We start from the raw sequence: 57,671 nt of genomic DNA, 5'->3' as shown, positions 1-57,671 counted from the left end.
CGAGTGCATCGACTCGCAGGCGAATTTCGTCTGGTGCCGGCACGGGAAGCGGGAGTCGCGCGACCTCTACCAGCAACTGAAGGACGCCGGCGTCCTGGTTCGCTACATGAACTACGCCGGCTGGGGCGAGGGCCTCCGCATTAGCGTCGGCAGCGACGAACAGTGCGATCTTCTGCTTGCGAAATTGGGTCCAATGGTTTAGGAATTAACCGCCAAGGACGTCAAGGAATGCGGGGAGATTTACCACGAATCACACGAAGCACACCAAAAAATGAGATAAGCGATTCAACGCTCTTCCAGTTTTGTGTGCTTCGTGTGTTTCGTGGTAGAAAAGCATTTCCCCGTAGCAATCGTAAGTGTCCTTGGCGGTTCAATCTGAATTCTCAGGATAAGCGATCATGGAAGAGTTGTTCACGTTTAATTCGATGGCCGCCCTCGCGACGCTCGCGATCTTGGAGATCGTGCTCGGCATCGATAACGTCGTCTTCCTTGCGATCCTCACCGGCAAGTTGCCGGCCGAGCATCAGCCGAAAGCCCGCACGCTGGGCTTGCTGCTCGCCGCGGTCGGCCGGATCGCTTTGCTGTTTGCGATTTCGTGGGTGATCACGCTCGACAAGACGGTACTCTTCGATCTGCCGTTCCACATGCCAGGCTCGCATCCGGTGGTGGCGGAAGTCGAGCCGAAAGACGACGTCACGCCGATCAAGGCGGACGATCCGTCGGAAGTCGACAGCCCCGCCGTCGTCGAGACGCTCGAAGAGGGAGGCACGCCGATCACCGCGAAGGATCTCGTGCTGATCCTCGGCGGGTTGTTCTTGCTCGGCAAAGCAACCTGGGAGATTGGCCACCAACTCGAACCGCATCATGCGAGCGGCGGGACGAAGGTCTACTCGTCGCTCACCGCGGTGCTTGTGCAGATCATCGCGATCGATATGGTCTTCTCGCTCGACTCGGTGCTCACCGCTGTCGGCATGGTGCGGCCGGAAGATTACCAGCACCATTGGGTCGCACTCGCGATCATGATCACCGCCGTCGTCCTGGCAATCGCGGTGATGATCGCCTTCAGCGGCCCGATTGCGAACTTCGTGAACCGGCACCCGAGCGTGAAGATGCTGGCGCTGGCGTTCCTGATTCTGATCGGCGTCGTGTTGGTCGCCGAAGGCCTCCACACGCACGTCCCGCGCGGCTACATCTACTTCTCGATGGCCTTCGCGCTCATGGTCGAAACGCTCAACCTGCGAGCGCGGCGGCATGTGACCGAAGAGAAGGAAACGCTGGAGTCAATCTAGGGAGTTCCAAAGATGTACCACGAAGACACGCAAGAGCACGAAGGATCACGAAGATAAGGTTCTTAGTGTATTCCTTCGCGACTTTGAGTCTTCGTGGTTAGGCTTCAACGCCCTACCGCTGGTACTCAACGCCAAACCGCGCTCCGTGGTAGAGGACGGTTTCGCCGTTGAGCCCCGGTGAAAAGTAGGCGTCGATGCCGGTGCCGACGCCGTCCATGACGAGTGCCTGGTAGCCGCCGCGGATCGCGACGCACTTATTAACGCGGAACACGGCCGTGACGCCGATTTCGCCGAGGAATGAGATTTCGGAAAAGTTGTTCGACGTGCCGAATTGGGTGAAACTCGACGAGCTCGAAGCGAGGGCGAGCGTAGCAGAGTCGGGGCCGGTCACGAGCGTGTTGACCGTGTCCTGCAAATCTTCCCGCTTGTAGTTGTTGTAATAAACGCCGCCATTTCCGAAGGGCTCGATCGTCAACCACTTGTTAAACGCCCACGCGTCTCGCAGGGCGCCAAGTTGAAAGCCGATCATGCGGTTTTCAACTTTGGCGAGGTCGCGAGTGTCGGCATACGCGACCGTCGTGGCCGGATTGGCCGCTCCCGGAACCGTCTTGGCTTGGGTGATGGAGTCGGAGAAATCCTCGTCTACTTGCACGTAACGGAAGCCTGCGAAGATTTTCGTTGGCGCCGTCGTCCGACGCATGACGTTGAACTCTAAGGAGTTGAACGTCGTCTGGTAGTTGAATGACCGCACGTCGTCGTCTTCGGGGCCAACCCCGCCATTGGGGTCGATGAAGAGCGCCGTGGCGTTGTAGTTGTTGATTCCCTCGTAGCCGATCTGCAGCCCGAAGTCGGAGTCGTTATACGCCGTGGCGAAGATGCGGGCGCCAGGCCCGTAGCCGAAGTCATCGAGCATTGCCGTCGCGAAGCCATCGCCGTTGGCGAGCGCGACGACTCCGCCCCAATCGACGCCGGTCCGTCGTAGCGCCATGCCGTCGACTTCGACGTTCCAGTGGGGACCGACGCACCAGTTATCGCAGTTGCCGGGACCGGTGAGGTACGGAAACATCGGCTGGTCGCAGCCGCAGCGATTGTAGAAGCTGCCTGCTCCGCCCCCGCCGCCGCCGTTGCATGTGTTGCAAGTCGAATCGATCGCTCCCACTGAGAGCAGTGCGCTTTCGTTCTCGGCGACTGGCACGATGGCGACTTCGCTCGCCGCCGAGTTCGCGGGAGTTCCCAGCACCGTCGGCGTCGACTTCTCCGACCAGATGTCGCCGCTGGCGAGATGGATGGTATCTGAAAGCGACGGCGGCGCTTGAGCGAGCGCGGGCGCGGCGACGGTAAACGACGCTGCGGCTAACAGCAGGCGCGCCGAGGCTGGACGAGTGAAAAGCGATCGCATGCGGCTATTCCTGAGGTCGCGTGTCGCACCCCCGCGCGCCAGCTGGGTCGGTCGGCGAGCGGGTCGGGTTGGAACGACAGAGACGATTGTTCCGGCAATGCGGGTAGCATCGACCCGTTACCGTGGGAATCCGAAGTCCAGTTCCCCTCAGACGGAGAGTCTCCCCAGGTTTCCCTTTTTCTCTCGGCGTTCAGCCGGGAACTCGCTCCCGCTGCAGGACGGAGCGGTCGTGCCGGTCGGACGAAGAGGAGCGGCCCGCGGTGTGGTTTTTTCGCCACATTTTTCGACAGGGGGCGTTGTTTTCCCGCCGCAGAGGGTAAATTTTCGCGTTGCCGCAAAGTTTGCGTAAGTTCCGCATCTTCGCTGGCCCCCGAAATCCACCGGTCGCCGCTGCGGCCCAGTTCACTCCCCTCTGCTAGCAGGAAAGCGACTCCCCATGAACGCTGCCTTGGTTCGCGAAACCGCTCTCTGGGCCTTCTGGCGCTTCGCCGCCGCGGCGATCATCGTCGTTGCTCTGGCCGCCGCCGCTTCGGCCCAATACTGCACGCCCGATCAATGCGACGGCTGCGACCTAAACAACTGCCAGCTCGATTGCTGTCACGAACTGCCGGAACTGTGGCTGGTGAACACCCGCTGCGCGCCGAAGTGCAACAACCTCGACGCCGGCTTCGAGCGGATCAGCGTCCAACGCTACGACGCGAGCTGCCGCCGGTTTGTGAAGTCGTCGTGGGAAGAGCTGCTTGCTGAAGAGGCGAGCATGCCGACGCTCGTGTTCGCTCACGGCAACACGCTGCAGCACAAAGGCGCCATGGACCAATGCTGGGACGTCTACCGCAAGATGCGCTGCTGCCCCGGCAAGAAGCGGCTGGTGTTCTGGTCGTGGCCAGCGCAAATTGATCACCTCCGTCCGCTGCTCCGTCCGCGTCAGCTGATCCTCAGCAATCTCCGCACGAAGTTCACCTACGCCGAATACCAAGGCTATTATATGGCGAAGCTCGTCCAGCGGATGAGCATGACCCAACGCGTTACCGTCGGCGGTCACAGCTACGGCGGCATCATCGGCGCCGTGTCGGCCCACTTCATCGGCGGCGGCGAACTCCGCGGCCTGAAGCTGGCTGGCGCCGAAGCCGTCGAACGTCCGAACTTCCGCGTCGCCCTCGTGTCGGCGGCGTTCGACAACGACTCGCTGGACGTCGGCGGTCGCTATGGCCAGGCGTTCGTCGCGGCTGAGAAGATCTACGTCACTCGCAACCGCACCGACAGCACGCTCCGTCGCTGGCCGAACATCTCGTACCGCTGCAAGCCGGCGATCGGCGTGACCGGCGTCAACGCGAACTGCCTCGGCGAGAACGCTTACAAGCTCTGCCAGCAAACGCTCACGAGCGACGTCGGCAGCAGCCACTACATCGAGCCCCACCTCGGCAGCCGCCGGTTCATGAACGCCCTCTGCTGCGTCGCGTTCCCCGCCTGTGCGGAGTGTGCGAAGGCCGAGCAGACCAAGCCGGTTCCGCCACAAGCGGCGAAGCTTGAGCTGAAGCCGGCGGCGTAATCGCCGTCGTCGCAACAATTCGATCGCAACCAAAAATAGCCCCGGGCAAACTTGCCCGGGGCTATTGGCGTTTACAAGCGATGTTAGCGTTGCCTAGCAGAGAGTTACTTCGCCGCGACGATCGGGTGCATCGCCTGCGGCGACACAAAGTATCCATGCAGCAGGAAGTTGAGCGCCGCCGCCCGCACTTCCTTGTACTGTGGCATCAACTGATGGATGCCGAGCGTCTGAATGTAATCCGACGCGCCCGCTAGCTTCGACGTTTCAATGCTCAATAGTCCGTCGTCATCTCCCGGAATGGCGTCGAAGTAGCCTTCAGCGTCGCCGCGACCGCCGACGATAATGCCGAACGGAAAATCGGGCGTCGACAGCTGCTTCTCCAACTCCGGCCAGCCCTTCGACGGCGCGAGTTGCTCCAGTGGTTTGCCTGCCACTGTTTCGACTAGTTTGTTGTCGGCCCAGGCGTCAGCGAGCTCGGCGCCATGGTTCGGCGGCGAAATCATTACCATCCGCTTGAACTCCACTGGCGGTCGCATCGCTGGATCGAGGCGTGACATGTTGTTCAAGTAACGGCGAATGACGATGTTGCCCATGCTATGGGCCACAAAGCTCACGCGTTCCACGCCATCAAGATGGCGGATGACGCTATCGAGCGACGCAGCGTAGGCGTCGACGTCTTCCATCGTCGAGGGATAGCCGACGTTGATGGTCGCCAGGTTCCCATTCTCTTCCAGGTACTCGGCGAGTCCCTCCATGAACTGCCGGCCGGCGCCGAGGCCGTGCAGCACGATGACGACGTCTTTCGGATTGGGCGGAAAGTTTTGCGCCTTCTTCTCTTCGTTCAGCTTGGCGAGGCACGTGTCGAACGAACCAAACGCCTGCCGCCGATCGTGATCGTCGAGCAGCCGGTAGTGGCCGATGACGGCATTTTTTTGAACCCGCCAGCCGTGATCGACGACTTCGTCCGACCAGACGAACCGCCCGCCGAGCGTCGGGACGCCGGTGGGGAAAAGGCCGCCGGCTTGCTCGGCGTGAACGCGAGAGGCAAGCAACGCGACGACGCCAACGGCAAACAACGTCGCCAAAATGAAAAATCGCTGCATTTCGACATTCTCCCTATCGCCAATGGGCCGCCCCGTCGGGCGACGAGCGTGCCTGCAATTCTAGCCGCCGCCGGATCGAAACCCAACGTGGTTACGGGGACTGGCCCGAGGCGGTTCAGCGGGGTGAAGCGCCGTGCGGGGCGATCTGTTACCGAAAAGGCTGGAACCGTCGCTGGAAGCGGGTAAATGCCGTTAGCGGCGAAAGAATTCGCTTACCGGCAGCATGGCGTCGGCCACCAGCGGAAAACGAAGTGCGCTCCCAATTCCCAGCGTTTCGACCTCGCCATACCCCTGTGGGCTCGGCGAGCGGTAGCACTCGACAATCTGCTTCTGCGAAATCACCAGCCAATACTCCGCCACGCCGGCCGCGGCGTAGGCGAGTCCCTTCTCACGGTCGATCGCTTCGGAAGTGATCGCCACTTCGACGACCAAGCTGGCCGTGGCGGGATGGATCTGACGGTAAGCGTTCGCATCGCCGGCGACGATGGCAAGGTCTGGCTCAGGCTCGGAATCGCTGAAGGTCAGCGGTTGCTCTTGTCGCAGATGGTAATTCGCCGGAAGCACCCCGCGCAGCCACTCCAGCAGCCGCTGCACCAACCAGGTGTGCTCCGGAGACTTCACCATTTTCTGGACGATGACTCCGTGAAGTAGCTCCGTGTCGCTGACCAGAATCCCCGATTCGGCCATGCGATGGTATTGCTCGACCGAGATCGGCAACGCCGCATTGCGGATGGCGCTATTTACGAGGAGTGAGGCCATAATAGAACAGCAAGTAAGTCGGTGGTAGATAGCTGCCGTGAAAGTCGAGAGTGTAGTGAACGCCAGTACAAGCTTACCACTCCCGGGGCGATTCGACCAATTCCAACCTGGCGGGGGGCGGTTGCGTCGCTTCGCCCTCCGGGTAGGCTGGAAACATGGCAAAAAGCGAGTACGAATTCGACGTCCTGGTGATCGGCGCCGGCCACGCGGGGACCGAAGCAGCCCTGGCGGCCGCCCGGCTGGGGGCCCGCACCGCCCTGCTGACAACCAACTGCGACACCGTCGGCCAAATGAGCTGCAATCCGGCGATCGGCGGCGTCGGCAAGGGTCAAATCGTCCGTGAGATCGACGCCCTCGGCGGGGCCATGGGGCGGGTGATCGACGCCACGGGCATCCAGTTCCGGATGCTCAACCTCCGCAAAGGCCCGGCGATGCACAGCCCGCGGGCCCAGGCCGATAAGCGGCTTTATCAAGCCGAGGTAAAGCGGCTTTGCGAGGAGCAGCCGAATTTGTCGCTGCGGCAGGAGGTCGTCGAAGACATCCTCACTGCTGGCGACGAATCGAACGACCCGCGGATCATCGGCGTCCAGGTTCGCGGCGACGCGATCTACCGCGCCCGTGCCGTCGTGCTAACTACCGGCACCTTCCTGCAAGCGCTCATGCACACTGGTGAGGCGAAGACGCCCGGTGGGCGGGGCGGCGAAGGAACCTCCTCCGGCATCAGCGCCGCGCTCAACCGACTCGGCGTCAAACTCGAACGCTTCAAGACCGGCACACCGCCGCGGCTCAATGGCCGCACGATCGATTACTCGCGCACCGAACTCCAGCCGGGCGACGAACGGCCGCAGCCCTTTTCGTATCTCACCGACCGGCTCGAGGTCGAGCAGCTCCCCTGCTACATCACCTACACGAACGAGCAAGTCCACGACATCATCCGCGCGAACTTGTCGCGAGCGCCGATGTACAGCGGGCAGATCACCACCAGCGGGCCGCGCTACTGCCCGTCGATCGAAGACAAGATCGTGCGCTTCGCCGACAAGACGCAGCATCAGCTCTTTCTCGAACCCGAAGGCCGCAACACTCGCGAAGTCTATGTGAACGGCGTTTCGACCAGCTTGCCGCGCGACGTGCAAGACGCCATGTTCCGGCTGATTCCGGGCCTCGAACGGGCCGAGATCATGCGTTACGGCTACGCGGTGGAATACGACTACGCCCCGCCCGATCAGCTGCGGCCGACGCTTGAATCGAAGCAGGTGGCTGGGCTGTTCTTTGCCGGACAGATCAACGGCACCACCGGTTACGAAGAGGCGGCGGCTCAGGGGCTAATGGCGGGGGCGAACGCGGCGCTCGGCGTCGCCGGTCGCGAGCCGCTCATCCTCACCCGCGACCAGGCCTACATCGGCGTGCTGATCGACGACCTAGTCACCCGCGGCGTCGACGAGCCCTACCGCATGTTCACCAGTCGCGCTGAATACCGCCTCTTGCTGCGGCAAGACAACGCCGATCGACGGCTCACGCCACTCGCGCATGAGGTCGGCCTTGCCGATGGCGATCGCTTCGCGCGACTGGAAACGAAGTGCGCCGAGATTTCGCGGATTACCCAACTCCTCGAAACGACGCGGCAGGAGGGGCAATCGCTCGCGCGGCGGTTGCGACGGCCTGAAGTCGAGTGGCCAGACATCGTCGCGCGTCTGCCCGAACTTGCCGCGACTTCTGAAGACGTCGCCAGCCAGGTGCTCGTCGACCTGAAGTACGCCGGCTACGTCGCGCGGCAGGAAGTCGAAGTCGAACGGCAACGCCGCCTCGCCGCGAAGCGCATCCCCGCCAGCTTCGACTACGGCCGCATCTCGCAACTGCGCGCCGAAGCTCGCGAGAAGCTCGGGCGCATCCGTCCGGTTGATCTTTCCCAAGCGAGCCGAGTGAGCGGCATCACCCCCGCCGATATCGCGCTCGTGATGGTCCATCTCGAAGGGAAAGGGAGTCGCTAGCGAAGGCTGTCAGTGGTCCGTCGTCCGTTGTCAGTTGCTAAAAACGGCTCTCCACCCACCCGCAACTGATAACGGACCACTGACCACTGACAAACCCTCAATTCCAGTCGCCATGACGTAAGTTGTTATGTCAATTTGTCTTGCGTCAATTCAATCAATGTTGACTCAGTCTGCGGGACCGTTATAATTCCCCCAGTTGGCAAACCAGGAAGCTTCGGCAGGCATGGATGACGTTGCCGTCTAAATAGCCTTGCACCTTTGAGTAGGTGGCCGGAACTTCAGGCGACTACGCATCACTGGGGACTCCGGGCACACGGGGACTTCGGGGGGCATCGCAGAGGGTTTCCCACCAGACACACAAGGACCGGCAAGGACGCTCGACGGAGCTAACTCAAGCGTAACCGTCCGTTCGCGCTCGCCTTCAATAAAGTCACGGCCCCCGGGCCGCGGCACAACCACGGCTAAGGAGAGAGGTGGTTCGACCATGAAGACCGTATTCACGACCGGCGAAGCCGCGAAGATTTGTAAGGTCAGCCAGCAGACGATTATCCGCTGCTTCGACTCGGGACAGCTCAAAGGCTTCCGCGTCCCCGGGAGCCGCTTCCGCCGCATTCCGCGCGACCAGTTGTACGCCTTCATGCGCGACAATGGCATTCCGACCGACGCCCTCGACAGCGGCAAGCGGAAGATCCTGGTCGTCGATGACGACGAGTCGCTGGTCGAGCTGATCGTCGACGCCCTCACGGCCGACGGCCGCTTCGACATCCGCAGCGTCAACAACGGCTTCGGCGCCGGCATGTTGATCAAGGAATTCCGCCCCGATCTGGTCGTCCTCGACGTGATGCTGCCAGATATCAACGGCAAGGAAGTCTGCAACCTCGTTCGCAGCGACGCGACGATGGACGACGTCCGCATCATCTGCATCTCGGGCATGGTCGAGCAGGAAAAGATTCAAGAACTCCGCGACGCTGGCGCCGACGAGTTCATGAAGAAGCCGTTCGACGTTGATCAACTCGTGACCCGCGTTTGCCAACTGCTGGACGTCGAATCGATTGGCGTGAAGTAGGCTGCGCTGACGCCGTCGCCGCGTTTATAGCCCCGGGCTCCGCCCGGGGGTCGGTTGCCATGCCGGTAGGCTTTGGTCGCGCGTTGTGCTACCCCCTGGCATAGCCAGGGGCTAGGTACGTATGACCGCATCCGACGCCAGTTTTGACTCACGCCTCGAGCAAGCGAAGCTCGATGCGATGAAAGAGCTGGCCTACGGCGCCAGCCACGAGATCAACAACCCGCTGGCAAACATCTCCGCTCGCGCGCAGTCGTTGCTGCGCGACGAGCGAGATCCGGAGCGGCGGCGGACGATCGAGGCGATCAATCAGCAAGCGCTTCGTGCGCATGAGATGATCTCTGATCTCATGCTCTTCGCGCGGCCGCCGCAGTTGGTGCTCGCCGCCACGAACCTAGCCGACGTCGTCAACGAAGCTGCTCGCGGTTTAGTGCCCGAAATGCAGCGCCGCAACATCGCGTTACGCTTCGACGGTTCAACGCCCCTGCCCCAAATCCAAGCTGACGCCACGCAGCTGCAGGTTGCGATTCGCGCACTCCTCGATAACGCCCTCGACGCGATCGGTCGCGATGGTGCGATCGACGTCACGCTGTCGTCGACGGAAGCGGCGGTGCAGTTGCAAATTGCGGATACCGGTCCCGGCATCGCGCCCGAAGTCCGACCTCACATCTTCGACCCGTTTTACTCGGGACGAGAAGCAGGCCGTGGCCTCGGCTTCGGCCTCTCCAAAGCCTGGCGTATCGTGACGCTCCACAACGGCACGCTCGAAGCCGACTCCCCCTCCACCGGCGGAGCGACGTTCACGATAACGCTCCCCCAGTAGCCGCGGGTCAACGACCCGCCGGAGCAGTGACAGAGACTGACCACTAAGGCACGAAGATCACCAAGAAGCACGGAGGATGCACAAGGCGAGGAGAAGCACACAAAGCGCCGCAGCCAACGCTCTCCAGTAGCCTCCTCCTCTTCCTTTGAGCGTCTTTGCGTCCTTCGCGCCTTAGTAGTTATTCTTTCGAACCCCCCTCGAGCAAATCTTCCCCATACCCCGGCGGGAACGGATTCGCGAGGTTTCCCTTCTCATGCGGCGGCTTGCGCGACGGTCGCTTCCGCTTCGGAGCGACCTTCTTTTTCGCCGGCTTGGTCTCCCCGGCCGGCTGAGCGGGCGGTCGCTTCGCATCGCCGCTCGCACGCGGTTTTGGAACCGGCCGCCGTCGCGGCGGAGGCGGCAGAATCTCTATCTCTTCGACGTCGCCGAACTCCGCGAGCCAGTAAGAAATCTCATCGCCACTCAACGGCCCGGCCGGCTTCGCAATGATCGGCGCCGGCGCCTTCATTGCCGCGCGTCGCCGCAGCGCCTCGGCGAACCACACGTCGCTGTCGACGAACGGCGCCTTCCGCCGCCGCGCCGCCCGCTGCAAGCGGTGATCGCTCGAAACCACGAGCAGCGACTTCGGCACGTTGTGGGCTTCGATCAGCTCTTCGATCAGTTCGTCGGCGTTGTCGTACTCCGACGAAAAATGAATCGTCATTTCCTCGAAGACGATCGTCCGCGGCAGATTCGGCGGGGCCTCGGCCGCGTCGAACACGATCGTCGTTTGCGGCCGCTCGCGCGGATCGATGGCCGACGCCAGAAACCGCAGCAGCCCTTCGCGCGACCCGCGCAACCCCCCATGCCCGACAATCGCGGTCACATGGAGCAGGTTGTAGCCGTCAATGAGCAGGGCCATGACGATAGGCTACAAAGAATCGAAGCACGACGACACGGTAAAAGTAGGGAACCGCGAATGAACGCTGAGCAGCGAGAAAGGGTTCAGGGTTCGGGGTTCAGTAAATGCCCTGAACCCTATCATCTGAACCCTACCTACACCCGTTGCAGCCCCGTCGGCTTCCACGCCCCAAACTGCTCGTGATAAAACCGTGAGATCTGGTGATCGACGTTGAACACATGCGCCAGCAGCGCCGCGCGAATCCACATGCCGTTACGAGCTTGGCGAAAGTACATCGCCCGCGGGTCGGCGTCGATCTCCGGCGGAATCTCGCCAAAGTGCTGGTCGCGCGGGAAGGGGTGCAGAATCGGCGCGTAGCTCTTCATCCGCGCGACGAGGCCGCGGTTGAGCTTGTACCGATCGAAGTCGATTTTGGCGAACGACTCGACGTCGGCCGCGACGTTGTGCTCTTTCTGAATCCGCGTCATGTAGAGCGCATCGACCTGCTCGATGAGCGGCTTGCCGTCGATCGGCGCCACCAGCGAATCGACTTCGAAGATCCGCACGCCGCGGGCCAGCAGCCGTTCGCGCAAATCGTCGCCAAGGGAGAGCGTCGGATGATCGGGCGCTACGAACGCCAGCGTCACGCCCTCGTAACCGGCCAGCAGTTCCGCCAGCGAACGCACGGTGCGGCCGCGACCAATGTCGCCGCAGAAGCCGTACACCTTGTGCGACAGTCCGCGCGTGAGCGACGGATGCTCGCGGCGAATTTCTTCGTAGCGCGTCCCCAGCGGCGAATCTTTCGGGCTGACGAACTGAAACGACCGCTGCAGCGTGTAAATGTCGAGCAGCGCCTGCGTCGGATGCTGGTCGGCGCCCGACCCGGCGTTGATGATCGGCACGCTGCGGTTACCGCTCGCCGCCAGATCGTTCATCACGTAGGCGCACGCCTCGGCAAGCCGCGCGACTGGGCTCCGCATAATGATCAGGTCGAAGTAACTGCTGAACATGCGGATCGAATCGAACCGCGTTTCGCCCTTCGTTTCCGAGGAGGTCGAGGCGTCGCGCACCTCATTGCAGGTGATCCCCAGAATCTGGCACGCCGCCATAAAGCTGAGGAACGTCCGCGTCGATGGCTGCGTGAAGTACAGCATCGCCCGCTTGTGGTGCAGCAGGTTGATCAGGAAGTCCTGTCCCGAGCGGGCCTTCGACAGATCGCGGATCATGTCGGCCGTGCCGGCGAGGTCTTCCAGCATGTCGACGGAGAATTGCCGACTGAACAGGACATGCCGCAGCCGCTCGTCGCGGCTGAACTCCGGCGCCTTCATCGGAATGGGCCGGTCGAAGCGAGATTGGTAATGAAGCAGGTCGAGCTCGTCCTGCGTCGGCGGGGGCGTCATCGGTGCGTCGTCGGGCATAAACGACGATCATCGCATACCGATCGGAGGAGCGTCAAGCGACTCCCTGCGCCGGCGGTTTGTCGCGCGTGAACACCGGTTCATCCTCGGTCGAAAGCTCCGCGTTGAACCGATACCCGCCTGCGCGAAACTTGAGAATCGCCGCCGGCGAATCGGCCTGCGACTCGATGAGATGCCGGGCCATCATCCCGCGGGCTTTCTTCGCGAAAAAGCTGATCACCGAGAACTTGTCGTTGTGCTTTTCGCGGAACGCCGGCGTGATTACCCGTCCCTTCAGCGTCGGCCGATCGGCGACGGCGAAATAGTCCTGCGACGCCAAGTTAACGATCACCCCCTCCCCCGCCTGCTTCGTTTCTTTCGCCAGTGATTTCGCGACCGTATCGCCCCAGTGCGCGTACAAATCCTTGCCGTAGTCGCCGGCGAGGCGGATGCTCATCTCCAGCCGGTAGGGTTGAATCAGATCGAGCGGCCGCAACACGCCGTACAGCCCTGACAAAATGCGGAGATGCTCCTGCGCGAACTGGAGATCAGCCGGCGAGAGCGTATCGGCGTCGAGCCCGATGTAGACGTCGCCGCGAAACGCGAACACCGCCTCCTTCGTCCCCTTCGCATCGTACTTCGCCTTCCAAGCGGCGAAGTAATCGTGGGCCGTCTCGGCCAGCTTCGGGCTGATGCTCATCAACCGGCCGAGCTTCGCCGGTGTGAGCGACTGGGCGTGCTTGGCGAGCCGATTGGCCTGCGTAAGAAACTGCGGCTTCGTAGCGGCGTGGGCGGGCTGCGGCGAAAAATCGAGCGTCTTGGCCGGCGAAATCAAAATCAGCATCGCGTCGTCGTTCTCTTCCTCTTGCTCAAGCACTCTTCCCAAACTGCTGCGCCAAAAATCAGTTACTCAGAGACCCGCCAACGAACCTTGAACAACTGCGTCATCGCCAGCAGCAAAACGCCGCCGTAGAGCGCCGAGAAGCCGAGGTAGCCCCAGAAGATGTTCGTGTTGATCCGTTCAACGTTCGTCCACTCGTCGAGCGTCAGCGGCAGGTTAAACGCCGCCGCAAACGGGCTCGTCGCTTGCGCCACCGCCACGACGCCCGCCGCGTTCGACGCCGCCGCGAACGTCTGCACGAACACATTCGCCGCCACCGGCGCCAAGAACAACGTCGCCAGCACCAGATAGCTGCACATCAGGCTGCTCGACGATTTCTTGAACACCGTCGAACAAAACAGCGCCGTGATCGCCGTCGTCGTCGCCGTGATCCCCACGATGAGAAAATAGCCTCCCATCGTCAGCAGATTCGGCCAATAGCCCACCGGCATCAAGCACGCGAGAAACACAGGCCACAGCAAGAACGACGTCAGCACGCTCGACACTCGCAGCCCCGACAGCAGCTTGCCCCACAGCATCTGCCACGGCGTGATGAGCGTCGTCAGCAGCAGGTCGAGCGTCGACCGCTCGCGTTCGCTCGTGAGACTATCAGCCGAGAAGACCGGCCCCACCAGCAGGTTGAACAGCAGCACGTAGGCGATGTACCACGGCGCCAACTGCCGTTGCATGAACAGGCAGACCGCCATCACGGGGAGGGCCAGGCCCATGCTGATCTGGATGACCAGTCGCAGCATGAGAGTTCCCTGGCTGAAGATCTCGCTCCGCATCTCCTTGTCGTAGATCGGATTGGCGTCGTCATCGAGGAACGTCGTCCGCTTGGGCGGGGCGAAGAGCTTATCGGGAAATTGATCGCGCTCGATGTACAGGCCGACCGCTTCCTTCGCTTCGGTCTCCAGATCGATCGCCTGCTTGCCGCCGCTCCCCAAATCTGGCGGCTTGATCAACCGCCGGCAGACGTCGGCCCACAGCAGCGCCCCGACCGAGAGGCAAGCAATCGGCACGATCGCCAACACGACAATGATCCGCAGCTCGGCCGCTTGCTGCAGCGCTCGCCACACCAACACCCCCGCCATCGCGAGCGGTAGGATGAGCATGTACGACGCCACCAGAGACGCGCTGGTCCGCTGAAAGAAGCTGCTGCACCACAGGCTGATCATGCCGAACAGCCCCACCGAACAGATCATCGCCACGTAGGCGACGAGGACTTCGTACAACGAGACGCCCCCCAACGGCAGGCAAAGCATCACGATCGGCAGCGAGCAGATCATTAGCTCCGCGAGCGGCGTCAGCGAAGCGAGCAGCTTGCCTAGCACGATCGATCCCGGCCGCAACGGGCTGGCGAGCAGCATCTCGTAACTCTCGCGTTCCCGCTCGCCGGTGATCGCCCCCGCGGCAAAACTTGGCGTCATCAGCGACACGAGAATGTACTGCCCGAAGAAAAACAGATTGACGAGCTTCTGCGCTTCCTCCGGCCGAGCCAAATCAAGCGTCTGATTCGCAGGCCACGCCGCGTACACGAGCATCCCTAGCCCGGCGACGTACGCGAACAACAGCAAGAACCCCCGCGTCATGCGGAGATTCGAAATCAGCTCGCGTTGTAGGACGGGATTTTCGCGGAAGAGCATGGGGAGTTGATCGTCGAATTGTTCGTGGGCCTAAAAGACCTCGCTATGCTAGTAGGCCTGAAAGGCCGCGCCATGATAGCCCAGGGCGCAGCCCTGGGACCAGAACGCCCCAAAAAATCGAAGCCCTGAAAGGGCGCGCTAGCGTCTCGCAACGCCCGGCGCGCCCCGTCAGGGCTATCGGTGATCTCTCAACTCAGCTTCCCAGGGCTCCGCCCTGGGCTATCGCAGCGCGGCCTTTCAGGCCTTAAAGCAGGTACGAGCAGTAGCTTTCACTGCCCACTTAGTATTTCCGCGGCCGCACCTGTCCCATTACCCGGCTCGGCAGCCCCTGGATCCGCAGGAACCCTTCCGCATCGGTCTGATCGTAGTTGCCCGCCTCGTCCATGCTCGCGATCGCCGCGTCGTACAAGCTATACGGGCTCGTCCGGCTTTGAATCATGACGTTGCCCTTGTACAGGCCGACGGTCACCTCGCCGGTAACCGGCTTCTGCACCTCACGCATGAACGCCATCAGCGCGTCCATTTTCGGCACGTACCAGAAGCCGTAGTAGACCATCTCGGCGACTTCGGGGCTGATGCGATCGCGGAGGTGCACCGTCTCGCGGTCGATCGTTAGCTGCTCAAGCGCCAAGTGCGCCGCGTAGAGCGTGGTCATGCCGGGCGACTCGTAGACGCCGCGGCTCTTCATGCCGACGAACCGGTTTTCGACGATGTCGATCCGCCCGACGCCGTTACGGCCAGCGATCTTGTTCAACTCTTCGACCATCTGCAGCGGCGACTTCTTCACGCCGTTGATCGTCACCGGCACGCCCGACTCGAAGCCGATCTTCACGGTCTCGATCTTATCGGGCGCCTCTTGCGGCGACACCGTCATGCCGAAGTCGATGATCGACACGCCGTCGACCGTCGGGTCTTCCAGGTTGCCCGCCTCGTAGCTGATGTGCAGACAGTTTTCGTCGCTGCTGTACGGCTTGGCGATCGACGCCTTCACCGGGATCCCCTTCTTCTCGCAGTAGGCGATCATGTCGCTGCGACCGGCGAAGAGGTCCTGGAACTTCTTGATCCGCCACGGGGCGATGATCTTAACGTTGGGGTCGAGCGCTTCAGCGGCCAGCTGGAACCGGCACTGGTCGTTCCCCTTGCCGGTGGCGCCGTGCGCGTAGGCCTCAGCTCCGACTTCGCGAGCGACCTGCAGACAGACCTTCGAGATGAGCGGCCGGGCGATCGACGTGCCGAGCAGATAAATCCCCTCGTACTTCGCCTGCCACTGCAGCACCGGGAACGCAAAGTCGCGGCACAGCTCCTCGCGAACGTCGATCAGCCGCGAAGACTTCGCCCCGTTGTCGCGGGCCTTCTTCAGAATCGCCTCGCGATCCTCGCACGGCTGGCCAAGGTCAACGTACACGGCATGGACGTCATACCCCTCGTCCTGAAGCCAACCGAGAATGACAGAGGTATCGAGACCGCCGGAGTAAGCCAACACGCAACTGGGCATAGGAGGGTTCAGGGTATGGGGTTCAGGAAATTACTAACCACTAAGGCGCAAAGGCACTAAGGGGACACGAAGGAAATCCAAGGGTTCGATTGTAATTGCCCGACCCTGGTTTGATCTACTCACTCCCCCTGCTTTGTGCCCTCCTTCGTGCTCTTCGCGTCTTCGTGGTTCGTATTTCCAGGCAATTCGCCGATCCGCATGTTGCGGAAGCGGATATCGGTCGTCGGGTCATGCCCCTGCAGCGAGATCGTCCCCGCGGCCGTCCGCAGGCCGCTGCGGGGGTTGTCGTGCGGCGGGCGGGGGTCGGTCCAGTCGGTCACCTGCAGGCCGTTCACCCAGACGGCGATGTGCGGCCCCGTGGCGACGATCGTCGTCGTAAACCACTCATGGTCGCGGGCATTCACCCGGCGGGCGGGGATGCGGCGGTAGATGGCGCCGGTGCCAAAGTCGCTTGGCTTCGTTGGATCGCCTTCCTTCATCCCGTTGTGAATCTGGCACTCGTAGCCGTTCATGTACTCGCGGGGAATGCAGCGGAAGAAGACGCCGGAGTTGAGCCCGTCGCCGTCGACGCGGGTGTCGAACTGCATCGTGAAGTCGCCGTAGGTGGCGTCGCTCTCGAGCTGACCGCTGCCATTGGTGACGCGGAGCTCGAAGTCGCCCGTCCCATGTTTATCATCTGGCTCCCTCCCCCCGGAGGGGAGGGCTGGGGAGGGGGGCGTAGCTGGTACACGCTCCAATCCCCCCTCCCTAACCCTCCCCTCCAGGGGGAGGGGACCGGAAGGATCAGTTGAAGCGACAATTTCAAACTTACTAGTCTTCTTCTGATCGTCATTCCACCCGGCAAGATCCTTGCCGTTGAGCATCGGCTTCAGCCCCAGCGGCTTCAACCGAATGTTGCGGAACGCGACCGGTCCCTCGCGGAACTGCAGGCCGATGTGGCCGCGGCGGAGGCCGGTGGGATCGATGTAGGTGTACTCATACTTCTCGTCGCCGAGGTAACGCACCGAGACTTTGTCGCCTTCAACCCGCACATCGAGCGGGAACCATCCTTCCGCGATGCTTGCTGGTATTGCTGGTTGCTCGTTGATGACGCTAGATGGGGGGTAACTAGTCCAGGGCATCTCCCACTTGTGCCGCGCAACCAGCGATGCCGTCGGGAATGGATTGTCATCAGGAGCGATATTGAGCTCATAACAATCCTTCGCCGGATCGGTCGGCTTCAACGGCGTCCGCAAAAACACGCCGCTATTGGTCGTCGCCGGCGCCTTGAACTCGATATGTAATTCGTAGTCCCCAAACTCGCTGTTCGTCATGAGGAACCCTTCGTCCCCCTCGCTCGCCGCGATCGCGCCATCGTCGACCTTCCAATCCGCCTTGCTCGTCGGCGTCCACCCAAACAGCGTTTCGCCGTCGAACAGGCTGATCCACCCCTCGGCGATCTGCTCGGGCGTGAGCTGATTCGGCTTCGCGACCTCGGCAGCCGCCGCCAGCGATGGCGCAACGAGCAGCGAGACGAGCAAAGCAACTTGACAAGCGCGAGAAGGTGAGGCCATCTGAGACTCTTCTCCGTGCGGCGATGAAGGAATTGAATGAGCGTGCGTATGGCCTGCAGCCAAAGCGACTTGGTGGCCGTCGAAGGCCTAGGGCGTTGCCCTAGGCTACGGTGAACTTGGCCATTGGCCAAGCAGCACGGGAGTGGCGAACAAAAATAAAAGCCCCCGGCTCCGCCGGTGGACGAAGCGCCAGAAACCCTCGCCGCCATCCCTAGCCCCGGGCTCCGCCCGGGGGGCGGTAACCATCTCGACACGCGTCGTCGCGCGTCGTGCAACCCCCGGGCGAAGCCCGGGGCTAGGGAAGAGGGCTCCTCAGCTGGTCCCTCGCGCGAGCATCACCCGTAGAGGGGGTGGCCGAAAATCGCAGCTGCGCGCGGTTCCGAACTCATGTTAACGTGCAATGATCGGCGCCCCCCGCTGCGCGCCGTGTGAAGCAGTCATCTTGAAGCACACGTTGAGTCGCGACATTATGTCGCCGACTAACGGCGCGTAACCAAAACCATGACAATCACTTACGCTTTATGTCGCCAAAAATGGAAAACGCGACACAAAGCGACAGTAGCCGCGGCTCAACGAGCCGCCGGAGCGATTACAGAAGAATGTCAGTAGTCAGTAGTCCGTTGTCAGTCGCAAAAACCAGCAACTGATGACGGACCACTGACCACGGACGCCGCCGACAAACGGAAAGTCGCTCCGGCCGGTCGTTGACCGGCGGCTACGAATTTCCCATCACCGCCAGACGGGCGTCGTATGGAAAGGAACTCTCCAGCCGCGGCTCAACAAGCCGCCGGAGCGGATCCCGAGGAACGTCGATCTCGATTTCATTCGTATCGCCCAGAATCGAGGTGAGATCAAACTGCTGAGCGACCGCTCTCGCCTCGCTCGCGTCCGCTTGCTGGCCGCGAAATGAGCACCCATTAACGCGCACCGCGGCGTTAGCTGGCAGCCCGCTAACGACCAGCAACAGCTGATCATCCGCTTCCAGTCCCGTCGGCCGATGAAACCGTCGCGACCAACGGACGCCCCCCTGCTCCGTCGCCGCGCATTGCCAGGGATCGCGCAGGCGAATGGAGTGGGCAAGGAACATAAAAAGTAGCCGCGGGTCAACGACCCGCCGGAGCGGTGATGGAAGGGTGTCAGTAGTCAGTGGTCCGTAGTCAGTTGCTACACTCTGCCACTGAAAAGTGAAAACTGACGCCGCGGCCAGCGATACTTAATCTTGCAGTACGAAATGGGAGAGCCGATCGGAACTCGCTCCGGCGGCTTGTTGAGCCGCGGCTACTGTTGGAAGCTGTGCGTGACCGACGACTCGCGGACTTGCCGTGCATCGGGCTCGTAGACGCGAAGGATCGCTTTGATGCCCCGCAACGGCACATCGTAGGGCGGAGAGGTTTCACGTTCTCCGCGGTCATCGACGCCGTTCATGCCATCGTCGTCGAGGCCGTTGGCGCCTTGATCGTAATTGTTGAGCTGCCAGGTGAGGAACTGCGGCAGGTTAGCAGGCGGCGTGGTGAAGGTTCCGAACCAGTCGAGCAGCTTTTGCTCCTGGTCCAGACCATCGTTTTCGTAGTGGTATGACCAAGTGTCGTAGACTGCCGGGTAGCCCAGCATGACTCGAGCGTTGGTCGCAACTGGCGTTGGGTGCCAACCGGCTTCCCGCGGCCAACCGAATTGAGGGATGGGTTGAGTGCCAGTTCGGTTGAAATACTGCGTAAGTCCAGGTCCAGGAGCTGTTTGGTTCCAATTCCAGCCGAGGTCGCAGTAAGCGCCAAAACCTGTCGGAGTGCCGCCGGTCAATGCCCCCCAGCCAAGGTCGACCGGTTCAAGCACGGCTCCCGTAATGTCTGTATACAGGGGGGCCCCGGGATCAAAGACGCGAATGTCGAACGCTAGGGCGTTGTTCAGCACGAGTGCATCGATCGAGGTGTTTCCAGGAAGGATGCGTTGGTAATCCACGCTGGCGGGGGAGATGTTCGGAGCGGTGCTGTGCGCATCATAAACGTGCGGGAACAACGAGTTGCCCCGGCGTGTGGCGCGATTCTCGCGCTTGGTCAAGTCGGCAAGCGTGTTGGCAACCCAGCAGCCGAGACCGCCGTTCCGGCTCTGGTCCCAATGAGCGGAAACATTGTTGGGCGGATCGTTGATATTGGTCCCGACCGCGTCGAGCCAAGGTGCAATCAGCAGCACGCGTCGGTAAACACGTCGCATACCGTCATTTGGGTTCGGCGTTGCCGAAGGCCCTTGCTCAGTGGCGAGCCAGACCACTTCCGCGACCGGCGATTCAACGAACGCATTGAGGTAGCGTGCCGTGAATGGATCGCTTTCGCTTCGCACGGTAAGCGCCAGGACGTCATCCCAGTCACCCAGGGCGCGTCCGTCTGTTATCGCCCCGACAGGAAATCCAGAGCGACCGTCAGCCACCAATCCCAAATCAGAATCGAAGGCCTGGCTGCTCGGGATCGAGGAAATGGTGTAATCGAGCTCGCCGTTGGCAGTATTGCCGTCGATCAAGCTGCTCGGGTTCTTGTCGCTCCACTCCCCTTCAATAACCTCGATATACCCCTGGTTCGCCTCCGGCCGTTGCCAGGTCGTGCCGCGGCAGGTCGCTCCGTTGAGGTCCATCGCCAGTCGCTGGCGAACCTGCCGGAGCTGGGCGCCCGTTTCGATCGCCGCCCGACGGTTGCGGATGCTGCCGCTGATGTTGGCGAACAGGTTCACCACCGCCGCCATCATTACCAGCGTCACCGCGAGGGCGACGAGCATTTCGATGAGGGTGAGACCGTTCCAGTAGCCACGGCTCAACGAGCCGCCGGAGCGGTTACCGAGGGGCGTTCGCCAATCACCGCTCTGGCGGGGCGTTGACCCGCGGCTGAGGAGCGCGCGCAGTTTGAGCGGGAGGCGATCGAAAAGATTGGTCATGCGGGTGCTCTGTGCCGATAGCGAACGGGCCGCGGACCCCTGAAAAATGCGGCTTTCGCTATCACTATTGCACCGTGAAATGCGCAAAAAGTCAAGAAAGAGGCTGACTTACCGCGCCGCTCCCGCCGACTCGCAGCCGCGGCTCAACGAGCCGCTGGAGCGAGATTTCAAGGGATGTCCGTGCTCCGTAGTCAGTAGTCAGTCGCGGAAACTAACGGCTTCATCCCAGGCCCCAGCCCCAAACCGCTCCCCTGCATCTGACCGCTGAAAATGGGCCGCCGAACTGCGGCCTACCACAGATTCGCCCCACCACACCCCCCCAGCCGGCCGCCGCGCAGACAATTTCCTGGAGCCTCACGCCCCTGCGGGCCGATCCCAGCAAAAGGGGGAGGTCTAAGTTAAAATCGGCGTAATTGCCGCAAACCGCGAAAAAGGTATTGCCTCGCGGAATTTGCTTGGAAATAGTTACGCAGTCGAGTAAAAAACGCTCGCCAGCAGACACGCTTCTCATCTCGCGCCAACGGATGGACCCAGGTAGCGATTGCGTCGTCGAGCACTGGCAGCAAGTTCGCTTTGGCAGATCGTATCCAGGCTAGGGGATGCCTGGAGCCATTCCATCTCACTCGCAGGCGCCTACGGTTCGCGGCAGCGATCGGATGATCGTGTCGCGACGCGTTGGGCCTAGCTGTTTAAACAGAACGCACGGGAACGCGTTCGAGTCGATTCTGGTTTCGCGCGGTCCGGGCTCCCGGTCTCGTCGTGCGCCCGCGTCGACTCGCATCGAGACAACTGTGGAATGATTCCGCCGTCTATGAGTAGCAACACGTCGCTTGGCGATAGATCTAAAGGTTCGGCCGATGATGGGCAGAGGTAGTTTCAACGGGAAGAAGCAGTTTGGATTTTCGCGCAAGTCGACGATCGAACAGCTAGAGAGCCGCGTGGTGATGAGCGCGGCGTCGATCGTCCCCACCGACGAGTACGACGACAGCGAGACCGTCGCCACAGCTCCGGCGCTGCTTGCCGTCATCGTTCCGCCGTGGCTGCCGACGCTGACCTATCAGCAGTTCAATCTCGTCACGGCGGAGACGATGCCGTACCTGACGACGGCGCAAATCGCATCGATTCCCGACGCCGATTCGTTCCTGCGCATTTCGGAGGATGCCCGCGCGGCGATGACGCGCACGCAGGTGCAAGCACTCAACATCGGGAAAGTTGGCGCCGGTTTGCTGACGGCGGCGCAAGTCAGCTGGCTGACCCCGAGCCAAGTTCAGCAACTCAAATTCTACGAATTTCCTCGACTGCTGCCCTCGCAGGTGCCGTGGCTGACCGCTGCGCAGATCTCTACGGTTCCCGATCCGGGCGCGATGCAGCAGTGGAGCGCCGCGCAGGTAGCGGCCCTTACGGTTCAGCAGGTTCAGGCATTCAACGTCCGGAACGTTTGGCTGAACTGGTTCTCGCCAACCCAGATCAGTTGGCTGACGGTGCCGCAGATCCAGTCGTTGACCGACCGCGACTTCCGTTTCCTGAACGCCAACCAGGTTCAGGCGCTAACCCAAACGCAGGTCGCTTCGATCAAGGAAGGGAGCGTCAATTACTTTTCAATGTGGCCGGCTGCTAACCGAGCTGCTCTGACGAGAACGCAGATCCCCGCCCTCAACGTCAACAATTTCGCCGTCGGCCTGTTAACGCCGACGCAAATGGGTTGGCTCGCGCCGGGGCAAGTGCAGCAGTTGAAGTTCTACGACTTCCCGCGCCTGTCGCCCTCTCAAGTGCCGTGGCTGACGGCTGCGCAGATCGCGACGGTTCCCGATCCGGGCGCGATGCAGCAGTGGAGCGCGGCGAATGTCACGGCGCTCACGCTGCAGCAAGTGCAGGCGTTTAACGTCCGGGACGTTTGGCTGAATTGGTTTTCGCCAACCCAGATCAGTTGGCTAACGGTGCCGCAAATCCAATCGCTGACCGATCGCGACTTCCGTTTTCTGAACGCAGGTCAAATTCCGGCCCTGAGCTTGCCTCAAGTCGCCGCTGTTAAGGAAGGGAGCGTCAATTACTTCTCGATGTGGCCGGCTGCGAGCCGGGCGGCGCTCACTCAAACGCAGGTTCAGTGGCTAAACATTAACAACGCTCCTGTCGCACTATTGACGTCCACGCAAGTGGGCTGGCTGGCGCAATCGCAAGTTCAACAGTTGAAGTTCTACGAACTGACTCGGCTTACCCCCGCCCAAGTTCCGTGGATTACCACTGCTCAAATCGCTTCAATTCCAGACGCCGGGGCGATGCTGCAGTGGAGCGACGCGAATCTGGCGGCATTGAGTCTCCAGCAGGTGCGGGCGCTCAACGTTCAGAATGTTTGGATTCAGCGTTTGCCGGCGCGGCAGGTGGGATGGTTGTCGGCCGCGCAGATTCAATCATTGCCGTACAACAATTTCAGCTTCCTGCTGCCGAGCCAAGTCCCACTGCTGACGACCGCGCAGATCAACTCGATTCCTTACGCGAGCTTCTTGTGGACTCTGCCGAACGAGCATCAAGCCGCACTCACGCGTGAGCAGTTGCTCAGCTTGCCCACTCTCTTTTGGGCCGAGTACACGCTGAGCAGCGGTCCGCTGACGCCTCCAGACTTTCATGCTGGGGACGACACCGACGTGCATGCGGCGCAGATGCAGGAGGACGCGAAAGCGCTCGCGCTCGTCCCGCTCAACGAGGCGACCCACGTCGCCGTGGCAAGCGGAGCGTGGAGCGATCCAAAAACCTGGCGTAACGGAATCATCCCGTCGGCGGGCGCGAAGGTCGTCGTTGCATTCGGCACGACGGTCAAGTTCGATGCGTACATGACGCAAGCGATCAAGACGCTGCGCATCGACGGCAAGCTGACCTTTGCGACGAATCAGAATACGCAACTGAAGGCCGACACAATCGTTGTTACCAGCGGCGGTTTCTTGCACGTCGGGACGGCGGCGGCGCCAATCGGCGGTAACTTCAGTGCACGTATCTTGATTGCCGACAACGGCGCGATCGACCGTGTGTGGGATCCGTACGGGATGAGCCGCGGACTGATCAGCATGGGCGACGTGAAGATGTTCGGGGCCGAGAAGACCGAGTATTCGACGCTTGCAGTCGAGCCTTCGGCCGGCGATACGAAACTCTATCTAGCTGCTCCTCCCAAAGATTGGCGCGTCGGCGATCAACTAAAGCTGACGGGAACGAACTGGACCCAACAAGGCTTCTTCACGGAGGAGTTGACGGTTCTGGCGATCAATGGCTCGGTCGTCACGGTGCGCCCCTTGTGGTTTGATCACAAAACACCCGCGGGCCAGGGCCTATCAATGTATGTGGCCAACGTCACTCGGACCGTCGCGCTCGTCTCCGAAAATCCGTCGGTCCCCGCCGCTCAGCGCCCTCACGCGATGTTCATGCACAATCCGAACGTCGAGTTGCAAAACATTGGCGTCTACGAATTCGGGCGGACTGACAAAAGCATTCCTATCAACGATCCCGTCGTGATCAACGGCGTACTGCAGCCCGGAACGGGGACGAATCCTCGGGCTCGCTACGCCATCCACTTCCATCACACTGGAGTTGCTACGGGCGTCGCTCCAGCGGTAGTGAGCGGAAGCGTCGTCATCGGCAGCGCTGGATGGGGCTTTGTCAATCATCAAAGCAACGTGGTGATGGAAGACAACATAGCGTTCGGCGTCAACGGTGCGTCATTTGTCACGGAAGACGGCAACGAACGCGGCGCCATGCGGCGAAACCTCTCGATCAATGCCACTGGAACGCTCGGAGGAACCTCTTCTCGAGAGGCGAACCATGACTTCGGGTTCGGTGGGCACGGCTTCTGGTTCCAGGGCCCCAATGTGGAGGTGGTCGACAATATCTCTGCAGGAAGCCTCGGCGCGGCATTCGCCTACTTCACCACTTCCACGAAAGCATTGCTTGACGCCGATGCCTTAGCCGACCCTGCGCTAGCTGCCGGCAATAACGCGATTCCGGTGGGCGCGGCGCCGATTCGGGAGTTCTCCGGGAACGTCGCGTTCGCAGCCAGAACTGGCCTCGAAATTTGGCATTTGCAAGGACAAATGACCGACGGTGTTTCTCTGATCGATGACTTCGCCGCGTGGAACATCACCGAGGTTGGGATCGATCTGCACTACACCGGCCACGTGACTGTTCGCAACTCAAAGCTGTCGAGCTTTTACGAGTATGCATTTGGCTACGGGGTGCAGTCGAATTCAATGGTCCACGACCTCGTCCTGGTTGATAACTCGATCATCGGTTTCGCAGTCGGCGTCGAGGCCCCGGTCCGCCGATCGACGGCAATCATCGGTGGGTACATCCAGGCCGTGCAGGGAGTCTTCGTCGAGAAAGGACACGACACAAATCGTTCCGTTTATATTAGCGGCGTTACCTTCGGCACGCTGAGCGCCTCTCGGCTGCAAGGACGGACCCAGCAGTTCGTCACTATGTCTGGGAAGTACGACTTCAACGACTTCTTGCTCAGGCGTCTCTCTTCGCTTTACGACGGCGACTCAGTGACGCTTGTGAACAACGGCCAGGACCTCAATCTCTACTACGAAGAGCAACTGCCGAACTTCGTGCCATTTCCATCAAGCTTGGCCGCAGGGCAGGTTCCGACGGCCTATTTGAACAAGACAAATGCTCAGCTATACGCGGAGTTCGGAATTTCCTTCGCAGGAGAGGTCGTGGCCAATGCGTTCCGAACGGTTGGCATTAACGGCCTCGTTCGAGTTGCAGACTGAGAAGGCTTGCCGCGAAGGCTAAATTGAAGAAGCGGCGTGAGAGGTAGTCTCTCACGCCGCTTCTTTATGTTGTCAGATTTCCAGGTCGCTAGCCCGATTAGGTGCCGAACTCCGGCCGGCGACGGCCGAGCTGGCCTTGCAGACGCTGCACGATCGCGCTGTGCATCTGGCTGACGCGGCTTTCGCTCAGGTCGAGCGTGGCGCCAATTTCCTTCATCGTCATCTCCTCATAGTAGTAGAGGATGATGATCAGCCGCTCGTTGCGGTTGAGGCCCTTGGTGACAAGACGCATCAGGTCGGACTTCTGGATGCGGCGGGTCGGGTCTTCGCCCTTTTTGTCCTCGAGAATATCGATCTCGCGGACGTCCTTGTAGCTGTCGGTTTCGTACCACTTCTTGTTGAGGCTGATGAGCCCGACTGCGTTGGCGTCGGCGATCAGCTTCTCAACTTCTTGCAGCGAGAGCTGCATGTATTCGGCGATTTCGTTTTCGTTCGGGGCACGGCCGAGGGAAGCTTCGAGAGTCTTCAAACACTCGTTGAGCTTGCTGGCCTTCGAGCGAACCAGACGCGGCACCCAATCCATGCTGCGGAGTTCGTCGAGCATGGCGCCGCGGATACGAGGCACACAGTAGGTTTCGAACTTCACGCCGCGGCCCATATCAAAGGCGTTGATGGCGTCCATCAGGCCGAAGACGCCGGCGGAGATCAGGTCGTCGAGTTCGACGCCGTCGGGGAGCCGCTGCCAGATGCGCTCGCCGTTGTATTTGACGAGGGGCAGGTAGTTTTCAATGAGCCGATTGCGAAGTTCCTTGCGGCCCGGATCTTTCTTGAACTGGTCCCATAGATCCGCGATGTCCTCAGGGGCGCACTTCTTCGCGGTCAGCATCATCGTCGACATGCCATCCTCCGTGATGACTTGGGCGGGACGCACCTCGATAGGGCGACTTCCGCGTCAGTCTTAGTTTGTTGCCGAGAAATCCGTTCTCGTGTTGCTGTGTGTCGTGCGCGACCACCGGTCGCGGCTTTTTTCAGTGGGTTTTTGCGGTAAAGCCGCGACCGGCGGTCGCGGTATTACATGGCGTTACGCCTTCGCGTGTTGTTTTTTGTACGCGGTAATTTCGCGTTCGAGTTTCTGGCGGACCGATTCGTCGATCGTGTTGCGAGCGATGGATCCGATGACGTAGCCGACAAAACCGTAGACGAATGTCCAAAACATGGCTGACAGGATCGCCGTTTCAAAGGCGCCGCCTGCTCGGAGGCAGCGGATGAGGACGATCGTCATCCCCAAGCTGGCCATGATGCAGGCGTATTTGCGAGCCACTCGATAAGCTCCTGGTGGCGTTAAAGCCGGTGCAATCGCGCCAAATTAACAGGCGGTTGCCGTCAGGACGACTGTCAGGTGTTATCGGCATGCGTGGCGTTCGAGTTTAGTTTTCGAGAAAAGAATTTTAAGATGAGTGCCTTCGCGACTTTGGTTGTCTCTCGCAAAGCCGCGAAGGCGCAAAGCGGTCGCGAAGAATACGGATGTTGGTTGATTCTGTGGAAGAGGAATATCGCTGAGTTCTTTTTGCTCGTCTGCTTTGCGTGCCTTTGCGTCTCAGCGCCTTTGCGAGAGACCTTTTCCGTCTGCAAACAACGACGAGCTAGCAGCTTGCTGCTTGGGCCGCACCAATCGCAACGCAGCGACGCGGAAGTCGGCCGCTAGGTCCGCTGCTAATAAACGCGTGGCGCGGCGGAATGGTTCGTCTGGAAGTGCCGGGGCGTGTTCTTGCTCGGTTCGCTCCGGCCGGTCGTTGACCGGCGGCTGCGGCTTGCGGCTGCGGAGGAACTCGGGGAGCGCGACGGCTGACTTTGGCGTGAGCCGTAGGAATTTTGTGCAGGTGTCTTCGAACCGCGTTGCTAGCGGGCCGAGTTCCCAGTCGTCGACCGTGCGGTTGAGCAGCAGCCGCACCTTCTCGCTGTGGCGATGATGCTGTGAAAGCTTCACCGCGGCGTAGGCGTCGAGGAAGGCTTCGGATTCGGGCGTGGCGACCAGCAGCACTTGCCGGGCGAGTTGCCAGAGGCGATCGACCCAGGGGTTCATGCCGCTACCGGCGTCGATGAGGATTGCGTCGGACTGTTGGCTCAAGGCCAACAGCTCGCTGGCGAAGTGGTCGACGGCCGTGCGATCCAAGGGCGGGGCCAATTCGCCGAGAGGAACGCCGGGAAGTAAGCGGATGTTCTCTTCGACGTCGAGGAGTATCTCGGAAGCGCGGCGCGAGCCGCGTAGCAGCGCGTCGATCGTACGATCGGGCCGCGGGTCGGCGCCGAAGTGGTGCGCCACTGCCGGAGCGATGAGGTTGGCGTCGATCACGACGACCTGCTTGCCGAGCCGTGCGAGCTCCCGCGCGAGTTGGCACGTGACCGTTGTGACGCCCATCTCGCCGCGACCGCCCGTGAGCGCCACGATCGGTCCGCCCGGCGCGAGCGACGGATCGGCCTGCGCGGCGACGCGGACGAGCTTGCGAAGTTGAGCGGCTTGGTCGGGCATTTTGCGGGGAGTCAGTTGTCCGTGGTCAGTCGTCAGTTGCTGAAATTGCGATCCATTAGCCCCCGGTTCTTCAAACCGGGGGCCAGCGTCACGCCACGCTCGGCACATTCAGAATCAAGTTCGCGAGCGTCCGCGCTTCCGCCACGCTAATGTCATCCGGCACGTTCTGCCCGTCGGTGAGATAGCTGAACGGCAGATCGCAGCGGCGGGCGAGCGACAGCACGTTGCCGAGGGCGGTTGCCTCGTCAATCTTCGTGACGATGGCCGCCGTGACGCCGACCGGAATAAACTTTTCTGCGGCGGCGACGAGGCTGCGAGCGCTTGAGGCAGCGCTGAGCACCAGGTGAACTTCATCCGGCTCGGCTTCGGCAAGCATCGAGCGCAGTTCGCGGATGCGAACCTCGTCGCGCGGGCTGCGGCCGGCGGTGTCCATCAGTACGAGATCAAAGTCCCGCATCTTGGCGACGGCTTCGCGCATCTCGCGCGGCGTGCTGACGACCTCCATCGGTAGGTCGATGATTTCAGCGTACGTGCGGAGTTGCTCGACCGCGGCGATGCGGTAGGTGTCGACCGTGATCAGCCCGACGCGATGGCCTTCCTTCAAGCGATAGTTTGCGGCCAGTTTGGCGATCGTCGTCGTCTTGCCTACGCCGGTCGGGCCGACGAGTGCCACGACGCGGCCGGAACCGCTCGACGCATCTATTGGACCGGTGACGCGGAGGTCACCTTGCAGCAACTGCGCAAGCCGATGGCGAGCCGTACGGGAATCGGCATGCTCGAAGGCTGGCTCGTTGCGAAGACCGTCGACGAGTTCTCTCGCGACCGATTCCTCGACTTCAGCTTCGATCAGATCGGTGAACAAGTTGAACAATGCCGGAGGCGATTGCCGACGCGGCGCCTGGCCTTGGCGGGCACGGAGTTGGGTAAGCAGCGATTCGAGCTCGGCGATTTGCGGCGATGCGGTCGGCGGGTTAAGCAGCGGCGAGGGGCCGGCGGAGAGGTCGAGGCCGGCGTCAAAGGAAGTCGAGTGGGGGCGGTCGTAGGTGTCGGAAGCTTCGCGGCGAGTGGTTACAACTGATTTGAGCGTGGTGGCGTCGGGAATCCCTCCCCTAGCCCCTCCCTTCGAGGGAGGGGACGGCTCGCGTTCAACGTGCGTCGCGGCGATCTCATAGCTGCGGCCGATGAAGAGTCGGCCGAGCAAGCTTGCGTGCCGCTCGCGCGTGTGAAGCACCATCGCCTCGGGACCAAGTTCTTGGCGAACCAGGTCGAGCGCCTGCGGCATCGTTTTCGCGCGAAAGGTTTTGATGTCCATGGGCTTTAGCCTGCTGACCGAGGGGATCAACCCCTCGGCTCGCTAGTGATGGTGACGCTGTTAGGCGTGGTCGGACGCGAGGCCCAGCGTCATCACCTGCGTGTCGCGGGTGATTTCGTTGAAGCTGAGGACGACGAGCTGGGGAATATGGTTTTCAGTGATTTGTTTCAAGGCGGCTCTGATTTGCGGGCTCACGAGCACGATCGGCGTGTGCCCTGCGACGGTGAGCTTTTGCAGCTGCGCCCCGATCGCTTGGCAGGTCGCTTCGATCGCTTGCGGCGCCATGCGAATGAACATGCCGCGTTCGTTGTGATCGAAGCCGGCGCGAATCCGCTCTTCCATCGCAGGGTCGAGTGCGATGACGTGCAGCTTCCCTTCGGCGTTGCGATAACGCGTGCAAATCTGCCGAGCCAAGCGATGGCGAACGTATTCGGAGAGGAGGATCGGATCTTTCGTCCGCGTCGCGTAGTCGCCGAGCGTTTCGAGGATCAGCCCCAACTGGCGGATCGGCACCTGCTCGCGAAGCAAGTGGTGAAGCACCGACTGCACTTCGGCCAGCGACATCGCGCTTGGGATCAGTTCGGCGACGACCGTCGGGTGCGTCGACTTCAGTTCGTCGATGAGGTGCTTCGTCGCGTCGCGAGTGAGGATTTCGTCGGCATGGCGACGGCAGACCTCGGTCATGTGGGTCGCGACGACGGCGCCCGGTTCGACGACCGTGTAGCCCCGCATTTCAGCTTCGTCTTTGCGCGACGGATGAATCCAACGGGCGTCGGCGCCGAAGGCCGGATCGCGCGTCGCGATCCCTTCGATCGGGCCAGTGGTGAGCCCCGAATCGATCGCCAGGTATTGGTTTGGCTCAACGCGGTCGTTCGCCACCGTCATGTCGGCGATCTTGATACGATACTCGTTCGGATCGAGTCGCATATTATCACGGATGCGAACCTTCGGCATGATGATGCCGATTTCGCTGGCGACGCTTTGGCGGACGCGTTGAATCCGCTCGAGCAAATCGCCGCCGCGCTTCGGATCGGCGAGCCGAATGAGGCCGACGCCGACTTCGATCTCCATCGGGTCGATCGTGAGGTAGTCTTCGATCCGCTCCTCTGCGGCAGGCTTCGGCGCCGTCGCAGCGGTATGGGCGGCCGCGACTTTGTTGCGAGATTCCGTTTGCGTCATCATCCGCGCGATGCCGATGCAAGACCCGGCGAGAATGAGGAGCGGCATCCGCGGCAGGTCGGTGACGATCAAGATCAGCAAGAAACCGCCAGTGATGGCGAGCGCCTGCGGCCGCGAAAAGAGCTGCGTGATGAACAACTCGGGCAGGTTCGACTTCTGTGTGCTACGAGTCGTGAGCAAACCAGCGGCAAGCGAGATCAAGAACGCCGGCACCTGACTGACGAGGCCATCGCCGATCGTCAGCCGCGTGAACAGCGTGGCGGCTTCGCTAAACGGCATGCCGTACTGCAGCACGCCGATCGCCAGACCGCCGAAGATGTTGATGAGCGTGATGAGAATGCCGGCGATGGCGTCGCCGCGGACGAATTTGCTGGCGCCGTCCATCGAGCCGTAGAAGTCGGCTTGCTGGGTGATTTCTTCGCGGCGGCGTTGCGCTTCTTTTTCGTCGATCGTGCCAGCGTTGAGGTCGGCGTCGATCGCCATTTGCTTGCCAGGCATGCCGTCCAAGGCGAAGCGGGCGCCGACTTCGCTGATGCGCGTGGCGCCTTTCGTGATCACCACGAACTGAATGACGACGATAATAATGAAGATGATAATGCCGACGACGATGCTTCCTTCGCCGGCGACGAAGTTCGCGAACGCCATAATCACTTCGCCGGCCGCATCTTCTTTTTGCGTCGCGGCGTGGGTGAGGATGAGACGCGTCGTGGCGATATTGAGCACGAGCCGCGCGAGCGTCGTCGCGAGCAGCACCGTCGGGAAGATGCTGAACTCCAGCGGCGTGCGAACGTAAATCGTCGTCAGCAGCACCATCACCGAGAGGGCGATGTTCGCTGACAGCAAGATATCAAGCAGCGCGGGCGGCAGCGGAACCAGAATCACCAACACGCTGGCGATGATCGCGAGCGGCAAGATGAGATCTTGCCGGCGATGGAGCCAGTCAACAGCGGCGAGCGGTCCGGAGGCCATGCGTGGGGTTACATTTCGCGCAGAGTGTGAGTCGCGACCATGCTGGCACAGCGATGTCGCGGGGCGGAGAGTAGAAATCTGTGCAGAAACTGTCCAGATCGTTGAGAAACGTTAATGTTCCGCGCGACTGCGACCGCATTGCCCAATCTCCCAAAAAGCCGCGACCGGCGGTCGCGGGCATTCCGGCCAACCGTCGTCGCGCGAACCTATATCAATCAGCAAAACCACAACGCCGCCCACCACGTCACAAAACGAACGACCGGCACCCCACTGATGCCAGCCACTCCGCCGGGGCGATACACGCTGCTATCACCCCCTCCCCTGCCCCGTGGGTTCCGCACGCTGTGATTCGTTCCCAACGTTCGCACTGGTGGCTGGCCGCGGCGATTCTGTGCACCTCGGCGGGATGCATCGAAACGATCAGCGGCTCCGGCAGCGGCGGCGAGTCAACGCCCGCGCCGATCCAGCTCGACGCCGGCATGCTGACGCAGCGCGGAGCGATCACCTTCGTGAAGGGGTGGGACCTTGGTCGCCGAGTGGCGGCGGAGCGTGGCAAGCCGTGCCTCGTCTTCTTCACCGCCCACTGGTGTACTTATTGCCGGAAGATGGAGGGAACGACCTTCACCGACCCGGCGGTCGCCCAGCTGGCGACGCAATTTATTTGCGTGCTGGTTGATGCCGACGAGGAGCCGCAGCTTTGCCAGCGGCTGCAATTGGCCGGTTACCCGACGCTCGAGATCATTTCGCCGGCCGGATCGTCGCTAGGCCGCCTCACCGGCTGGCAGGAAGCCCCTGCCCTCGCCCACTCGCTGCAGGCGGCCCTCCAGCGGTACGCCCTACTCGAGCAGCCCCTCCGCCGGTAGCCACGCAAGTAGCCGCCGGTCAACGACCGGCCGGAGCGGCAAGAAAAAAGGTGGAATGCTGAATGGGGTAGTTTCAGATCCCACCATTCCTGATTCCCCATTCCACATTGCACATTCGACTACTTTCTTCGCTCCGGCGGCTCGTTGAGCCGCGGCTCCCTCTCTAGCCCCTTGCGGCTAAACGTTGGCGGCGCGATACTTTGCGTCGGCGGTTGGCGTTTAGGCGCTCTCCCGCTCATTGCCATCATAAGTTAGTGAAACTGGGGGAGTTCGAGTCATGCGACGGGCGAAGATCAGCATCATCGGGGCCGGAAACGTCGGCGCCACCACGGCTCACTGGTGTGCGGCGGCCGAACTGGGCGACATCGTCCTGGTCGATGTTCCGCAAACCGAGGATATGCCCAAGGGCAAGGCTCTCGACCTGATGCAGTCATCGCCGGTGATGATGTTCGATGCGAACGTCGTCGGCACCACCAGCTACGAAGCGACCAAAGACAGCGACGTCGTCGTCATCACCGCCGGCCTGCCGCGCAAGCCAGGCATGAGCCGCGACGATCTGCTTGGCACGAACGCCAAGATCATGACGGCGGTCTGCAACGAAATTAAGAAGACGAGCCCCAACGCCGTCGTCATCGTCGTGAGCAACCCGCTCGACGCGATGGTGCAGCGGGCGCTGCAGGTGACTGGCTTCCCGCCGTCGCGCGTCGTCGGCCAGGCTGGCGTCCTCGACACGGCTCGCTACCGCACGTTCCTGGCGATGGAACTCGGCGTTAGCGTGGAAGACGTCTCGGCCCTACTGATGGGCGGCCACGGCGACACGATGGTGCCGCTGCCAAGCTGCACGAGCGTCGGCGGCATCCCCGTCACGCAGCTCATCAAGCCAGAGCGTTTGAAGGAAATCATCGAGCGGACCGCCAAGGGTGGCGCTGAAATCGTCAGCCTGCTGAAGACCGGCAGCGCGTATTACGCTCCGGCCGCTGCGACGACGCAGATGGTCGAAGCAATCGTCCGCGACAAGAAGCGACTCATTCCTTGCGCCGCCTACTGCGACAAGGAATACGGCGTCGGCGGCTACTACGTCGGCGTGCCGGTGATCCTCGGCACCAATGGCGTCGAGAAGATTGTGGAGCTGAAGCTCGAAGAAACCGAGAAGGCGGCGTTCCAAAAGAGCGTCGACGCGGTGAAAGAGCTCGTCACGGTGATGGCGGGCTTGGTGTAGTCGCGCGGTTGCAACGACACGGTTGTCATTTCCGAGCGTAGCGAAGAATTTAGCGTCTTGAGCTGGCTCGCTAGATTCCTCGCTGCGCTCGGAATGATCTACCTTCCCGGCCAAAAATGGCCAGGATTCTCAGGTCGAATTTATCTGTCGAAGGATTCGACTTCGAATGGCGAATGGTCTGTTCGCACCACATCGGTGCGAGTAACTATTCGCGCGAGTCCGAATCAATCACGCTAGCACGCGTGGTTTGCCGTTGGCCGGATATTGGCGGAATTGACACGCGCCGCCCGGTCGTTTACAAACCCTGGTCGTGTGGCCGCGACGTTCACCAGAACGCCGCCGCGATACGGTCCCAGCCAGACCCCGACGACAGAGATTTATGAATCGCCTGCAAACTTCCAAGGCGTCGAGTTTTCAGCTTTCCTCTCCGTTCGAGACCCACCTCAATTTCAATCAGCCCAGCACGTCGACCAAGGTCGCCCCGCGGCGACGCGATCGTGCAGCAGCTCCCCACTACGCCTTGTTCGCCCCGCTCCACTACGAGCGCGGCTACGCTTACCCGCTGCTCATTTGGTTGCACGACGACGGCGGCAGCGAGCGCGAACTGCGTCAGTTGATGCCGCATGTGAGCGTGCGGAATTACGTCGCCGCTGCGGCTCGCGGCGTTGGCGCCGACACCGGTCGCCACGGCTACACCTGGGAGCATTGTGCGGATTCGACCTGCGAAGCCGCCGAACGCGTCTCTGAATGCATCGAAGCCGCGAAGCGTCGTTTCAATGTTCACTCGAATCGCGTCTTCATCGCCGGCCAGGGCAGCGGCGGCACGATGGCGCTGCGGTTGGCTCTCCGTTATCCGGAGCAATTCGCCGGCGTGATTTCGATCGGCGGCGCCATGCCCCGCAGCAACGCCCCGCTCAATCGCGTCAAGGAAGCCCGCGGCCTGCCAATCTTGCTTGCTAGCTGCCGCGACAGCGACGTTTATCCGCAAGCGGAAGTCGTGAGCGACTTGCGTCTGCTGCACTCGGCCGGTTTCTCGCTCGCGCTGCGGCAATACCCCGGCGACGACGAGCTGACCACCGCGATGCTGGCGGACATGGACCGCTGGATCATGGAGCGCATCTCCACCGCCGGCGCGAAAGTGTCGTAACCGCAGCCGTAGCCGCGGGGCAACGCCCCCGCCGGAGCGGTGTGCGTTTGAGCTACCAGCTCGCTTGCGGCGTTAGCAGTGGCGGCGTTTTCGGTGAATCGCTCCAGCGGTTCGCGTACTCGCGACAAAAAACTCGTTGAGCCGCGGCTACTAGCGCAGCACGAAGTTGCATTCCAGGGCCGCGTGATCGGAGAGCGAGCCCTGCTCCACCTTCGCATCCAGGAACGGTTCGACGCGAATCGCTGTCGGTTCCAGCGTGAGCCCGGTCGGTTGCGGCGGCGAGATGAACGCGTAGTCAATGCGGCGGCAATGCTCCTTCGCGAGCGCATCGTTCGTGCCGCCGGCGGTGTCGTGAAACGCCGGCCAAAGATCGACGAAGTACTGTTCGCCGAAGGCGAGCTTGCTCGTCAGCTGGCGGTACTCTGAATCGTCCGCTGCGGGCACGCCTGGAGCATCAGCGGCGACGTTCAGATCGCCGATCAAGATGGCTGGTCGCTCGGGATGCGCGTGTTTAGCGATGAAATCGGCGAGTTCTTTGATTTGCTCGCCGCGCGCCTTCGGCGAAATGCTTTCCAGATGCGTCAGAAAGCAATCAAGCTGAGCCGCCGGCTGCTCGCGCACCTGCAATTGGGCATGGATCGCCCCCTTCGCCGCAAATCCGTCAGCCTTCCAGCCGTTTGTCACGACGCGCGACGCATGGTGATAGGTAATGAAGTGCGGCTCGCCGACAATCGGATAGCGTGATAGCAGCATCAGCCCGCTGCCGATGAGGTGTCGGCCCCACGGCTTTGGCTGCTCGATCACATGAAAGGTGTTGCGCGAGTCGCGCTGAACGACCTCGACAATCTCCTTGCGGCGGCGCGATTCAAAAACTTCGCACAGTCCGATGAGGTCGTATCGATAAAGCTTCGCGGCGATCGCGGCGGTGCGATAGTCGTCCTGCCCGCGGTGGCCAGCCACCTTCTGGGCAATCGTCGGCAGCAGGTGCGTGTTGTAGAAGAGGAGCCGAATCGATGCGGCGGCGTTGGCAGGCGGCAGCAGTTCTTGGGCGAACGCCCGTGCGCATGGCAGGGCGCCCGCAGCCGCTAGCGACGCCAGCAGCGCTTCGCGGCGGTTGATGGTGATGCGCATCGACGACCTCCTCTCCACCGGCCCCTCAAATGTCGATCGGCCAGTCTCGCCGCACGCCGTGAGCGGAAATCGTTGCTAGCGGAACGTCGGTTGACAGCGATTCGACGATTTCTGTACAAGCCCTCGGCATTTTGTTCAAGTTTCGGCTAAGAACCGTCGCATGCTGCGCGCTGCGTCGGATTCTCGCCATTGTCGCGAGCCTGGCATGGAAGCCCCGCACGGACACGCCGCAACGCCGCCGCCGGCCGATGAGCACGCCTCGTCGGAAGGCCGGCTCACGCGCATGCTCCACTGGGCGACCGGTTCAAAGCTGCGGAAGGCGATCGCCGCGCTCACGATTTTCACGCTGCTCGGCGGCTCCGTCGCGGCGTTTAGCCTCTTCGAACAATGGGCCGAGGAAGTCGTCGAGCGCGACTATGTGCAACTCGCGCTCAAGTCGCTCGACGAGGGTAAGTACGCCGACGCAAAATCGATGATCGGCCAAATGCAACAGCAGCCAGCCAGTCCGCGGCAACTTGCATCCGCTCTCTACGTGCTCGGCGTCGTGAAAGCGAACGAAGCGGATCAAGAAGCGGCCGCAAGCCGCCGCCGAGCCATGCATGAGATCGCCGCACGATACCTAAAGAAAGCTCTCAAACTCGATCTCGACGAAACTCGGCATGGGCAAGCGAATTTCTTGCTCGGCCGTAGCCTCGTGCGCAGTGGCCAGACGAAAGACGCTATTCGCGTGCTCGAAGAGTCGCTCCTCGACTCGAAGCAGCCGACGGCCGAGATCCACGCGCTGTTGGTCACCGCGCACCTCGATGGGAAAGAGCCCGATTTCAAGTCTGCACTGCGTCACAACGAGGAAGTGCTCGCAGACCAGCAACTGACCGACGAAAAGCGACAGCGAGCGACGCTCATTAGCGCAGAGGCAATGCTCAGGCTGGGGCGACGTACCGCGGCGCGTGAGCTGTTGCAGCAGTTGAAGGCGACTGGCGTGGAAGAGGCGAATCGCGTGTTGATGCTCGCGCGCATCGACTTGGATGACGCCGAAGAGCTGCCAGTTGATTCGCGAGAGCGGACCGACTTGCTGCAGCGTGCGCAAATTCAGTTGCAACAGGTGGCGCAACTCGACACGAGCCACGACTTGCCGACGCGACAGGCGGCTCTGTGGATTGCCCGTTACTTTGAGTTGAGCAACGACCACGACGCGGCGGCGGCCGAGTACGCGAAAGTCGCCAAGGTTTACCCTGGTACGGCGGCCGGCCTGACTGCGGCGCTCGCTGCGGCCGACTATCATCGCCGCAACGGCCGCTTGGAAAAGGCGCTCGTCGACTACAAGCTGGTGCTACACGCGATCGACGCCCAAGAGGGGTACGACGATTCGCTGCTGCCAGTTGAAGACCTTCGCGATCGGATGAAGGAAGCGTTCGATCAGTGCATCGAGCAGCGTCTCTATCCGGAGGCGCTAACGCTCGTCGACTTGTTTCACACTGTGTTCGGCGAAACGTTGACGACCGAGATGCGAGCCCGCACGCACGATCAATGGGGCCAGCGTCAGCTTGAGCAAGCGACGGTCGATCCGCTCGGGACGGAAACGCTTCGACTAGAAGGGCGCAAGCAACTCCGCGAGGCTGGCCGAGCGTACGAAGCGTTGGCCCGATTGCGGTTTGCCTCGCGGCAATTCGTCGACGACTTGTGGAACGCGGCTGAAAGTTACTTCAACGGCCAAAGCTATACGAATGCAGCACGGGTCTACGCGGAGTACCTGCATCACGAGTCGCGGCGTCGCAACCCGCTGGCGCTGCTGCGGCTTGGGCAGTCGGAACTAGCGGCGCGGAAGTTCGACTTGGCGGTCGAGGCGCTTAGCGAATGCGTCGAGATGTACCCGCTCGATCCGGTTGCCTACCAGGCTCGCCTGGAAGCGGCGCGGGCTTACGAGAAGCTCGAGAAGCCCGCCGAAGCCGAAAAAATGCTAGTGACCAACCTCGTGGAGGACGTCCTCACGCCCGCGAGCCCCGAGTGGCGCGATTCGCTCTTCGAATTGGGCACGCTGCTCTACCAGCAAAAGCGGTATGACGAATCGATCAAGCGACTCGACGAAGCGGTGAAGCGGTATCCCGAAGCGAAGGAGACGCTACTCGCTCGCTACACGATCGGCCGCGCGTACCATGCTGCGGCGGAAGAGCCGGCGAAGCGTCTTGCAGAATCGAAAACCGAAAACGAGCGTCTGAACGCCCGGACGCAGATGACCGAGCTGCTAATCAAAGCGCACGAGAACTACCTCAACGTGCAGCGAACGCTGACCCTTGGCGGCGGCGATGCCAGCGACCCGATGCAGCAGACGCTGCTGCGGAACTGCTACATGCTGCAAGGTTCCGTGTTGTTCGAACTGCGGCGGTTCGAAGAGGCGCTGAAGGCGTACGGTAACGTGATTACCTCATACCAAAGCGATCCGATCGCGATGGAAAGCTTCCTCCAAGCGGCGGCTTGCTGGCGGCGGCTTGATCAACCGGTGAAAGCGCGGGTGACGCTCGATCAGGCGAAGCTCGTGTTGAAAGAAATGCCGCCGACGACCGACTTCCGCACGGCAACCAATTTTACGCGAACTCAGTGGGAATATTTGTTGAACCAGATGAGTCTTTGGTAGCGACAGGTAAGCCGACCAACATTCAACGTATCGTTATGCAAACCACTTCCACCAAACTGCTGGCCGACTTGGTCTCCAAGCGGCACAAATGCTTAACGCAACTGCGCGAGCTGGGGACGCGGCAGATGCAAATGATCGCCGCTGGCGAGATGGCCGACCTGCTGCGACTGGTGGCGGCCAAACAGCAGCTGATCGTCGCCCTGCAAGCGATCGAGCAGCAGTTGCAGCCGTTCCACGCGGAAGCGCCGGAAAGTCGCCAGTGGGAATCAAACGAGGCCCGCGCCCGTTGTGCCGCCGACGCCGAGGCGTGCCGCATACTGATTCAAGAAGTGATGGCGATGGAACAAGCCGGCGAGCAGCAAATGGTCGAACGCCGCGACCTCGTGGCGGCGCAGTTACGAACCGCCGCTACCGGAACGCGCGTCCGCGACGCCTACCAAGCCCAGTCACGCTAAGCAAACGATGCCCAGGTAGCCGCCGGTCAACGACCGGCCGGAGCCGCTCAAAAAAACCGAAGCCCAACGATGACAAACCTAAAACTCCACATCGAAGACGACGACCCGGACGACGCCGCTCACAACGATTTGCCGCGCAATGATGCCGCGGAAATCGCCGACGAGCCAAGTCTCGCCGTGATCCTCGAAGCGTGGAACGACGCCACGTTGCGGTTGCAGCAAACCCACGAAACGCTACAAGGCGAAGTGGCGCGGCTCACCGACGAGTTGGCGAAGAAAGATCAAGAGCTCGCCCGCCAGACGCGGCTGGCCGACTTGGGCCGGATGGCGTCGCACGTTGCTCACGAGGTGCGCAACAGCTTGGTGCCGGTCAATTTGTATATGAGTCTGCTGAGAAGAAGGTTGTCGGACGATTCTGGCAGCCTCGACGTGTTGGCCAAAGTGGAGGCAGGGTTTACGGCCCTGGATTCAACCGTGAACGATCTCCTCAGTTTTACCGCTCATCGCGAACCGCAGTGGCGGTCCTTCATCCTGCAAGATTTGGTTGAGGAAGTGCTCGACTCCCTGGCGCCGCAGCTCGATGCGCAGCGGATTGAAACCTCGGTCGACGTGCCGCCGAACACCTTGGTCACGGCCGATCGCGAGATGATGCGGCGGGCGATCCTCAATCTGGTGCTTAACTCCGTCGACGCGATGCCCCGCGGCGGCGAACTGGTCGTCACTTCGTACTTCCGTCGCGGCGGCTTGGAACTCGAAATTGCCGACAGCGGGCCAGGGCTCCCCGAAGACAATCAGGGGAAAATTTTCGACCCGTTCTTCACGACCAAGGCGACCGGAACCGGCCTGGGGCTTTCGATCGTTAACCGCATCGTTGAAGCCCACGGCGGCCGCGTCACGGCGATGAACTGCCCCGAAGGGGGCGCCGCGTTCACGATCGAACTACCGCCGCGTCGCGCGATGGGGATGGCCGCCTAGCATGCGAACGAAGCCAGATTCATCGGCGAAGGGCGAACCGGAGTCGCGCGGGCGGGTGTTGGTCGTTGACGACCACGCCGCTGTGCGGGAATCGGTGATCGACGTGCTGCGCCAAGCCGGCTACGAGGTGAGCGGACTGGCAAGCGCCGTCGAAGCGCTGCCGCTGCTGGAGCGAGCGGCGTTTGACGTCGTCGTCACCGACCTGCAAATGCCGGCGATGGATGGGCTCGAATTTATTCGGCAAATGTCGCTGCGGCGGCTGCCAACGCAAGTGATCATGATCACCGCCCACGCGACGATCGCGTCGGCGGTCGAAGCGATGCGGTTCGGTGCGTTCGACTATCTGGAAAAGCCATTCGACGTCACCCGCTTGGAAGAGTTGGTCGCGCGGGCCATGGATCGCCGTCGACTCTGCGGCGACGATATTTCGGCAGAGCCGGCAAATGATATGACGCTCGCGGTCCCGACGAGAGTCGCGACGCCGCGTGCAGCGGGCGGCGACTCGCTCGAAGCGATGGGCATGATCGGCGACAGCCCCGCGATGCGGCTGCTGCGGGAGCGGATCCGCCAGGTCGGCCCGACCGACGAAACAGTCCTCATCTGCGGTGAGAGCGGCACCGGCAAGGAATTGGTAGCCCGCGCGGTCCACTCCGTCAGCCGTCGTGCTGCGGGGCCGCTCGTGAGCTTGAATTGCCCCAGCTTGTCTCCGCAACTCGCGGAGAGCGAACTCTTCGGCCACCGTCGCGGCGCGTTTACCGGGGCCGACGTCGACCGCGTCGGCCGGTTCGAACTCGCCAAAGGGGGCGCGATCCTCCTCGACGAAATCACCGAAATCGACATGCCGCTGCAGGCGAAGCTCCTCCGCGTCTTGCAGGAGCGGACGTTCGAACTCGTTGGCGCCAGCGAAACGCGGCAAGCCGATGTGCGGGTGATCGCCAGCACGAATCGCGACCTAATGGCGGAGATCGCCGGCGGCCGCTTCCGCGAAGACCTTTACTATCGCCTCGCGGTGGTGCCGCTTGAGCTGCCGCCACTGCGGAGTCGCGGCGACGACGTGCAACTGCTGGCCGATCATTTCCTTGATCGCGCTGCGAAGCGGCTCGGCCGCCCGCGGTTGGAACTGACGGAAGATTGCCGCAACTTGCTGGCCGCGTACCACTGGCCCGGCAACGTGCGGGAGCTGGAGAACATCATCACGCGGGCCTGCGTGTTAAGCGGCGGGGTGCCAATCGCGGCGTGCGATATTCGCCCCTGGCTGCAGCAGCCCGAAGGCATTCGGCATCATGCTGTGGCGAGCGGCGCCTCGGCGACTACATCCTCGTCGTTTCCTGAACCCGCGCCAGCAGCAGGAAATCTCGACGACATGGAGCGGGCGATGATCGTCGCCACTCTCCAGCGATTCGGCGGCAATCGGGGCCAAACGGCCGCCGCCCTCGGCATCGGCGTCCGCACGCTGAGCGGTAAACTCCGCTCGTACGGTTTCGCCCCGCGGACGCGCGAATTTGGCGAAACCGGGGGACTGGCGAGCCATCGGCAGTTTCCGCCGATCGGTTCGGCCAATATTGCCGTTGATCAATCTCTCAAGACTGCGTAATCAGTCTCTCGCGAAAGCGTGCGCACCGACGTTTCGGTCGAGCACGGCGTTTTCATGCGATCAGAGTCGACTGCGCGAGCAGCGATGAGGTTGCGGCAATCGCCCAGCTTGCCAACGGCACGTCGCTTGCCCTGGTCGGCAACAGCGCACGGATTCGCGCTAACGGAAAGGTTGATCCGCCATGATGTCTTCGATGTTCGACGCGTCGACGTTGCCCCTGCTCGAGCAGGTCGTCAACTTCACCGAAGCGCGGCACGGCGTCTTGGCGGGCAACATTGCCAACCTCGATACCCCCGGCTACCGGACGCGAGATCTGTCATCGGAGGCGTTTCAAGGTCGTTTGCAAGAAGCGATTGACGAGCGGAGACGGCCCGCGGCGCCAGCGCCGTATCCGTACACTCCGGCGTCGCCGCCGGTTATGTCTACCTCTTCGGCAAACTCCCCCACGCGACATGAGCGTGAAATGTCAGCAATCAGCGACGACTTCCACGGCATGCTGCGACACGACGACAACAACTCGAGCATGGAAGAGCAGATCAGCGAGATCACGAAAAACCAACAAGTCCACAACATGGCGCTCAGCTTGATGAACGCCCAATTCCGGTTGTTGAGATCGGCCATTACCGAACGAGCGTAGGCGGAGCAGTAATCGGTGACTGGTGATCGGTGATCGGGAAAAAATCACCGCATCAGTATTCCCGATCACGGATCACAGATCCCCGATCACCAAACGTTACTTAGCGACACTTTCCGAGGAGTCCTCCCATGTTTCCAATCTTCGACGTGAGCACGAGCGGGTTGGTGGCGCAGCGGACGCGGCTGAATGCCATCTCCTCGAACATTGCAAACATTTCGACGACGCGCAACGAAGCAGGGCAACCTGAGGCCTACACGCCTCGCTACGTCACCTTCCAGGCGGACGCAGACCTTCGCACGAACGGCGGCGGCATGGGGGTGAAGGTCGGCTCGGTCGAGTACTCGAACGAAGCGCCGCTGATGAAGTACGAACCAGGCCACCCCGATGCGAACGCCGACGGCTACGTTGCTTACCCGAACGTCGACATGACCACCGAGTTCGTCGACGCCCTCGAAGCGACCCGCGCCTACGAAGCCAACATCGGCGTGCTCGAAATCACCAAAGACCTGACCAACCGTTCGCTGCAAATTGTGGCCTAAAGCGATTTAAGAAAACCTGAAGCGAAGCCTGCCTTCAGCGAGTAAGTCCCATGACAAGCATCCAAAGCACCACGCAATCGTTCACGCCGCTGCTGTCGCCGTCGATGAATTCGCCGACCGCAGGCGAGGCCAACGGGTCGTTTAAGTCGGCGCTGCTGAAGTCGATCGACGACGTCAACTCGATGCAGATGGATGCTGATAAGGCGGTCGAGACGCTGATGACCGGCGGCGACGCCGATCCGGCCGCGGTGCTCACGGCGGTGCAAAAGGCCGACCTCGCGTTCCGCATGATGATGCAAATGCGGAACAAGATGATGCAGGTTTACCAAGAAGTGAAAGACATTCGGATTTAGCGCACATGACTACTGTCACTCTGAGGTACTCCGAGGAGTCCGGCACGCCATCCGGACTTCTCGGAATACCTCGAAGTGACTGAATACCGTCGCAGGACGCGCCGGCAAGTCGCTTGAGGACCAGGGATGGGATTTCTAAACCAAACTTTCGCCCAGATCCGCGAACTCTTCGCGTCGATGACCCCCGCGGCGCGGGTCACCTCGGCGTTGTTGCTGGGCGTGATCATCTGCAGCCTGGGGTACCTCTTTCAGGGCTACCAGAACGCGTCCGAGGAGCCGTTGTTCGGTGGCGCTCTGCTGCAGCCGCACGAAACGCAACGCATCGAAACCGCCCTCGGCCAGGCCGGTCTCGAAATGCTACCGCTCGTGCAAGGTCGCGTGATGGTTCCACGCGGCAAGAAGGCGGTGTACCTCGCGGCCATCGCCAATGCCGGCGCCCTGCCCGCCAACTTCCACATGCTGCTGGAAGATTCGCTCGAAACCGGCATCTTCGAAAGCGGCAAGATGCGTGATCAACGCTGGAAGGCGGCTCGTGAACGGCAGCTCTCGATGATGATCAGCGAGATGGAAGGTGTCGAAGACGCTAAGGTGCTCTACGACATCCGCGAACCGCGGGCCTTCGGCAAGGAAGAAATCACCGCCACGGTTAGCGTGATGCCTTCGCCCGGCGCGGTTTTAGATCCGCAAAGGATGCGGCTGATTCGCGAAGCGGTCGCCCGTTCGATTGCGGGACTCACCTCCGACAAGGTGATGGTCGTCGATCGCAGCAACGGCGGCCAGTTCGGCGGCAACGGCGGCGAAGTGATTGCCGACGCTTACGACGACCCTTATTTCCGCACGAAGACCCTCTACGAACAGCAGACTCGGGCGCGGATCGAGCAACTCCTCAGCAACATTCGCCCCAACGTCCAAGTGCAGGTGACCGCGGAGCTAGACGACACGCTCAGCGCCGAATCGCGCAGCATTCGCCCCGACGGCGAACTCGCCCCGATTCGCGAAAGCAAAGACACCGAAGAAAGCGTCAATCGCCAAACGGAAGATCGTGGCGCCGTCGGCCTGCGGGCCCAAGGTCCGGGCCGCACGAACGTCGACGCCGCCGTCGCCCGCAACGAAAACACGCAAACCAGCGAACGGACGCAAACCGACAACTTCGTGCCGCATGTTGAAGAAGTCCGCAAGCAAAGCGGGCTCTTACCGAAGCACGTCCGCGCGGCCATCGCCGTGCCGAGCGAATACCTGATCCGCGTCTGGCGGGAAACGACGCCCGATGCGAAGCCGGAAGATCGCCCCGACACCGCGATGCTGCAGAACATCGAAGATCAGGTGAAGACGAAGATCAAGGCGGCGGTCGGGCAGCTGTTCCCCAAAGAAATCGCCGAAGATCAACTCTCGAAGGTGGAAGTCACGATCTTCCAATCGCTCACCCCGGCGCCGACCCCTGAGCCGTCGGTCGCCAGCGAGAGCGTTGTCTGGGCCCAGCAAAACACCAGTTCGCTGATCATCGCCGGCATGGCGGTGATGAGCCTGTTGATGCTCCGTTCGATGATCAAGTCGATCCCCACGAACGACAAGGGCGTCGACTTCTCGCTTCCCGACATCCTTCCGAAGAAGAACGAAGCGGCGAAGGCGAGCGGCAAGGGAGGCGAGACGGAAGCGGGTCGTCCGAAGCTACGACTGAAGCGCGGCCCGTCGCTGAAGGAAGATCTTTCGGAGCTCGTGAAGGAAGATCCCGATGGCGCCGCGGCGATCCTGCGGACGTGGATTGGAAACGCTGGTTGATTTTGGTCTCGCTCGCGCAGCGGCTTCCAGCTGCTCAACGTAACGCCGCATGAACGCTATGAACTACGACCAAAACGAACGAATCCGCCGCGCCGCGATCCTGGTCGCCAGCATCGACGAGTCATTGGCCGAGCAGATGCTCGACAGCCTACCGTCGTCGGAAGCGACGAAGATTCTGGCCGAGTACGATCGCCTGGGCGAAATCGATCCTGAAGAGCAGCGGGACGTGTTAGCCGAGTTCCGTCGCGCCGGTCGGCGTGAAGCCGAAGCGAGCAGCGGCGTGGAATTCACTTACTCCGCGCCGCAAACGGCGATGAACGTCGAACCCGCGGCGCCTGCCGCGCAACTGCCGACGCCGGCTGAAGAAGCGGCCGCAGCGGCGGAGGCATCGCTAGTCGCCGAATTGCTCAACGCCGAGCATCCACAAACCATCGCCGTCGCCCTGTCGCGAATGGCACACGACCGCGCCGCCGCCGTCTTCGCACAATTGCTGCCGGCGCTGCAAGGCGAGGTCTTCGAACGCCTCGCCAATTTGCAGGTTACTGACGAGTCGGCTGTTACCGAGCTCGAATCAGAACTGCAGCAACGGATCGAACTGCAAAGGCAACGCCGCGACCGAGCAGCCGCCGGCGCCGAGATGGCCCGCCGCATCGTCGCGAAGACGGCGCCGGGGCAGCGTGATTCGCTGCTCGCGAGAATCTCGCCGAGCAATTCGACGCTAAATATCGCAGGTCACACGACGCCAGCCGCGAACGGTGCGACGCCCGTGCTGAGCGATCAACAGACGCGTGAACTCGAACTCGCGATTCAGCAAGCTCGTGAGCTGGTCGCCGCGCAAGACGAAATGCTCGACGACGAAGGCGGCTTCGAAGCTTGGACCGACGGCCCCGAGTACGGCGAAGAAGCTGAAGTCGCGTTCGACCCCGCGCTTCTCGAAGATCGCTCCCGCGACTTGGAGCGCCTGAACGACGCAGCCTTGCTGCGGGCCTTGCAAGCTGCCGACGAACGGACCGTACAACTGGCTCTCGCTTGCTCCAGCGAAAAGTTCCTCCGCCGCGTTGCGGCCAAGTTGCCGCGAGCCGCGGCCGCTCGGCTACGGATGGCCGTCCGCTCGATTGGCCCCACGCGATTGATCGAACTGCGGGCCGCTCAACACGAATTGCTTCACCTCGCCGCGCAAACGGCTCACAAGGTCGCAGCTTAAGCGAGTAACGGAATCGAATGGCCACGATCATCAAAACACATGGCGGTCAGAACGCGTCGGGCCCGACGCTGCGCAGTGCTGCGTACGATCTGACTGATATGACGGCGCAGGCCGACCAGTACCTCGCGCAAATCCGCACCGAGGCGGTGAAGATCGTCGAGCAAGCTCGCCAAGAAGCGGCCGCCGTTAAGCAACAAGCCGAAGCCGCCGGCAAGCAAGCGGCGGAAGCGGCGATCGAACGGATCCTCGACGAAAAGGTCGCCCAGCAAATGCGGTCGCTCACCCCTGCCCTGCAGGCCGCGGCGAAGCAGGTCGAAGACGCCAAGCAAGAGTGGCTGCGGCACTGGGAACGAACGGCGATCGAACTCGCCGCCGCGATGGCCGAGCGGATCATCCGCGGCGAATTGTCGCGCCGGCCAGAGATCACGCTGGAGTGGGTTCGCGAGTCGTTGCAACTCGCCGCCGGCACGGGCGACATGTCGATTCAGCTCTCGCCCGCCGACCAATCGACACTCAAGAAACAAGTCCAGCAGATTGCGGCTGTGTTCGCGCCGCTTGCCAACGTCACTGTCACGGCCAGTCCCGCGATCGCTCCCGGCGGTTGCCGACTCGTGACCGAGTTCGGCGTCATCGATCAGCAAATCGAAACGCAGCTCGCCCGCATCAAGGAAGAACTCGCGTAGTTCGCACCTCGCAACATTCACGCAGGATTTCATGTCGACGTACGCCCCCCAACTTGAACAAGCGATGACCGCCGGGATCACCGGCAGCGTCGTGCAGACGACCGGCCTCACGGTCGCCGTCGCCGGCATGCCCGCGCCGGTCGGAGCAGTGGTCGGCATTGCCCGCCAAGGGGGCGGCGAAGTCGAAGCCGAAGTGATCGGCTTCCGCGATCATCGCACGCTGGTGATGCCGCTCGCCGATCTCGACGGCGTTCGCCGCGGCAGTCCAGTCCGGCTCATCCGCACGGCGCGGATGCTCAAAGTTGGTCCCGCGCTGCTCGGCCGCGTCGTCGACGCGCGTGGCCGCTGCATCGACAACCGCCCGCAGCCGATGGTTCGCGACCGCTTCCGCATCCAAAACGACGGCGTCACCGCCACCGAGCGCCCCCGCATCGACCTACCGCTTGGCACCGGCGTCCGCTGCATCGACAGCATGCTAATGTGCGGCCGCGGGCAACGCTTGGGCATCTTCGCCGGTTCAGGCGTCGGCAAAAGCGTCGTCATGGGAATGATGGCCCGCTATACCGAGGCCGACGTCACCGTGATCGCCCTCATCGGCGAGCGCGGCCGCGAAGTCAACGAATTCATTCACCGCGAACTCGGCCCAACCGGTCTCGCTCGCAGCGTCGTCGTCGTCGCGACGAGTAACGAGCCGGCCCTGTTGCGGGTGCAAGCCGCCTACACCGCGACGACCATCGCCGAATACTTCCGTGACGCCGGCAAGAACGTGCTGCTCGTCATGGATTCACTGACCCGCTTCGCCCTCGCGCAACGCGAGATCGGCCTCGCGGCCGGCGAACCGCCGACGACCCGCGGCTTTCCGCCATCGACGTTCGCGCTGCTGCCGCGACTCGTGGAACGCGCCGGCCGCACCGAGAAAGGGAGCATCACCGCTTTCTACTCGGTGCTCGTCGAGGGCGATGACGAAAACGAGCCGATTGCCGACTGCGTCCGCGGGCTGCTCGACGGCCACGTCTGGCTGTCGCGTCGCATCGCCGAGAAGGGTCACTATCCGGCGATCGACGTCCTCCGCAGCATCAGCCGGTTGGCCAACGAACTTTCGACGCCCGACGAGAAAAAGGCGCGGCAAATCATCCGCGAACTCTTGGCGGCCTACTCCGAGAACGAGGATCTGATCACGATCGGCGCCTACCGCAAGGGCGCCAACAAGACGCTCGACGCCGCGGTCGAGATGCGCGAGGAGATCCATCGCCTCCTGAAGCAGCAAGTGGAAGAGAAAGTCGAGATCGCCCAGGTGCGGCAAGACTTGATCGCGCTCGCCGCGAAGTGCCTCGCCCGCATGAACGCCCCGACGCCTGCGATGGGCATGCAACAGCAAATGCCGCCGATGCAACCGCCGCGACAGCAAGGGCCGGTCATTAAAAAGTGAGTGAGTGTTTAGGTGAGTAAGTGAGTAAGTAGAAAGAGCAACCACGCCGTTAGCCCCTTCCTAGTAGGGAGGGGAGCAGTGCGACAAGCATGGCCAGATTCAAGTTCCGACTCAAGACGCTTCGCCGCCTCCGCGAGATTCATCGCGACGAGCAGCGCGGGCGTCTCGCGACCGCTTTCGAGGCTGAACGAATCCTGCAGCAGCAGCGTGACGAACTCGCGGCCGAGGCGGCCCACCATTTGGAGAGCCAACGCAACGCGATGCGTGAAGGCGCGGTCGACGTCACCTGGCTCCTCACGACGCAGCGCTATCAGCTGGCGCTCGAAGCGCAGTCCAAAGTCCTGGCAGAGCAAGCGGCCAAGCTAGCGGAAGAAGTCGAACGACGCCGCGTCGCGCTCGTCGAAGCCGACCGCGAAGTCCGCGTGCTCGACAAGCTCGAAGAACGCCAACGAGCCAATCACCGCGCCGCGGCGAGCCTGGCCGAAACAAAACAACTCGACGAAGTGGCGTCGGTCCGTTGGGAGGCGAATGACTGATGGGAGCTCTCATTCGCATCCTGTTCCCGCTAATCGGCTACTTCTGCGTTGCCACCGTCATCTCGGGGGCGATCGCCTACGGCTATCTGCTGAAAAGCGGAAAACTAGACGACGAGAAGATCTTCCGGATCACTGCGATACTCCAAGACGTCGATCTCGAAGAGATCGAGAAGGAAAGCGAAGTCGCGCAAGAGCCCGGGACGCCGCCGGAAGAGCCGTCGTACGAACAGCAGCGCAAACAGTATCAAACGATCTCGCTGCAGTTCGACGTGAAAGAGAAGCAACTGTCGGACTCGCTCGTCGATTTTGACTATCAATTGAAGCGACTCAATGCGGCAACGGAGCAGTTCTCGCGACTACGTGCGGAAGTGGAAGAGTATCTCGTCCAGCAGGGCAATTTACTGCTCAGCGAAGAGATGCAAAAAGTGCGAAAACAACTGGAATCACTCATCCCGAAGAAGCAAGCGAAGCCGATCTTAATCAAGTACATCCAAGACGAGCGCGTCGACGACGTGATCATGCTGCTGGGAAGTATGAAGCCGCGAGACCAGGAAGCGATCTTGCGGACGTTCGACTCGGAAGAAGACCTGGAGATGCTGTACCGGATTCAGCGGAAGATGCTCGCTGGCGAACCGGCCAAGCCGTTCATTGATGCCCAGTTGCAGGCGCTTGAGCAGTTGAAGGCTCAACAAAACTAGCCAGACGCGGACGCGGGAGACGCACGGATGCCATTTTCGCCAATCGACGCCATCATGCCGAAAGCCGCGCCCAAGCGCGGTGCCGATGCGGCGCCTCGCACCGAAAACGGCAGCGCTTTCCAGCCGGCGCTCGAGCATGCGTACAAAGACAAGGCAGAAGCGCCTCAAAAGCCGGCAACCCCGGCGCCGGCGGAGCGGAAGCCTGCTGAGAAGTCGCCGACAACGGGCGAGAAACGAGATTCCAAACAACCGGCTGATCACGCCGCCGCTAGCAGCCAACCGACCAGCGACGCCACCGAGGCCGCCGAGGTCGCCGTCGAAGAAACGACCGACGGCGAGGATGCGGCCGATATTTCCGCCGAGGCCGCCGCTGCGATGCTCGCGCTGCAAGAGGCGCCCGCCGCTGAAACGGTAACCGCGCCGATTACCGTCGAAGGCGAAAAAGTCGAACAAGTCGTCGCGGTCGCAGCTCCCCCGGCGCCAGCGACGGAAGAGACTGGCGACTCCGCAGGTGGGGAAGGCGACGCCGAGGCTGGCGAGCAAGCCGCCTCAGCCGAGATCGATTTCGCGAACCTCGACAGCACGCAGACGGAACCGTCTCAACAGGAAGCTTCCACTGCCCCAGTCATCGCGACTGCGGAAGTAAGACCTGCTGGCGTGGAGAACGCTGAACAGCCGGTCGCCCCAGTCGACGAAGCTACAGCACCCGTCACGACCACGGAACAGGCAGGCGGCGAGAAGCTTGCTGCTGTGGAACAAGCCGAGTCGCCGCAGGAAGATCGTTCCGACGACGACGCTTCCGAAGAAGAGGCCGAGTCGACCGACCAGAGCGTCGCTGCGGAGGCGAAGGTCGAGGCGGTCGCCGAGGAGACGGCAGCGGCAGCGAACGCCGGCGCCAATGCCGCCAGTGACAGCGAGGCAGCCGCGAATGACGCGGCAAACGCCCCTGCCCCGACGCCCGACGTCGCGGCGGCTGGCGCCGACTCAGCGTCGCGGACCACCAAGGCGATCGATCGCTTGCTGGGCAGCCGATCGCTCAAGGCGGCCAACGAGTCGAACGATTCCAACAGCATGCCGACCGTCGACCGCGCTCGCTTCGTGCAGCGGGTCGAAGGGGCCATGAAAGCCGCGCACCAGCGCGACGGCAAGATTCAGGTGCGGCTCAGCCCGCCAGAACTCGGGTCGGTGAAAATCGAACTCGCCATGCAGAATGGCGTGCTGTCAGCGAAGCTTGAGGCCGAAACGCCGGCCGCTCGAAACATCTTGCTCGACAGCCTGCCTGCGCTCCGCGACCGCCTGGCGCAGCAAGACATCCGCATCGAGAAGTTCGACGTCGACGTCCGCCAAGAAGGCGGCAACGCCGGCAGCAACCAGACCGACGATCGGACCGCTGATCAGTCGGGCGAAAGGCAGCAAAATCGCCCCCGCTCCGTCGACGCCAATCGCACGTCGGCCGCGCCCGTCGCGGCCCGCGCGTCGTCGACGGCAAGCTCAAAGGCCGCCGGGCTGGACGTTCGCGTCTAAAGAATCCCTTATACCGCACATCTAACTACGAGTCGTCCCATGTCATCAATCCCCAGCACCGGCAGCGTCGGCAACAACGCGAAGAATGCGCAGGTCGGAAATGCTTACAACGACCTCGACATGTCGGACTTCATGAACATGATGATCGCGGAGTTGCAGAACCAAGATCCGATGAATCCGATGGATAACTCGGAGCTGATTTCTCAGATCAGCCAGATGCGTTCCGTCGCTGCGACCGACAAAATGACCACGACGCTCGACTCCGTGCTCTTGGGACAGAATATCTCTAGCGCAACGAGCTTGATCGGCGCCGAGATTGACGCGCTCTCCGACGACCTGCAGCGCGTCACCGGCGTTGTGGAGCGCGTCAGCGTCGCCGACGGGCAGCCCAAGCTGCATCTCGATCTCAATCCGAAAGCGAAGGTCACCGACGCAGAAGGCGGCGTCGAGGCCGGCGAATACGAGTATCGCGTCGTGTGGCAGGAAAATGGAAGCACCTTCGCCGTCGATCCGCTCGCCGCTGCCGCCGGCAAAAAGTTGAAGGTCGAGGAAGACCAAAGCTCGGTATTGCTGAGCAACCTCCCTGAGACCACGACGACGAAGCAAATTTTCCGCCGCGAGGTGGGAGCCAAAGACTTCAACTTGGTTGGTCAGCTGACCGACCCCAAGGTGTCGACGTTCGTCGATTCGTTGGCGACCGACGATTTGTCCAATCTCGTCCTCTCGGGGACGCCACAGATGATGGAACCGAAGCGCAGTTTCACCGTCAGCTTGAAGAACGTCGGCGAGATTCGTCCGCCAAGTTAGTAGCAACCCAACCATCGAATTTCCATCGCCGACGCGTCATCCCATCGCCTGCGAGCGACCGACGCCAACCGCGACTCAGTCTGCATATCGGGACGCACGTCCACATTAGGGGAGAGTGAATCATGGGTCTTCAATCAGCACTCGCGACCGCATTGACCGGCATGACGGCCGCCGAAACGACGATCGACGTCGCCGGCAACAACGTTGCCAACGCGAACACGGTCGGCTTCAAGGAATCGTCGGTCAATTTCGCGACGCAGTTCTTGCAGACGCAAAGCATCGGTTCCGCCCCGACGACCAGCCGCGGCGGTACAAATCCTCGCCAGATCGGCCTCGGCGCCAAGGTGGCGGAAATCACCCCCGATTTCACCTCGGGGACGATCGAGATCAGCTCGAACCCGCTCGACCTAGCCATTCAGGGCGATGGTTTCTTCATCGTGCAAGGTTCGCAGGGCGAGCAACTCTACACCCGCAACGGCCAGTTCAAAACGAACGGCAAAAACGAGATCGTCACGCTCACGGGCCACCGCGTCCTCGGCTACAGCGTCGACGCGAACTTCACGATTCAACCCACGGGCCTTTCGCCCATTCAAATTCCACTCGGCGCCGCGGCGGTCGCTCAAGCGACGGAAAACGTCACGCTCAAGGGCGCCCTCAATCCGAATAGCACCGTTGGCACGATTCCCGAGGTGATTCAGTCGGGCATCTTGAGCGACGGCTCGCGCGAACATCCGACCGGCGTTCCCGAAGCGCTCTCGCTCGCTCGGCCTAGCGACGCACTCGTGTTCGGGTCGACTCCAGGCGCCAACATCCCGGCCGGTACTTACCAATATCGCATTGCCTACGTCGATAGTTCCGGCAACGAAGGTCCGGCATCGAATCTCGCCGACATCGGGTTAATCGGCGCCGTCGGCTCGATCGACCTGAGCGCGATTGCTCAGCCTTCCAACCCCGACTTCACCCAGATTCGCATCTATCGCAACAATCCAGCGACGAACAACGAATACCGCTTGGTCACCCAGTTCGCCTCAAATCCCGGCGGCCCGGCGGCATCCTATAGCGACAATATGACGCCGGTCGCCAATGCGTCGGCGGCGCTGCTGCAGGACGACGTCCTTGGCAACAATAGTTACAGCTACTACGTGACCTTCGTCAACTCGTCGACCGGCGCCGAAAGCCGGCCGACCGCCCGCTTCGGTCCGATCACGGCCGACTCGATCACGCAGCCGCGCATTCGGCTGGACGATATCCCGCAACCATCGGGCAGCGGCGAGTACGACAAGATCAAGATCTACCGCAACGTCGCCAACAACCCGACCAAGTTCTACGAAGTGGCGGAAATCAACCAGAACCAGTCGTTCATCGATTCAGTTCCCGACGCCGACATCGTTGGCAACCCGGAGATCAACCTGGATGGTCCGACGATCAACTTCGGCATGAAGCTGGTCGACGTCGTCTCGCGGAACGGCGCCGATTACAACAATCTGTTCGGCATCGGCGAGTTGACCTTCTCCGGCGACAAAGGCGGCCGACAACTTGCGGAACGCACGCTCAACGTCACCGCCAACACGACCGTCCAAGACTTGCTCACTTTCATGGATGAGTCGATGGGCGTGCTGAAGACGGCGCCCGAGGCGACCTTCCCCGACTCCGTGGCCTACGGCGGCACAATCATCAATAGCCGCCTTCAGTTCACTTCGAACATGGGCATCGAGAACGCGCTGAGCATCGACTTGTCGGCGTTCAAGTTCAAGCCAGCCGGCGGCGTCGCAGAAGTCGTGCAAATGCCCTTCGCGACCATTCAAGAAGCCAACGGCGAAGGCGCTACGGCCGACTTCGTGGTCTACGACAGCTTGGGCACCCCGCTCAACGTTCGCGTGACAACGGTGCTCGAATCAATCGACGCCACGGGCGCTCGCTTCCGCTGGATCGCCACATCACCGCAGAACGCCGAAGAGACGGGCGTCAACATCGAAGTCGGCACTGGGGTGATCACCACCGACGGCAACGGTAAGTTCGTCTCGGCGACCGACGACCGCATTGCGATCGGTCGCGGCCAGTCGCCCGCGAACTCGCCGCTCGAGTTCAAGCTCGACTTCAACCAGGTGACCGGTCTCGCGGAGAACACAAACTCACTCGCCGCCGCGTCGCAGGATGGTTTCCCTTCCGGTACGCTTACCAGCTTCATCATTACTGAATCGGGCCGTATCCAAGGCGTGTTCAGCAACGGTAGCTCGCGCGACCTCGGCCAGTTGCGGATGGCCCGCTTCGCCAACAACGGCGGTCTGCAGCAAGTCGGCGACAATATGTTCGCGGCCGGCGTGAACTCGGGCTTGCCGATCGAAGGCAACCCAGGCGGCGGCGGCATGGGCGCCGTCAGCACCGGCGCCGTTGAGCTTTCCAACACCGACATCGGCCAGAACCTGATCGAGCTGATCCTCGCGTCGACGCAGTACCGCGGCGGCGCTCGCGTGATCACCGCGGTGCAGGAACTGCTCGACGAACTGCTCGCTCTGCGACGGTAGACGATTCGCGGCTTGGTAAAGCGCAATAAAGCCACGGGCTCCGCCCGAGGGTAGCGTTACGCGCGACGATGCGTACCGGAATAGAGGTAGCCCCCCGGGCGGAGCCCGAGGCTAAGTGCTGGCTGCGCCGGTTGTACGGCCGCTCCAGGCGGACTTTGTGAGCTACACTTGCGCGACTTCTCGGCGCCGACGTACGGCTTGCCGCAGACGATTCGCCAGGAAACGCTGCTATGTCCGCTTCGAACCACGCCGCCGCCGCTCCCGCCGAAGCCCCCGTCAAACGCGGGCCGGGGGTGATGACGCTGATCAAAGGGCTGGCGTTCGTTTCAGTCATCGTGCTGATCGAAGTCGCCGCCGCGACGGCCCTGCTGCCATCGGCTGAAGACACCCGCCAGGCCGGCGTGCAGCTCAACGCCGCCGCTCGCGGCGCTGCCGCAGAATCGGCCGAAGCCGCCGAAGAGAGCGTTCATTCGGACCCGAGCGACCATGCCGAAGCCTCTCACCAGCCAACGGTTGAGCAGAGCATGGGGCTCTACCACGTCATCGCCTTCAACCCCGCTACCGGCGCCAGCATGAGCGTCGACTTCGAGCTCTTCGGCGTCGTGCTAGCTGCCGATGAAGCTGAGTTCAGCGAACGCTTCGGGCTCCACTCCAAGCGTTTGAACGAGCAGGTGACGATCGCCATCCGCGGGATGGAGTCGGCCGACTTTACCGATCCTGGGTTGGGCTTGATCAAACGAGTCGTTTTGGAGAAAGTCAACCGCGCTTTAGGCAAGCCGCTGGTGCGCGAGGCGGTGTTCAGCGAGTTTGCCTTTATCGAGCGATAGGCCTGATGCCGCTGAAGCGCGGTCCGGCCGAGGTTCGATGGATATACATGGGCGGACCACGCCGGCGGAAGGATCCGCTCGCATCGCCGAACTTTTCCAAGGATGGATGCCATGGCCGACGAGTCTCATCAAGTTGAACAGGATGAGATTGAGCAACTGCTGAGGCAGGCTCAAGAGGGAATGGCCGCGGCGGGCCCGCCGCCGAGCGCCGCTGCTCCGCCGGCTCCAGCAGCCGCACCGCCGGCCGCTGCGAAACCGAAGCCCGCGGCCGCTTCGACCGACAACTCGATCTCGCAAGACGACATCGAACTGCTGCTCCGTAAGGCGGAGATGGCGCTCGCTTCGGTCGACGAGCCGGTCAACATGATGCCGGCCGGTATCCAAACGTTCAAATTCAACGAGTTCGCCGGCGCCCCGCCGACTGCCGAGGCGGCGACGCTCGAACTGATGCGCGACGTGCAGCTGGATCTCACGATCGAACTTGGCCGCACGCACATGCACCTCGAAGAGATCCTCAAACTTCGCCAAGGGACCGTCGTACCGCTCGACAAGCTGGCAGGCGACCCGGCTGACATCTACGTCAACGGGCGACTCATCGCCCGCGGCGAAGTGTTGGTGCTGAACGACAATTTTTGCGTCCGCGTGGCCGAACTTATCGTTGGCGAGAGCGCTTGCGCTTGATGAAACCAAACCCTCGACGGTTCGAGCAAATTTCGCAACAGACGACCCGTTGGGCTGCCATCGGGTGCGTCGGTTGGGGACTGTTCGCAACGACCGCGGGGTGTGCGTCATGGCGGGGACAGAAGAAGATCGTCCCCGATTCGGTCGCCACGTGCCGGCAGCTGTCGGTTGACGCGGTGGCTGCCGCGGAGCGGGGCGATAACGAACAGGCCCTTAGCTTGCTCGAACACGCCGTCGCCGCCAGTCCGCGCGACATCGACGCCCGCCGCCAGTATTCCGAAATGCTCTGGAAAAAGGGCGAACGTGAAGAGGCGGCCATCCAAATGCAGGCCGCCGTCGGCCTTGATTCGCAGCATGCCCCCACTGTCGTTCGCTGCGGCGAGATGCTGCTGGGGCTCGGGTTTGCCGATCGCGCCTTGGTGAAAGCCGAGGAAGCGGTCGCTCTCGACCCGACGCTCGCCGGCGCCTGGGAACTCCGCGGTCGCGTTTATCGCCATCGCGGCGAGTTCGATCAGGCCCTCGCCGACATGCACCAGGCGTTGCGCTACGCACCCAACAACGGCAACGTCCTGCAGATCACCGCCGAACTGCAGTATCAGACGGGACATCCGCAGCGTTGTCTGACGACGCTGCACCACTTGTTCGAAGCCGCTCCGCCCGGCGAAGAGCCGCGCGAAGCGTTGTGGCTGGCGGGGATGGCGTACGGCACGGTTGGCCGGCCGGACGAGGCTGTGACGAATCTCTATGCGGCCAGCCAAAAGGGCAATCCGCCGCCGGAGCTCCTCTACCAGCTGGCGCTCGCGCAGAGCAACGCTGGCCGCGCTGGCGAAGCGACGACGACCGTTCGGCAGGCGCTCGCCATCAACGGCGAGCACCAAGAAAGCAAGGCGCTGCTCGCACAGCTTGAAGGCGCAGGCGTACCGGGCGTCGACGTGCCGATTCGGCGCTAGCCCCGCACAACCGGTACGACCGGCGCCGACCACCGATCGGCGGTGCGGAATCTGCGGCCAGGGCTCGACGCCGGCCGCGGCGCGCACCGGGTGAGGTAAATTTACGCGGAAGTTCGCTGCGGCGGCTTCCTCCCGCCTGGGCGACGATTGCCGCCTGCCAACCCCCTTCCGTTACCGGAGTCCTGTCATGTCGAGCACGTTGGTCACCGAGCAGCCGGCATTTGTCGACCGTCGCAACCCGCTCTCCGACGCCGATGGCCCGGGACGCGAACGCCGCCAGTTTTCCAACAGCTACACTGAGCTCTCGCCCGACGCTGCGGAGCTCGCCCGCGCGATTGACACGTACAAGCTGAGCCATCGCCGGCGGTTCATCAACTTCGAAGAGATGCTGTCGATCTTCAAGTCGCTCGGCTACTCGCGCTGAGATGCGACCGCTTCGCGTGTTCTAGCCCCGGGCTCCGCCCGGGGGTGGGCCACCACATCGCGAGACGTTGCCAACCGGAATGGAAAACGACCCCCTGGCGGAGCCAGGGGCTAAAAGATCATTGCTCGCGCAGCATCGCCTGCCGCAACTCGCGGCCGGTCACGAACCCGACCGTCTTGCCGCCAGCGCCGGTGACATGCCCGAGCGCATCCTCGGCGACGCTCAACTTCCCGAGCGCCGAAAGAAACGTTTCGTTCTCGTTGAGCTCCACAAACGGCTCCGGATGAAGCTCACTCGCCGGTGCGTCGAGGAACAGGTCGATCGTCCGAATGAAGCCGACGAGTCGCCGCTTCTGGTGAAAGTCTTCCACCGGTAGCAGCGTGCGGTTGTAGCGCTGGGCCAAGCGCAGCATCTCGCTGCGGCTCATCGTCGTCGTCACTCGCACCATGCGGCTTGCTGGCGTGGCATAGTTCTTCACCGGCTGCGCCGCGACCGCGAGCATTGCTTGGGCCAATGTCCGCTGCACCGGCCGCAGCAGTCCAGCTTCGTGTCCTTCGACAAGCATCGCC

Annotated in this window: 48 protein-coding genes (2 of these 48 only partly in view); 30 read left to right on the top strand and 18 right to left on the bottom strand. The window is 62.1% G+C overall.

All coding sequences use genetic code 11. The features are described from left to right. Positions 1 to 202: the end of a histidinol-phosphate transaminase gene (gene hisC, locus ACQY7R_RS09115; protein ID WP_428305292.1), read on the top strand. Its footprint begins 854 nt before the window's first position; the window shows 202 of its 1,056 coding nt (coding positions 855–1,056); its start codon lies beyond the left edge, outside the window; the stop codon is at positions 200 to 202. Between the two features lie 196 nt (positions 203 to 398). Continuing rightward, a complete protein-coding gene (locus ACQY7R_RS09110; RefSeq protein ID WP_428305291.1) occupies positions 399 to 1,289 on the top strand; it encodes a TerC family protein in 891 nt (296 codons plus the stop codon). 112 nt (positions 1,290 to 1,401) lie between these two features. Here ACQY7R_RS09110 and ACQY7R_RS09105 read toward each other — a convergent pair whose 3' ends face one another. Continuing rightward, entirely contained in the window at positions 1,402 to 2,688 is a 1,287-nt protein-coding gene (locus ACQY7R_RS09105) for a BBP7 family outer membrane beta-barrel protein (protein ID WP_428305290.1), read from the bottom strand. 436 nt (positions 2,689 to 3,124) lie between these two features. On the opposite strand from ACQY7R_RS09105, the gene ACQY7R_RS09100 reads away from it, so the two are divergent. Next, entirely contained in the window at positions 3,125 to 4,237 is a 1,113-nt protein-coding gene (locus ACQY7R_RS09100; RefSeq protein WP_428305289.1) for a hypothetical protein, read from the top strand. A 104-nt stretch (positions 4,238 to 4,341) separates the two neighbouring features. Here ACQY7R_RS09100 and ACQY7R_RS09095 read toward each other — a convergent pair whose 3' ends face one another. Both ACQY7R_RS09095 and ACQY7R_RS09090 read right to left on the bottom strand, forming a co-directional pair. Then, on the bottom strand, positions 4,342 to 5,340 hold the full coding sequence (locus ACQY7R_RS09095) for an esterase/lipase family protein (protein ID WP_428305288.1): 999 nt from the start codon (positions 5,338 to 5,340) through the stop codon (positions 4,342 to 4,344). A gap of 192 nt (positions 5,341 to 5,532) precedes the next feature. Next, positions 5,533 to 6,099: a Uma2 family endonuclease gene (locus tag ACQY7R_RS09090; protein ID WP_428305287.1), complete on the bottom strand. Its 567-nt coding sequence runs from the start codon at positions 6,097 to 6,099 to the stop codon at positions 5,533 to 5,535. A gap of 155 nt (positions 6,100 to 6,254) precedes the next feature. On the opposite strand from ACQY7R_RS09090, the gene mnmG reads away from it, so the two are divergent. The 3 genes from mnmG to ACQY7R_RS09075 all read left to right on the top strand — a co-directional run bounded on the left by mnmG (position 6,255) and on the right by ACQY7R_RS09075 (position 9,973). Next, positions 6,255 to 8,087 (top strand): tRNA uridine-5-carboxymethylaminomethyl(34) synthesis enzyme MnmG, encoded by a 1,833-nt coding sequence (gene mnmG, locus ACQY7R_RS09085; RefSeq protein WP_428305286.1) that lies wholly within the window; start codon positions 6,255 to 6,257, stop codon positions 8,085 to 8,087. Between the two features lie 484 nt (positions 8,088 to 8,571). After that, positions 8,572 to 9,153: a response regulator gene (locus tag ACQY7R_RS09080; protein ID WP_428305285.1), complete on the top strand. Its 582-nt coding sequence runs from the start codon at positions 8,572 to 8,574 to the stop codon at positions 9,151 to 9,153. 121 nt (positions 9,154 to 9,274) lie between these two features. Continuing rightward, the gene (locus tag ACQY7R_RS09075) at positions 9,275 to 9,973 is read left to right on the top strand and encodes a sensor histidine kinase (protein WP_428305284.1); all 699 of its coding nucleotides are present in this window, start codon (positions 9,275 to 9,277) and stop codon (positions 9,971 to 9,973) included. A 178-nt stretch (positions 9,974 to 10,151) separates the two neighbouring features. On the opposite strand, the gene ACQY7R_RS09070 is transcribed toward ACQY7R_RS09075, so the two are convergent. The 8 genes from ACQY7R_RS09070 to ACQY7R_RS09035 form a co-directional block, all read right to left on the bottom strand. Next, positions 10,152 to 10,874 (bottom strand): NYN domain-containing protein, encoded by a 723-nt coding sequence (locus ACQY7R_RS09070; protein ID WP_428305283.1) that lies wholly within the window; start codon positions 10,872 to 10,874, stop codon positions 10,152 to 10,154. Between the two features lie 134 nt (positions 10,875 to 11,008). Beyond that, positions 11,009 to 12,271 (bottom strand): aspartate/ornithine carbamoyltransferase family protein, encoded by a 1,263-nt coding sequence (locus ACQY7R_RS09065; protein WP_428305282.1) that lies wholly within the window; start codon positions 12,269 to 12,271, stop codon positions 11,009 to 11,011. A 34-nt stretch (positions 12,272 to 12,305) separates the two neighbouring features. Further along, the gene (gene yaaA, locus ACQY7R_RS09060) at positions 12,306 to 13,127 is read right to left on the bottom strand and encodes a peroxide stress protein YaaA (RefSeq protein ID WP_428305281.1); all 822 of its coding nucleotides are present in this window, start codon (positions 13,125 to 13,127) and stop codon (positions 12,306 to 12,308) included. A gap of 29 nt (positions 13,128 to 13,156) precedes the next feature. Further along, the gene (locus tag ACQY7R_RS09055; RefSeq protein ID WP_428305280.1) at positions 13,157 to 14,776 is read right to left on the bottom strand and encodes an ABC transporter permease; all 1,620 of its coding nucleotides are present in this window, start codon (positions 14,774 to 14,776) and stop codon (positions 13,157 to 13,159) included. 280 nt (positions 14,777 to 15,056) lie between these two features. After that, the gene (locus ACQY7R_RS09050; protein ID WP_152099690.1) at positions 15,057 to 16,271 is read right to left on the bottom strand and encodes an argininosuccinate synthase; all 1,215 of its coding nucleotides are present in this window, start codon (positions 16,269 to 16,271) and stop codon (positions 15,057 to 15,059) included. A gap of 119 nt (positions 16,272 to 16,390) precedes the next feature. Beyond that, positions 16,391 to 17,824: a 3-keto-disaccharide hydrolase gene (locus ACQY7R_RS09045; protein ID WP_428305279.1), complete on the bottom strand. Its 1,434-nt coding sequence runs from the start codon at positions 17,822 to 17,824 to the stop codon at positions 16,391 to 16,393. 715 nt (positions 17,825 to 18,539) lie between these two features. Further along, entirely contained in the window at positions 18,540 to 18,911 is a 372-nt protein-coding gene (locus ACQY7R_RS09040) for a hypothetical protein (protein WP_428305278.1), read from the bottom strand. Positions 18,912 to 19,102: 191 nt separating this feature from the next. Further along, positions 19,103 to 20,743, bottom strand: coding sequence for a PulJ/GspJ family protein (locus tag ACQY7R_RS09035; protein ID WP_428305277.1), 1,641 nt, complete (start codon positions 20,741 to 20,743; stop codon positions 19,103 to 19,105). Between the two features lie 860 nt (positions 20,744 to 21,603). Here ACQY7R_RS09035 and ACQY7R_RS09030 point away from each other — a divergent pair. Beyond that, entirely contained in the window at positions 21,604 to 25,500 is a 3,897-nt protein-coding gene (locus ACQY7R_RS09030; RefSeq protein ID WP_428305276.1) for a G8 domain-containing protein, read from the top strand. Positions 25,501 to 25,597: 97 nt separating this feature from the next. On the opposite strand, the gene ACQY7R_RS09025 is transcribed toward ACQY7R_RS09030, so the two are convergent. From ACQY7R_RS09025 to flhA, 5 genes are all read right to left on the bottom strand, one after another. Further along, a complete protein-coding gene (locus tag ACQY7R_RS09025) occupies positions 25,598 to 26,389 on the bottom strand; it encodes a FliA/WhiG family RNA polymerase sigma factor (protein WP_428308886.1) in 792 nt (263 codons plus the stop codon). A 192-nt stretch (positions 26,390 to 26,581) separates the two neighbouring features. After that, complete coding sequence (locus ACQY7R_RS09020; protein WP_152099685.1) at positions 26,582 to 26,821, bottom strand: hypothetical protein; 240 nt, start codon at positions 26,819 to 26,821, stop codon at positions 26,582 to 26,584. A 276-nt stretch (positions 26,822 to 27,097) separates the two neighbouring features. Continuing rightward, positions 27,098 to 28,030, bottom strand: a complete 933-nt coding sequence (locus tag ACQY7R_RS09015) for a MinD/ParA family ATP-binding protein (RefSeq protein WP_428305275.1) — start codon at positions 28,028 to 28,030, stop codon at positions 27,098 to 27,100. Between the two features lie 88 nt (positions 28,031 to 28,118). Next, on the bottom strand, positions 28,119 to 29,342 hold the full coding sequence (flhF, locus tag ACQY7R_RS09010) for a flagellar biosynthesis protein FlhF (protein WP_428305274.1): 1,224 nt from the start codon (positions 29,340 to 29,342) through the stop codon (positions 28,119 to 28,121). A 60-nt stretch (positions 29,343 to 29,402) separates the two neighbouring features. Beyond that, on the bottom strand, positions 29,403 to 31,490 hold the full coding sequence (gene flhA / locus ACQY7R_RS09005; RefSeq protein WP_428305273.1) for a flagellar biosynthesis protein FlhA: 2,088 nt from the start codon (positions 31,488 to 31,490) through the stop codon (positions 29,403 to 29,405). A gap of 344 nt (positions 31,491 to 31,834) precedes the next feature. On the opposite strand from flhA, the gene ACQY7R_RS09000 reads away from it, so the two are divergent. The 3 genes from ACQY7R_RS09000 to ACQY7R_RS08990 all read left to right on the top strand — a co-directional run bounded on the left by ACQY7R_RS09000 (position 31,835) and on the right by ACQY7R_RS08990 (position 34,719). Beyond that, positions 31,835 to 32,353, top strand: a complete 519-nt coding sequence (locus tag ACQY7R_RS09000; RefSeq protein ID WP_428305272.1) for a thioredoxin family protein — start codon at positions 31,835 to 31,837, stop codon at positions 32,351 to 32,353. A 277-nt stretch (positions 32,354 to 32,630) separates the two neighbouring features. Beyond that, positions 32,631 to 33,572: a malate dehydrogenase gene (gene mdh, locus ACQY7R_RS08995; RefSeq protein WP_428305271.1), complete on the top strand. Its 942-nt coding sequence runs from the start codon at positions 32,631 to 32,633 to the stop codon at positions 33,570 to 33,572. 379 nt (positions 33,573 to 33,951) lie between these two features. After that, complete coding sequence (locus ACQY7R_RS08990; RefSeq protein ID WP_428305270.1) at positions 33,952 to 34,719, top strand: alpha/beta hydrolase; 768 nt, start codon at positions 33,952 to 33,954, stop codon at positions 34,717 to 34,719. 150 nt (positions 34,720 to 34,869) lie between these two features. On the opposite strand, the gene ACQY7R_RS08985 is transcribed toward ACQY7R_RS08990, so the two are convergent. Continuing rightward, positions 34,870 to 35,850 carry an endonuclease/exonuclease/phosphatase family protein gene (locus ACQY7R_RS08985; RefSeq protein WP_428305269.1) on the bottom strand — a complete coding sequence of 327 codons (981 nt, stop codon included), beginning with the start codon at positions 35,848 to 35,850 and terminating at the stop codon, positions 34,870 to 34,872. A 205-nt stretch (positions 35,851 to 36,055) separates the two neighbouring features. On the opposite strand from ACQY7R_RS08985, the gene ACQY7R_RS08980 reads away from it, so the two are divergent. The 20 genes from ACQY7R_RS08980 (at position 36,056) to ACQY7R_RS08885 (ending at position 57,102) form a co-directional block, all read left to right on the top strand. Further along, positions 36,056 to 38,482 carry a tetratricopeptide repeat protein gene (locus ACQY7R_RS08980; protein ID WP_428305268.1) on the top strand — a complete coding sequence of 809 codons (2,427 nt, stop codon included), beginning with the start codon at positions 36,056 to 36,058 and terminating at the stop codon, positions 38,480 to 38,482. 35 nt (positions 38,483 to 38,517) lie between these two features. Continuing rightward, complete coding sequence (locus ACQY7R_RS08975; RefSeq protein WP_428305267.1) at positions 38,518 to 38,937, top strand: hypothetical protein; 420 nt, start codon at positions 38,518 to 38,520, stop codon at positions 38,935 to 38,937. Between the two features lie 69 nt (positions 38,938 to 39,006). Beyond that, positions 39,007 to 39,912, top strand: coding sequence for a sensor histidine kinase (locus tag ACQY7R_RS08970; protein ID WP_428305266.1), 906 nt, complete (start codon positions 39,007 to 39,009; stop codon positions 39,910 to 39,912). Position 39,913: 1 nt separating this feature from the next. Next, entirely contained in the window at positions 39,914 to 41,506 is a 1,593-nt protein-coding gene (locus tag ACQY7R_RS08965; RefSeq protein WP_428305265.1) for a sigma-54-dependent transcriptional regulator, read from the top strand. A 181-nt stretch (positions 41,507 to 41,687) separates the two neighbouring features. After that, positions 41,688 to 42,143: a flagellar basal body rod protein FlgB gene (locus tag ACQY7R_RS08960; RefSeq protein WP_152099673.1), complete on the top strand. Its 456-nt coding sequence runs from the start codon at positions 41,688 to 41,690 to the stop codon at positions 42,141 to 42,143. 128 nt (positions 42,144 to 42,271) lie between these two features. After that, the gene (gene flgC / locus ACQY7R_RS08955) at positions 42,272 to 42,682 is read left to right on the top strand and encodes a flagellar basal body rod protein FlgC (RefSeq protein ID WP_428305264.1); all 411 of its coding nucleotides are present in this window, start codon (positions 42,272 to 42,274) and stop codon (positions 42,680 to 42,682) included. A gap of 50 nt (positions 42,683 to 42,732) precedes the next feature. Then, on the top strand, positions 42,733 to 43,035 hold the full coding sequence (gene fliE, locus ACQY7R_RS08950; protein ID WP_152099671.1) for a flagellar hook-basal body complex protein FliE: 303 nt from the start codon (positions 42,733 to 42,735) through the stop codon (positions 43,033 to 43,035). A gap of 126 nt (positions 43,036 to 43,161) precedes the next feature. Further along, positions 43,162 to 44,814 carry a hypothetical protein gene (locus ACQY7R_RS08945; RefSeq protein ID WP_428305263.1) on the top strand — a complete coding sequence of 551 codons (1,653 nt, stop codon included), beginning with the start codon at positions 43,162 to 43,164 and terminating at the stop codon, positions 44,812 to 44,814. Between the two features lie 58 nt (positions 44,815 to 44,872). Beyond that, a complete protein-coding gene (locus ACQY7R_RS08940; RefSeq protein ID WP_428305262.1) occupies positions 44,873 to 46,018 on the top strand; it encodes a FliG C-terminal domain-containing protein in 1,146 nt (381 codons plus the stop codon). A 17-nt stretch (positions 46,019 to 46,035) separates the two neighbouring features. Beyond that, positions 46,036 to 46,701, top strand: coding sequence for a FliH/SctL family protein (locus tag ACQY7R_RS08935; RefSeq protein WP_428305261.1), 666 nt, complete (start codon positions 46,036 to 46,038; stop codon positions 46,699 to 46,701). Positions 46,702 to 46,732: 31 nt separating this feature from the next. Then, complete coding sequence (locus tag ACQY7R_RS08930) at positions 46,733 to 48,130, top strand: FliI/YscN family ATPase (protein ID WP_428305260.1); 1,398 nt, start codon at positions 46,733 to 46,735, stop codon at positions 48,128 to 48,130. An 89-nt stretch (positions 48,131 to 48,219) separates the two neighbouring features. Further along, positions 48,220 to 48,666, top strand: a complete 447-nt coding sequence (gene fliJ, locus ACQY7R_RS08925; RefSeq protein WP_428305259.1) for a flagellar export protein FliJ — start codon at positions 48,220 to 48,222, stop codon at positions 48,664 to 48,666. Further along, entirely contained in the window at positions 48,666 to 49,364 is a 699-nt protein-coding gene (locus ACQY7R_RS08920) for a hypothetical protein (protein WP_428305258.1), read from the top strand. The genes fliJ and ACQY7R_RS08920 overlap by 1 nt, the downstream gene beginning before the upstream one ends. Before the next feature lie 27 nt (positions 49,365 to 49,391). Further along, positions 49,392 to 50,888, top strand: a complete 1,497-nt coding sequence (locus ACQY7R_RS08915) for a flagellar hook-length control protein FliK (protein WP_428305257.1) — start codon at positions 49,392 to 49,394, stop codon at positions 50,886 to 50,888. 39 nt (positions 50,889 to 50,927) lie between these two features. Beyond that, positions 50,928 to 51,695, top strand: coding sequence for a flagellar hook assembly protein FlgD (locus tag ACQY7R_RS08910; RefSeq protein WP_428305256.1), 768 nt, complete (start codon positions 50,928 to 50,930; stop codon positions 51,693 to 51,695). Between the two features lie 122 nt (positions 51,696 to 51,817). Next, positions 51,818 to 54,220 carry a flagellar hook-basal body complex protein gene (locus ACQY7R_RS08905; protein WP_428305255.1) on the top strand — a complete coding sequence of 801 codons (2,403 nt, stop codon included), beginning with the start codon at positions 51,818 to 51,820 and terminating at the stop codon, positions 54,218 to 54,220. A 230-nt stretch (positions 54,221 to 54,450) separates the two neighbouring features. Further along, positions 54,451 to 55,047: a hypothetical protein gene (locus ACQY7R_RS08900; RefSeq protein WP_428305254.1), complete on the top strand. Its 597-nt coding sequence runs from the start codon at positions 54,451 to 54,453 to the stop codon at positions 55,045 to 55,047. A gap of 111 nt (positions 55,048 to 55,158) precedes the next feature. Beyond that, on the top strand, positions 55,159 to 55,728 hold the full coding sequence (gene fliN, locus ACQY7R_RS08895; protein WP_428305253.1) for a flagellar motor switch protein FliN: 570 nt from the start codon (positions 55,159 to 55,161) through the stop codon (positions 55,726 to 55,728). Further along, on the top strand, positions 55,728 to 56,678 hold the full coding sequence (locus ACQY7R_RS08890; RefSeq protein ID WP_428305252.1) for a tetratricopeptide repeat protein: 951 nt from the start codon (positions 55,728 to 55,730) through the stop codon (positions 56,676 to 56,678). The genes fliN and ACQY7R_RS08890 overlap by 1 nt, the downstream gene beginning before the upstream one ends. Positions 56,679 to 56,865: 187 nt before the next feature. Further along, positions 56,866 to 57,102, top strand: coding sequence for a hypothetical protein (locus tag ACQY7R_RS08885; protein ID WP_428305251.1), 237 nt, complete (start codon positions 56,866 to 56,868; stop codon positions 57,100 to 57,102). Between the two features lie 118 nt (positions 57,103 to 57,220). Here the strand turns inward: ACQY7R_RS08885 and ACQY7R_RS08880 are convergent, their stop codons facing one another. Beyond that, on the bottom strand, positions 57,221 to 57,671 hold the end of the coding sequence (locus ACQY7R_RS08880; protein ID WP_428305250.1) for a CNNM domain-containing protein. 515 nt of this gene lie beyond the right edge of the window; only the last 451 of its 966 coding nucleotides appear in the window; its start codon lies off the right edge, out of view; it ends in the stop codon at positions 57,221 to 57,223.

The sequence above is a fragment of the Lacipirellula sp. genome (assembly GCF_965279485.1).
Taxonomy (GTDB): Bacteria; Planctomycetota; Planctomycetia; order Pirellulales; family Lacipirellulaceae; genus Lacipirellula.
Note: the sequence above shows the minus strand (reverse complement) of the source record. Positions and strands in the feature narration are given on the sequence as shown.

What these genes read in the sequence shown, in the direction of transcription:
- ACQY7R_RS09110 (WP_428305291.1), top strand. Translation starts at nt 399, where the DNA reads ATGGAAGAGTTGTTCACGTTTAATTCGATGGCCGCCCTCGCGACGCTC.
- ACQY7R_RS09105 (WP_428305290.1), bottom strand. Translation starts at nt 2,688, where the DNA reads ATGCGATCGCTTTTCACTCGTCCAGCCTCGGCGCGCCTGCTGTTAGCC.
- ACQY7R_RS09100 (WP_428305289.1), top strand. Translation starts at nt 3,125, where the DNA reads ATGAACGCTGCCTTGGTTCGCGAAACCGCTCTCTGGGCCTTCTGGCGC.
- ACQY7R_RS09095 (WP_428305288.1), bottom strand. Translation starts at nt 5,340, where the DNA reads ATGCAGCGATTTTTCATTTTGGCGACGTTGTTTGCCGTTGGCGTCGTC.
- ACQY7R_RS09090 (WP_428305287.1), bottom strand. Translation starts at nt 6,099, where the DNA reads ATGGCCTCACTCCTCGTAAATAGCGCCATCCGCAATGCGGCGTTGCCG.
- mnmG (WP_428305286.1), top strand. Translation starts at nt 6,255, where the DNA reads ATGGCAAAAAGCGAGTACGAATTCGACGTCCTGGTGATCGGCGCCGGC.
- ACQY7R_RS09080 (WP_428305285.1), top strand. Translation starts at nt 8,572, where the DNA reads ATGAAGACCGTATTCACGACCGGCGAAGCCGCGAAGATTTGTAAGGTC.
- ACQY7R_RS09075 (WP_428305284.1), top strand. Translation starts at nt 9,275, where the DNA reads ATGACCGCATCCGACGCCAGTTTTGACTCACGCCTCGAGCAAGCGAAG.
- ACQY7R_RS09070 (WP_428305283.1), bottom strand. Translation starts at nt 10,874, where the DNA reads ATGGCCCTGCTCATTGACGGCTACAACCTGCTCCATGTGACCGCGATT.
- ACQY7R_RS09065 (WP_428305282.1), bottom strand. Translation starts at nt 12,271, where the DNA reads ATGCCCGACGACGCACCGATGACGCCCCCGCCGACGCAGGACGAGCTC.
- ACQY7R_RS09055 (WP_428305280.1), bottom strand. Translation starts at nt 14,776, where the DNA reads ATGCTCTTCCGCGAAAATCCCGTCCTACAACGCGAGCTGATTTCGAAT.
- ACQY7R_RS09050 (WP_152099690.1), bottom strand. Translation starts at nt 16,271, where the DNA reads ATGCCCAGTTGCGTGTTGGCTTACTCCGGCGGTCTCGATACCTCTGTC.
- ACQY7R_RS09045 (WP_428305279.1), bottom strand. Translation starts at nt 17,824, where the DNA reads ATGGCCTCACCTTCTCGCGCTTGTCAAGTTGCTTTGCTCGTCTCGCTG.
- ACQY7R_RS09040 (WP_428305278.1), bottom strand. Translation starts at nt 18,911, where the DNA reads ATGTTCCTTGCCCACTCCATTCGCCTGCGCGATCCCTGGCAATGCGCG.
- ACQY7R_RS09035 (WP_428305277.1), bottom strand. Translation starts at nt 20,743, where the DNA reads ATGACCAATCTTTTCGATCGCCTCCCGCTCAAACTGCGCGCGCTCCTC.
- ACQY7R_RS09030 (WP_428305276.1), top strand. Translation starts at nt 21,604, where the DNA reads ATGGGCAGAGGTAGTTTCAACGGGAAGAAGCAGTTTGGATTTTCGCGC.
- ACQY7R_RS09025 (WP_428308886.1), bottom strand. Translation starts at nt 26,389, where the DNA reads ATGATGCTGACCGCGAAGAAGTGCGCCCCTGAGGACATCGCGGATCTA.
- ACQY7R_RS09015 (WP_428305275.1), bottom strand. Translation starts at nt 28,030, where the DNA reads ATGCCCGACCAAGCCGCTCAACTTCGCAAGCTCGTCCGCGTCGCCGCG.
- flhF (WP_428305274.1), bottom strand. Translation starts at nt 29,342, where the DNA reads ATGGACATCAAAACCTTTCGCGCGAAAACGATGCCGCAGGCGCTCGAC.
- flhA (WP_428305273.1), bottom strand. Translation starts at nt 31,490, where the DNA reads ATGGCCTCCGGACCGCTCGCCGCTGTTGACTGGCTCCATCGCCGGCAA.
- mdh (WP_428305271.1), top strand. Translation starts at nt 32,631, where the DNA reads ATGCGACGGGCGAAGATCAGCATCATCGGGGCCGGAAACGTCGGCGCC.
- ACQY7R_RS08990 (WP_428305270.1), top strand. Translation starts at nt 33,952, where the DNA reads ATGAATCGCCTGCAAACTTCCAAGGCGTCGAGTTTTCAGCTTTCCTCT.
- ACQY7R_RS08985 (WP_428305269.1), bottom strand. Translation starts at nt 35,850, where the DNA reads ATGCGCATCACCATCAACCGCCGCGAAGCGCTGCTGGCGTCGCTAGCG.
- ACQY7R_RS08980 (WP_428305268.1), top strand. Translation starts at nt 36,056, where the DNA reads ATGGAAGCCCCGCACGGACACGCCGCAACGCCGCCGCCGGCCGATGAG.
- ACQY7R_RS08975 (WP_428305267.1), top strand. Translation starts at nt 38,518, where the DNA reads ATGCAAACCACTTCCACCAAACTGCTGGCCGACTTGGTCTCCAAGCGG.
- ACQY7R_RS08970 (WP_428305266.1), top strand. Translation starts at nt 39,007, where the DNA reads ATGACAAACCTAAAACTCCACATCGAAGACGACGACCCGGACGACGCC.
- ACQY7R_RS08965 (WP_428305265.1), top strand. Translation starts at nt 39,914, where the DNA reads ATGCGAACGAAGCCAGATTCATCGGCGAAGGGCGAACCGGAGTCGCGC.
- ACQY7R_RS08960 (WP_152099673.1), top strand. Translation starts at nt 41,688, where the DNA reads ATGATGTCTTCGATGTTCGACGCGTCGACGTTGCCCCTGCTCGAGCAG.
- flgC (WP_428305264.1), top strand. Translation starts at nt 42,272, where the DNA reads ATGTTTCCAATCTTCGACGTGAGCACGAGCGGGTTGGTGGCGCAGCGG.
- fliE (WP_152099671.1), top strand. Translation starts at nt 42,733, where the DNA reads ATGACAAGCATCCAAAGCACCACGCAATCGTTCACGCCGCTGCTGTCG.
- ACQY7R_RS08945 (WP_428305263.1), top strand. Translation starts at nt 43,162, where the DNA reads ATGGGATTTCTAAACCAAACTTTCGCCCAGATCCGCGAACTCTTCGCG.
- ACQY7R_RS08940 (WP_428305262.1), top strand. Translation starts at nt 44,873, where the DNA reads ATGAACTACGACCAAAACGAACGAATCCGCCGCGCCGCGATCCTGGTC.
- ACQY7R_RS08935 (WP_428305261.1), top strand. Translation starts at nt 46,036, where the DNA reads ATGGCCACGATCATCAAAACACATGGCGGTCAGAACGCGTCGGGCCCG.
- ACQY7R_RS08930 (WP_428305260.1), top strand. Translation starts at nt 46,733, where the DNA reads ATGTCGACGTACGCCCCCCAACTTGAACAAGCGATGACCGCCGGGATC.
- fliJ (WP_428305259.1), top strand. Translation starts at nt 48,220, where the DNA reads ATGGCCAGATTCAAGTTCCGACTCAAGACGCTTCGCCGCCTCCGCGAG.
- ACQY7R_RS08920 (WP_428305258.1), top strand. Translation starts at nt 48,666, where the DNA reads ATGGGAGCTCTCATTCGCATCCTGTTCCCGCTAATCGGCTACTTCTGC.
- ACQY7R_RS08915 (WP_428305257.1), top strand. Translation starts at nt 49,392, where the DNA reads ATGCCATTTTCGCCAATCGACGCCATCATGCCGAAAGCCGCGCCCAAG.
- ACQY7R_RS08910 (WP_428305256.1), top strand. Translation starts at nt 50,928, where the DNA reads ATGTCATCAATCCCCAGCACCGGCAGCGTCGGCAACAACGCGAAGAAT.
- ACQY7R_RS08905 (WP_428305255.1), top strand. Translation starts at nt 51,818, where the DNA reads ATGGGTCTTCAATCAGCACTCGCGACCGCATTGACCGGCATGACGGCC.
- ACQY7R_RS08900 (WP_428305254.1), top strand. Translation starts at nt 54,451, where the DNA reads ATGTCCGCTTCGAACCACGCCGCCGCCGCTCCCGCCGAAGCCCCCGTC.
- fliN (WP_428305253.1), top strand. Translation starts at nt 55,159, where the DNA reads ATGGCCGACGAGTCTCATCAAGTTGAACAGGATGAGATTGAGCAACTG.
- ACQY7R_RS08890 (WP_428305252.1), top strand. Translation starts at nt 55,728, where the DNA reads ATGAAACCAAACCCTCGACGGTTCGAGCAAATTTCGCAACAGACGACC.
- ACQY7R_RS08885 (WP_428305251.1), top strand. Translation starts at nt 56,866, where the DNA reads ATGTCGAGCACGTTGGTCACCGAGCAGCCGGCATTTGTCGACCGTCGC.